The 55,814-nt window shown below is 72.1% G+C and carries 52 protein-coding genes and 2 pseudogenes (1 of these 54 running past the window's edge); 23 read left to right on the top strand and 31 right to left on the bottom strand.

Annotated elements, in window-relative coordinates; translation table 11 throughout:
- The 4 genes in view from ACFZBT_RS21595 to ACFZBT_RS21580 are tightly spaced (at most 49 nt apart) and all read left to right on the top strand, a layout consistent with a single transcriptional unit that may run on beyond the window.
- Positions 1-318, top strand: the 3' portion of a protein-coding gene (locus ACFZBT_RS21595; protein ID WP_391105779.1) for an aliphatic sulfonate ABC transporter substrate-binding protein. Its footprint begins 786 nt before the window's first position; the window shows 318 of its 1,104 coding nt (coding positions 787-1,104); the start codon falls outside the window, past its left edge; the stop codon is at positions 316-318.
- 49 nt (positions 319-367) lie between these two features.
- Positions 368-1,156: an ATP-binding cassette domain-containing protein gene (locus tag ACFZBT_RS21590; protein WP_391105777.1), complete on the top strand. Its 789-nt coding sequence runs from the start codon at positions 368-370 to the stop codon at positions 1,154-1,156.
- Positions 1,143-2,039: an ABC transporter permease subunit gene (locus ACFZBT_RS21585; protein WP_391105774.1), complete on the top strand. Its 897-nt coding sequence runs from the start codon at positions 1,143-1,145 to the stop codon at positions 2,037-2,039. Before ACFZBT_RS21590 ends, ACFZBT_RS21585 begins: the two co-directional genes overlap by 14 nt.
- A gap of 4 nt (positions 2,040-2,043) precedes the next feature.
- Positions 2,044-2,784: a CbiX/SirB N-terminal domain-containing protein gene (locus ACFZBT_RS21580; RefSeq protein ID WP_391105772.1), complete on the top strand. Its 741-nt coding sequence runs from the start codon at positions 2,044-2,046 to the stop codon at positions 2,782-2,784.
- Between the two features lie 13 nt (positions 2,785-2,797).
- On the opposite strand, the pseudogene ACFZBT_RS21575 reads toward ACFZBT_RS21580, so the two are convergent.
- From ACFZBT_RS21575 to ACFZBT_RS21530, 10 genes and pseudogenes are all read right to left on the bottom strand, one after another.
- Positions 2,798-3,061, bottom strand: a pseudogene (locus ACFZBT_RS21575) (gas vesicle protein K); the annotation flags it as partial.
- Positions 3,049-3,264 carry a gas vesicle protein gene (locus tag ACFZBT_RS21570; protein ID WP_382580815.1) on the bottom strand — a complete coding sequence of 72 codons (216 nt, stop codon included), beginning with the start codon at positions 3,262-3,264 and terminating at the stop codon, positions 3,049-3,051. The gene ACFZBT_RS21570 and the pseudogene ACFZBT_RS21575, both read right to left, overlap by 13 nt.
- Positions 3,261-4,088, bottom strand: a complete 828-nt coding sequence (locus ACFZBT_RS21565; RefSeq protein ID WP_391105770.1) for a GvpL/GvpF family gas vesicle protein — start codon at positions 4,086-4,088, stop codon at positions 3,261-3,263. Before ACFZBT_RS21565 ends, ACFZBT_RS21570 begins: the two co-directional genes overlap by 4 nt.
- Positions 4,085-4,447 carry a gas vesicle protein GvpJ gene (locus tag ACFZBT_RS21560; RefSeq protein WP_391105768.1) on the bottom strand — a complete coding sequence of 121 codons (363 nt, stop codon included), beginning with the start codon at positions 4,445-4,447 and terminating at the stop codon, positions 4,085-4,087. The genes ACFZBT_RS21565 and ACFZBT_RS21560 overlap by 4 nt, the downstream gene beginning before the upstream one ends.
- Complete coding sequence (locus tag ACFZBT_RS21555) at positions 4,444-4,695, bottom strand: gas vesicle protein GvpG (protein WP_391105766.1); 252 nt, start codon at positions 4,693-4,695, stop codon at positions 4,444-4,446. The genes ACFZBT_RS21560 and ACFZBT_RS21555 overlap by 4 nt, the downstream gene beginning before the upstream one ends.
- An 11-nt stretch (positions 4,696-4,706) precedes the next feature.
- Positions 4,707-5,426 (bottom strand): GvpL/GvpF family gas vesicle protein, encoded by a 720-nt coding sequence (locus ACFZBT_RS21550; protein WP_391105764.1) that lies wholly within the window; start codon positions 5,424-5,426, stop codon positions 4,707-4,709.
- On the bottom strand, positions 5,423-5,806 hold the full coding sequence (gene gvpJ / locus ACFZBT_RS21545; RefSeq protein ID WP_391105994.1) for a gas vesicle protein GvpJ: 384 nt from the start codon (positions 5,804-5,806) through the stop codon (positions 5,423-5,425). Before gvpJ ends, ACFZBT_RS21550 begins: the two co-directional genes overlap by 4 nt.
- A 135-nt stretch (positions 5,807-5,941) precedes the next feature.
- A complete protein-coding gene (locus tag ACFZBT_RS21540; RefSeq protein ID WP_391105762.1) occupies positions 5,942-6,238 on the bottom strand; it encodes a gas vesicle protein GvpO in 297 nt (98 codons plus the stop codon).
- 58 nt (positions 6,239-6,296) lie between these two features.
- The gene (locus ACFZBT_RS21535) at positions 6,297-6,671 is read right to left on the bottom strand and encodes a DUF4440 domain-containing protein (protein ID WP_391105760.1); all 375 of its coding nucleotides are present in this window, start codon (positions 6,669-6,671) and stop codon (positions 6,297-6,299) included.
- Positions 6,664-7,212 carry a DUF1697 domain-containing protein gene (locus tag ACFZBT_RS21530; protein WP_391105758.1) on the bottom strand — a complete coding sequence of 183 codons (549 nt, stop codon included), beginning with the start codon at positions 7,210-7,212 and terminating at the stop codon, positions 6,664-6,666. The genes ACFZBT_RS21535 and ACFZBT_RS21530 overlap by 8 nt, the downstream gene beginning before the upstream one ends.
- Positions 7,213-7,528: 316 nt before the next feature.
- Between ACFZBT_RS21530 and ACFZBT_RS21525 the strand changes: the two genes are divergently transcribed.
- Positions 7,529-9,781, top strand: a complete 2,253-nt coding sequence (locus ACFZBT_RS21525; protein ID WP_391105756.1) for an MMPL family transporter — start codon at positions 7,529-7,531, stop codon at positions 9,779-9,781.
- A gap of 72 nt (positions 9,782-9,853) precedes the next feature.
- On the opposite strand, the gene mgt is transcribed toward ACFZBT_RS21525, so the two are convergent.
- Positions 9,854-11,095, bottom strand: a complete 1,242-nt coding sequence (gene mgt, locus ACFZBT_RS21520; protein ID WP_391105754.1) for a macrolide-inactivating glycosyltransferase — start codon at positions 11,093-11,095, stop codon at positions 9,854-9,856.
- A 113-nt stretch (positions 11,096-11,208) separates the two neighbouring features.
- On the opposite strand from mgt, the gene ACFZBT_RS21515 reads away from it, so the two are divergent.
- Entirely contained in the window at positions 11,209-12,105 is an 897-nt protein-coding gene (locus ACFZBT_RS21515; RefSeq protein WP_391105752.1) for a DUF3152 domain-containing protein, read from the top strand.
- A gap of 23 nt (positions 12,106-12,128) precedes the next feature.
- Here the strand turns inward: ACFZBT_RS21515 and ACFZBT_RS21510 are convergent, their stop codons facing one another.
- The 3 genes from ACFZBT_RS21510 to ACFZBT_RS21500 are packed head-to-tail and all read right to left on the bottom strand — an operon-like array spanning position 12,129 to position 15,174.
- On the bottom strand, positions 12,129-13,409 hold the full coding sequence (locus ACFZBT_RS21510) for an extracellular solute-binding protein (protein WP_391105750.1): 1,281 nt from the start codon (positions 13,407-13,409) through the stop codon (positions 12,129-12,131).
- On the bottom strand, positions 13,409-14,242 hold the full coding sequence (locus ACFZBT_RS21505; protein ID WP_391105747.1) for an ABC transporter permease subunit: 834 nt from the start codon (positions 14,240-14,242) through the stop codon (positions 13,409-13,411). The genes ACFZBT_RS21510 and ACFZBT_RS21505 overlap by 1 nt, the downstream gene beginning before the upstream one ends.
- Positions 14,239-15,174: an ABC transporter permease subunit gene (locus ACFZBT_RS21500; RefSeq protein ID WP_391105745.1), complete on the bottom strand. Its 936-nt coding sequence runs from the start codon at positions 15,172-15,174 to the stop codon at positions 14,239-14,241. The genes ACFZBT_RS21505 and ACFZBT_RS21500 overlap by 4 nt, the downstream gene beginning before the upstream one ends.
- Before the next feature lie 168 nt (positions 15,175-15,342).
- Here ACFZBT_RS21500 and ACFZBT_RS21495 point away from each other — a divergent pair, with 168 nt between their 5' ends.
- A complete protein-coding gene (locus ACFZBT_RS21495; protein ID WP_391105743.1) occupies positions 15,343-16,206 on the top strand; it encodes a phosphotransferase in 864 nt (287 codons plus the stop codon).
- A gap of 16 nt (positions 16,207-16,222) precedes the next feature.
- Here the strand turns inward: ACFZBT_RS21495 and ACFZBT_RS21490 are convergent, their stop codons facing one another.
- From ACFZBT_RS21490 to ACFZBT_RS21475, 4 genes are all read right to left on the bottom strand, one after another.
- Positions 16,223-16,945, bottom strand: coding sequence for an exonuclease domain-containing protein (locus ACFZBT_RS21490; RefSeq protein WP_391105741.1), 723 nt, complete (start codon positions 16,943-16,945; stop codon positions 16,223-16,225).
- Positions 16,946-17,075: 130 nt separating this feature from the next.
- Positions 17,076-18,317 (bottom strand): SAV2148 family HEPN domain-containing protein, encoded by a 1,242-nt coding sequence (locus tag ACFZBT_RS21485; protein WP_391105739.1) that lies wholly within the window; start codon positions 18,315-18,317, stop codon positions 17,076-17,078.
- Between the two features lie 114 nt (positions 18,318-18,431).
- The gene (locus ACFZBT_RS21480) at positions 18,432-19,754 is read right to left on the bottom strand and encodes a copper amine oxidase (protein ID WP_391105737.1); all 1,323 of its coding nucleotides are present in this window, start codon (positions 19,752-19,754) and stop codon (positions 18,432-18,434) included.
- A 46-nt stretch (positions 19,755-19,800) separates the two neighbouring features.
- Positions 19,801-20,613, bottom strand: coding sequence for a Tat pathway signal sequence domain protein (locus tag ACFZBT_RS21475; protein WP_391105735.1), 813 nt, complete (start codon positions 20,611-20,613; stop codon positions 19,801-19,803).
- A gap of 181 nt (positions 20,614-20,794) precedes the next feature.
- Between ACFZBT_RS21475 and glgX the strand changes: the two genes are divergently transcribed.
- Both glgX and treY read left to right on the top strand, forming a co-directional pair.
- Positions 20,795-22,924, top strand: coding sequence for a glycogen debranching protein GlgX (glgX, locus tag ACFZBT_RS21470; protein WP_391105733.1), 2,130 nt, complete (start codon positions 20,795-20,797; stop codon positions 22,922-22,924).
- A 125-nt stretch (positions 22,925-23,049) separates the two neighbouring features.
- On the top strand, positions 23,050-25,419 hold the full coding sequence (treY, locus tag ACFZBT_RS21465) for a malto-oligosyltrehalose synthase (RefSeq protein ID WP_391105731.1): 2,370 nt from the start codon (positions 23,050-23,052) through the stop codon (positions 25,417-25,419).
- A 341-nt stretch (positions 25,420-25,760) separates the two neighbouring features.
- Here the strand turns inward: treY and ACFZBT_RS21460 are convergent, their stop codons facing one another.
- A complete protein-coding gene (locus ACFZBT_RS21460; protein ID WP_391105728.1) occupies positions 25,761-26,696 on the bottom strand; it encodes a LysR substrate-binding domain-containing protein in 936 nt (311 codons plus the stop codon).
- 98 nt (positions 26,697-26,794) lie between these two features.
- Between ACFZBT_RS21460 and lpdA the strand changes: the two genes are divergently transcribed.
- Together lpdA and ACFZBT_RS21450 are read left to right on the top strand one after the other, a co-directional pair.
- Positions 26,795-28,246 carry a dihydrolipoyl dehydrogenase gene (gene lpdA, locus ACFZBT_RS21455; RefSeq protein WP_391105726.1) on the top strand — a complete coding sequence of 484 codons (1,452 nt, stop codon included), beginning with the start codon at positions 26,795-26,797 and terminating at the stop codon, positions 28,244-28,246.
- Positions 28,247-28,420: 174 nt separating this feature from the next.
- Entirely contained in the window at positions 28,421-29,671 is a 1,251-nt protein-coding gene (locus ACFZBT_RS21450) for a M14 family zinc carboxypeptidase (protein WP_391105724.1), read from the top strand.
- Between the two features lie 13 nt (positions 29,672-29,684).
- Here the strand turns inward: ACFZBT_RS21450 and ACFZBT_RS21445 are convergent, their stop codons facing one another.
- Both ACFZBT_RS21445 and ACFZBT_RS21440 read right to left on the bottom strand, forming a co-directional pair.
- Complete coding sequence (locus tag ACFZBT_RS21445; protein ID WP_391105992.1) at positions 29,685-31,013, bottom strand: M14 family zinc carboxypeptidase; 1,329 nt, start codon at positions 31,011-31,013, stop codon at positions 29,685-29,687.
- Between the two features lie 176 nt (positions 31,014-31,189).
- On the bottom strand, positions 31,190-31,756 hold the full coding sequence (locus ACFZBT_RS21440; RefSeq protein WP_391105722.1) for an FHA domain-containing protein: 567 nt from the start codon (positions 31,754-31,756) through the stop codon (positions 31,190-31,192).
- A 173-nt stretch (positions 31,757-31,929) separates the two neighbouring features.
- Between ACFZBT_RS21440 and treZ the strand changes: the two genes are divergently transcribed.
- Positions 31,930-33,675, top strand: a complete 1,746-nt coding sequence (gene treZ, locus ACFZBT_RS21435) for a malto-oligosyltrehalose trehalohydrolase (RefSeq protein ID WP_391105720.1) — start codon at positions 31,930-31,932, stop codon at positions 33,673-33,675.
- A 21-nt stretch (positions 33,676-33,696) separates the two neighbouring features.
- Here treZ and ACFZBT_RS21430 read toward each other — a convergent pair whose 3' ends face one another.
- Both ACFZBT_RS21430 and ACFZBT_RS21425 read right to left on the bottom strand, forming a co-directional pair.
- Positions 33,697-34,650 carry a phosphotransferase gene (locus ACFZBT_RS21430; protein ID WP_391105990.1) on the bottom strand — a complete coding sequence of 318 codons (954 nt, stop codon included), beginning with the start codon at positions 34,648-34,650 and terminating at the stop codon, positions 33,697-33,699.
- A 46-nt stretch (positions 34,651-34,696) separates the two neighbouring features.
- A complete protein-coding gene (locus ACFZBT_RS21425) occupies positions 34,697-35,824 on the bottom strand; it encodes a M24 family metallopeptidase (protein WP_391105718.1) in 1,128 nt (375 codons plus the stop codon).
- 199 nt (positions 35,825-36,023) lie between these two features.
- Here ACFZBT_RS21425 and ACFZBT_RS21420 point away from each other — a divergent pair, with 199 nt between their 5' ends.
- Positions 36,024-36,779 carry a metallophosphoesterase gene (locus ACFZBT_RS21420; protein ID WP_391105716.1) on the top strand — a complete coding sequence of 252 codons (756 nt, stop codon included), beginning with the start codon at positions 36,024-36,026 and terminating at the stop codon, positions 36,777-36,779.
- On the opposite strand, the gene ACFZBT_RS21415 is transcribed toward ACFZBT_RS21420, so the two are convergent.
- The 5 genes from ACFZBT_RS21415 to ACFZBT_RS21395 form a co-directional block, all read right to left on the bottom strand.
- Positions 36,772-37,332, bottom strand: coding sequence for a PDZ domain-containing protein (locus ACFZBT_RS21415; protein ID WP_391105714.1), 561 nt, complete (start codon positions 37,330-37,332; stop codon positions 36,772-36,774). The genes ACFZBT_RS21420 and ACFZBT_RS21415 overlap by 8 nt on opposite strands.
- A gap of 232 nt (positions 37,333-37,564) precedes the next feature.
- The gene (gene cyc2 / locus ACFZBT_RS21410; protein ID WP_391105712.1) at positions 37,565-39,730 is read right to left on the bottom strand and encodes a germacradienol/geosmin synthase Cyc2; all 2,166 of its coding nucleotides are present in this window, start codon (positions 39,728-39,730) and stop codon (positions 37,565-37,567) included.
- A gap of 120 nt (positions 39,731-39,850) precedes the next feature.
- Entirely contained in the window at positions 39,851-41,038 is a 1,188-nt protein-coding gene (locus ACFZBT_RS21405) for an ARMT1-like domain-containing protein (RefSeq protein WP_391105710.1), read from the bottom strand.
- Positions 41,039-41,082: 44 nt separating this feature from the next.
- Positions 41,083-41,730, bottom strand: a complete 648-nt coding sequence (locus ACFZBT_RS21400; protein WP_391105708.1) for a ScbR family autoregulator-binding transcription factor — start codon at positions 41,728-41,730, stop codon at positions 41,083-41,085.
- 257 nt (positions 41,731-41,987) lie between these two features.
- Entirely contained in the window at positions 41,988-43,787 is a 1,800-nt protein-coding gene (locus ACFZBT_RS21395; RefSeq protein ID WP_391105706.1) for a S8 family serine peptidase, read from the bottom strand.
- Between the two features lie 369 nt (positions 43,788-44,156).
- On the opposite strand from ACFZBT_RS21395, the gene ACFZBT_RS21390 reads away from it, so the two are divergent.
- On the top strand, positions 44,157-45,062 hold the full coding sequence (locus tag ACFZBT_RS21390) for a lytic polysaccharide monooxygenase (protein WP_391105704.1): 906 nt from the start codon (positions 44,157-44,159) through the stop codon (positions 45,060-45,062).
- Positions 45,063-45,080: 18 nt separating this feature from the next.
- Here the strand turns inward: ACFZBT_RS21390 and ACFZBT_RS21385 are convergent, their stop codons facing one another.
- Positions 45,081-45,722, bottom strand: a complete 642-nt coding sequence (locus ACFZBT_RS21385; protein WP_391105702.1) for a Tat pathway signal sequence domain protein — start codon at positions 45,720-45,722, stop codon at positions 45,081-45,083.
- 538 nt (positions 45,723-46,260) lie between these two features.
- Between ACFZBT_RS21385 and ACFZBT_RS21380 the strand changes: the two genes are divergently transcribed.
- The 3 genes from ACFZBT_RS21380 to ACFZBT_RS21370 all read left to right on the top strand — a co-directional run bounded on the left by ACFZBT_RS21380 (position 46,261) and on the right by ACFZBT_RS21370 (position 48,790).
- Complete coding sequence (locus tag ACFZBT_RS21380; protein ID WP_391105700.1) at positions 46,261-46,932, top strand: DUF6230 family protein; 672 nt, start codon at positions 46,261-46,263, stop codon at positions 46,930-46,932.
- Positions 46,932-47,390: a DUF6114 domain-containing protein gene (locus ACFZBT_RS21375; protein WP_391105699.1), complete on the top strand. Its 459-nt coding sequence runs from the start codon at positions 46,932-46,934 to the stop codon at positions 47,388-47,390. Before ACFZBT_RS21380 ends, ACFZBT_RS21375 begins: the two co-directional genes overlap by 1 nt.
- Positions 47,391-47,533: 143 nt before the next feature.
- Complete coding sequence (locus tag ACFZBT_RS21370) at positions 47,534-48,790, top strand: cytochrome P450 (protein WP_391105697.1); 1,257 nt, start codon at positions 47,534-47,536, stop codon at positions 48,788-48,790.
- On the opposite strand, the gene ACFZBT_RS21365 is transcribed toward ACFZBT_RS21370, so the two are convergent.
- Positions 48,747-48,959, bottom strand: a complete 213-nt coding sequence (locus tag ACFZBT_RS21365) for a twin-arginine translocase TatA/TatE family subunit (protein ID WP_391105988.1) — start codon at positions 48,957-48,959, stop codon at positions 48,747-48,749. The genes ACFZBT_RS21370 and ACFZBT_RS21365 overlap by 44 nt on opposite strands.
- A gap of 25 nt (positions 48,960-48,984) precedes the next feature.
- Positions 48,985-49,137: pseudogene (locus ACFZBT_RS21360) on the bottom strand (transcriptional regulator); the annotation flags it as partial.
- 297 nt (positions 49,138-49,434) lie between these two features.
- Here ACFZBT_RS21360 and ACFZBT_RS21355 point away from each other — a divergent pair.
- The 6 genes from ACFZBT_RS21355 to ACFZBT_RS21330 all read left to right on the top strand — a co-directional run bounded on the left by ACFZBT_RS21355 (position 49,435) and on the right by ACFZBT_RS21330 (position 55,676).
- Positions 49,435-50,262, top strand: a complete 828-nt coding sequence (locus ACFZBT_RS21355) for an SAM-dependent methyltransferase (protein WP_391105695.1) — start codon at positions 49,435-49,437, stop codon at positions 50,260-50,262.
- Between the two features lie 215 nt (positions 50,263-50,477).
- Entirely contained in the window at positions 50,478-51,482 is a 1,005-nt protein-coding gene (locus ACFZBT_RS21350; RefSeq protein ID WP_391105693.1) for a substrate-binding domain-containing protein, read from the top strand.
- A gap of 191 nt (positions 51,483-51,673) precedes the next feature.
- Entirely contained in the window at positions 51,674-54,298 is a 2,625-nt protein-coding gene (locus tag ACFZBT_RS21345) for a nitrate- and nitrite sensing domain-containing protein (protein WP_391105692.1), read from the top strand.
- A 14-nt stretch (positions 54,299-54,312) separates the two neighbouring features.
- Complete coding sequence (locus ACFZBT_RS21340; protein WP_020271575.1) at positions 54,313-54,744, top strand: roadblock/LC7 domain-containing protein; 432 nt, start codon at positions 54,313-54,315, stop codon at positions 54,742-54,744.
- Between the two features lies 1 nt (position 54,745).
- Positions 54,746-55,105, top strand: coding sequence for a DUF742 domain-containing protein (locus ACFZBT_RS21335; protein WP_391105689.1), 360 nt, complete (start codon positions 54,746-54,748; stop codon positions 55,103-55,105).
- The gene (locus tag ACFZBT_RS21330) at positions 55,092-55,676 is read left to right on the top strand and encodes an ATP/GTP-binding protein (RefSeq protein ID WP_391105687.1); all 585 of its coding nucleotides are present in this window, start codon (positions 55,092-55,094) and stop codon (positions 55,674-55,676) included. The genes ACFZBT_RS21335 and ACFZBT_RS21330 overlap by 14 nt, the downstream gene beginning before the upstream one ends.
- Positions 55,677-55,814 lie beyond the last annotated feature (138 nt).

Genomic DNA, 55,814 nt, shown 5'->3' with positions numbered 1-55,814 from the left:
GTGCTCAAGGGCTCGGTCGAGACCAACAAGTGGATCAACGCCAACCCGGAAGCGGCGAAGGCGGCGGCGAACAAGCAGCTGGAGGCCGACTCGGGCAAGGCGCTGCCGGCCGAGGTGCTGGACCCGGCGTGGAAGTCCATCCAGTTCACCGACGACCCGCTGGCCTCCACCCTCAGCACCGAGGCCGAGCACGCCGTGAAGGCGGGGCTGCTGCAGAAGCCGGACCTGAACGGCATCTACGACCTCGCGCCGCTGAACAAGGTCCTGAAGGCCGAGGGCGCGCCCACGGTCGACGACGCCGGTCTCGGCGCGAAGTAAGCCCGCATCCCGAAGCCGCATCTTGAAGACTTCCCAGGAGGTGACGACCATGGCCACCACCCTCGCCAAGGCCGCCGACGGCACCGAGTCGGCCACGCACGCCGCCCGGATCGAACACGTTTCGAAGTCGTTCGCGGGCCCCGCCGGGCAGCAGCTCGTCCTGGACGACATCACCCTCGATGTCGCGCCCGGCGAGTTCGTCACCCTCCTGGGGGCCTCGGGCTGCGGCAAGTCCACGCTGCTCAACCTGGTGGCGGGCCTGGACCGGCCCACCGTCGGCGAGATCACCACGGACGGCCGCCCGGCGCTGATGTTCCAGGAGCACGCGCTGTTCCCGTGGCTGACCGCGGGCAAGAACATCGAACTCGCCCTGAAGCTGCGGGGCATCGCCAAGGCCGAGCGCCGCGAGCGGGCCGAGGAGCTGCTCGAACTCGTCCGGCTGAAGGGCGCGTACGGCAAGCGGGTGCACGAGCTGTCGGGCGGTATGCGCCAGCGTGTCGCGCTGGCGCGGGCGCTCGCGCAGGAGAGCAAGCTGCTGCTGATGGACGAGCCGTTCGCGGCGCTGGACGCCATCACGCGGGACGTGCTGCACGACGAGCTGACCCGCATCTGGCGCGAGACGCAGCTTTCCGTCCTGTTCGTCACGCACAACGTGCGCGAGGCGGTCCGGCTCGCGCAGCGCGTGGTGCTGCTGTCCTCCCGCCCGGGCAGGATCGCCCGTGAGTGGACGGTGGACATCCCGCACCCGCGCCGCATCGAGGACACCCAGGTGGCGGAGCTGTCCGTCGAGATCACCGAAGAACTGCGTGGGGAGATCCGCCGTCATGGCCAGCACTGATTCGACGACCGTCGCCAAGGACGGCAGCGATCTCGAGGGTCTGGAGAGGGGCCTCGACGCGCTGGAGTCGAGGCAGGCGTACCGCACTCCGTTCCGGCAGACCTTCGTGCAGAAGATCCTCCCGCCCGTCATCGCCGTCGCGCTGGTGCTGGCGGTCTGGCAGGCCCTCGTCTCGTTCAAGGTCGTCACCGACCCGACGAAGCTGCCGGCGCCGTCCGCCGTGTGGGACGTCGTCCACACGGCGTGGCTCCAGGGCGAGCTGCTCGGCTACATCTGGACCAGCGTCTCGCGCGGTCTGCTCGGCTTCTGCTTCGCCCTGCTGATCGGCACGCCGCTGGGGCTGCTGGTGGCCCGGGTGAAGTTCGTCCGCGCCGCCCTCGGCCCGATCCTGTCGGGCCTGCAGTCCCTGCCGTCCGTCGCCTGGGTTCCGCCGGCGGTGATCTGGCTGGGCCTGAACAACTCGATGATGTACGCGGTGATCCTGCTCGGCGCGGTCCCGTCGATCGCCAACGGCCTGGTCTCAGGTGTCGACCAGGTGCCGCCGCTGTTCCTGCGCGCGGGCCGCACGCTCGGCGCCACGGGCCTGAAGGGCACCTGGCACATCGTCCTGCCGGCCGCCCTGCCGGGTTACGTGGCGGGCCTGAAGCAGGGCTGGGCGTTCTCCTGGCGCTCGCTCATGGCCGCGGAGATCATCGCGTCCTTCCCCGACCTCGGTGTGGGTCTCGGCCAGTTGCTGGAGAACGGCCGCAACGCCAGCGACATGGCCATGGTGTTCGAGGCCATCCTGCTCATCCTGATCGTCGGCATCGCCATCGACCTGCTCATCTTCAGCCCGCTGGAGCGGTGGGTGCTGCGCAACCGCGGCCTGCTGGTGAAGAGCTGATCCCATGACCAACAAGCCTGTCCTCCTCGTCATCGCCCACGGCAGCCGCGATCCGCGGCACGCCGCGACCGTGCACGCCCTGGTACGGCGGGTCCGCACCCTGCGCCCCGACCTGCGCGTGGAGACAGGCTTCCTGGACTTCAACGTCCCCTCGGTGCAGGGGGTCCTGGAGTCCCTGGCGGTCCAAGGCGTCCGTGACGTCGTGGCCCTCCCTCTCCTGCTGACCCGGGCGTTCCACGCCAAGGCGGACATCCCCGCGGTCCTCGCGGACGCTCCCCCGCAGCTGCGCGTCCACCAGGCGGAGGTCCTGGGCCCGTCCCCGCTGCTGTCGGCAGCGCTGGAACGGCGCCTGTACGAGGCGGGTCTCACCCCCGCCGAAAAGCCCTCGACCGGGGTCGTCCTGGCCTCGGCGGGGTCCACCGACCCGGAGGCGATCGCAGTGATCGCAGAAATCGCGCGGGAGTGGCGGCACACCGGCTGGTGCGCCGTGCGGCCTGCGTTCGCCTCCGCATCTCTCCCCCGGACGGAGGACGCCGTCCGCGAACTGCGCGCCCTCGGCTGCTCCCGGGTGGCTGTCGCCCCCTACGTCCTCGCCCCCGGCCGACTCCCGGACCGCATCGCCCGGGGCGCGGCGGAGGCAGACGTCCTGGCGGATGTGCTGGGCCCCGCGCCGGAGGTGGCGCGAGTGGTGCTGGAGCGGTACGAGGCGGCCCGGGTGCCGATGTTGCGGGCCGTGAGCGCCTGACGTCAGTCACTCCGGGGCAGCAGCGTCCCGAGGGGCCCAGGTCGAGGTTGAGGTCTTCCACGCGCAGGTCGTAGCGCGCGCAGAGTTCCCTCATGCGGTCGTCGAGGAGCATCAGGGTCAGGCCGACGCGTTCCTCCTGTTCCTCTGTCAGGTCGCCGACGTCGACGCGGTGCAGAGCCTGGCGTTCCATGAGCTGGCGGAGGAGTTCGACGACCGTCAGGACGAGTTTGACCAGGTCGCGTTCGACGGTGTCGGGGTCGGCGGTCAGACGGCGGGTGGCCGGGGGCATGGTGCCTCGCTGATCTGGGAGAGTGCCGACGCGGCCACGGGGGCGATGACCGCGCGCAGGTCGATGCGGACCAGGTCGACGTCGGCGATGGACAGGACGAGGTCGCCGGTGACGACGACACCGCCCTGGAGGAGCCGGTCGAGCAGGTCGATGAGGGCCACCGGGCGGTCGGCGTAGGGGGCGACACTCACGCGGCGGGCTCCGACTGCGGTTCCGGCTGGAGCGCGAAGGAGTAGGGCGCCCAGGGGCCGGTCACCTCCACGCGCAGGCCGGGGACGCCGTCGGCGGCCGCCAGTATGCCGGTGCGGAAGGCGTCGACGCCGTCGGCCCGGACGAGGTAGGCGTCGTTGACGACGTTGGTGCCCGGGCCCGAGCCCGCGAGACTGCCGCGTTGCGGGCTGTGTGCCACGCGGTCGACGGCGAGGGCGCGGGCCGTCTCGGTGAGCTGTGCGGCGGCCTGGGCGACCATGCGCCAGGCCTCCTCGTTGCGGCGTTGTCTGCGGCGGCGGATGGACAGATAGGCGCGGCCGGCTCCGAGGCCGGTGGGCTGTTCCCGCGCTGCGTCGGCATCCGCGTCGGGCGGGGTGATGTCGGGCGTGGCGTAGAGCTTGACGCCGAGTTCCACATGGCCGGTGAGGCGCTCCAGCAGGGACAGGAAGTAGTCGCGGCGGGTGTCCAGGGCCTGCCGGGCGCTGTCCTCGTCGTGGTAGACGGTGGCCAGGCGCAGGGGCAGTACGGCGGCACCGCAGCCGACCAGGGCGGCCACCACGGCGTGGTGGGAGCGGACCGTGGACTCCAGCCAGTCCAGGTCGTCGAGGTGGGCCGCCAGGGGCGCCTCGGCGTAGTCGGCGGCCGGGACGTGGCCGACGGCGAAGGCGAGCCGGTGCGTGCCGGCCGCGGGGGCTACCAGGTGGACCGGCTCTCCGGCGACCCCGCGCAGATGCGTCACCGCGGCGGTGGCCTCGGGGGTGGGGCGCAGGACGGCGTACGTGTACACGAGGTTCGGGTCGGTCATGGCTCCGGGCTCCTCTCGGCCGCTTTGAGTGCGGCGATCTCGGCACGCAGTCGTTCGTTCTCGTCGGCGAGGGACCGCTCGGGGCGGGCGGCCCTGGAGGAGAGGGAGGGGTCGTGTTCCCACCAGTCGATGCCCATCTCCTTGGCCTTGTCGACGGAGGCGACGAGCAGGCGCAGCTTGATGGTGAGCAGTTCGATGTCGAGCAGGTTGATCCGGATGTCACCGGCGATGACCACGCCCTTGTCGAGGACCCGTTCGAGGATGTCGGCGAGGTTGGCGGTCTGGCCGCCGGGCCCCTGGTCGTAGGGGGAGGGAGAGCGGGACGGTCCGGTGAGTCCGCCTGCTGCCGGGTGGGTCATGGTCGGGGGCCTCGTCTCCGGGCGTTGATCTCGTCGAGCCGGTCGAGCAGTTCGTCCTCGCGGCGGTCGTACTCGGCCCCGTCGATGCGCCCCTCCAGCAGGGCGCGTTCCAGGTCGACGAGGGCCTGGCGGACGGGGGCGGGGTCGTAGTACTGCGCCTCGGCGGCGGCCTGGAGCTGCTCGGCGGCCCAGAGGGTGGTGCGCAGGGGCGCGAGCGGGAAGGTGAGGATGCCGGTGAGCAGGCCCATGGGTGTTCCCGTCAGGCGGCGAAGCTGTAGGGGGGCAGCGGGCCGCGCAGCCGGAAGTCGTAGGCGTCGCCGTAGTCGTGGGCCAGGCCCCGGCCGGCCGCGGTGAACTCGTCGGCGCGGGCGCGTTCGACGAGGAAGGAGACGTTGAGGAAGTCGTCCTTGGACGGTTCGGCCACGACGCCGGCCCGGGCGAGCCCGGACAGCCGCCCGACGATCTCCTCGGCCTGCCGCCGCTGCCGGGCGTCGACCTGCCGGGCCACGAGTTCGCCGAGGGCGAGGCGGTCCTCGTAGGCGCCGCTGCCCTCGCGGGTGTGCCGGTTGAGCCGGCGGGCCTCCTCGGACCCGTCGAGCACCTCGCGCAGCAGGTCGTCCTGGTCCCGGGCGGCCTTGAGGTTGTACTCGGCGGTGCCGTCCAGTTCGCCGAGCCTTCGGGCGTACTCCTCGCCCTTGTGCTCCAGGGCGCTCCTGACGGCGGTGTCGTCGGGGGCGAGCAGGCCGAACCGCATGGGGAGGACCGATCCGCCGGCCATCAGGCGTTCCTGGAGTTCCTGGTGGGCGGCGAGGTCACGGCGTTTGGGACGTAGCCCCGGGGGCGCGGCGCTGACCACGGCGGCGAGCGGCCCGTGGACGAGCACCCGCGGGGGCTCCTCGGTCCCGCCGACGGTGCGCAGGCCGTCGAGCCGCAGGGGGTGGTCGGAGCGGGTGACGGCGTAGACGTAGACGCCGCTCACCGCTCCTCCTCGCGGCCCTTGTCGTCGCGGTCGAAGATGTCCCCGATCGCGTCGATGGCCCCGCCGATCGCGCCACTGGTCTTGCCCCGGGCGCCGCTCTCGACGAGGTTGCCGACGATGTCGGTGAGTTTGTCGGGGGCCTTGCGGCCTGCTTCCAGGTCGAGGCGGTTGCAGGCCTCGGCGAACCGGAGGTAGGTGTCGACGCTGGCGATGACGATCCGAATGTCGATCTTCAGGATCTCGATGCCGACCAGTGAGACCCGGACGAACACGTCGATGACGAGCCCGCGGTCCAGGATCAGTTCGAGGATGTCGAAGAGTCCGGCCGAACCCGAACCGCTGGAGGTGGCGGCGGGTTGCATCCCGCCGGACTGCGTCATGACGGTCACGTGGGCGATTCCTCTCGCAAGAGTCCGTTCTCGTGCCGCCCGTAGGTACGGGGGTGGTGGCGGCCGTGTTCACGTGAACACGAAAAGACTTGTGGCGAGGGGGAGTTGAGGGGAAGCCGGTCGGCGCTAGCGACGCCGGTCGAGCTGGCCGCGGGCGTAGCGGCGCACCCGCTCGTAGCCGAGCAGCCCGCCCTGCGGGTCGAGGGTGACCCGGTAGGTCGCCATGATCGTCATGGTGTCGGGGACCCGCTCCAGCTCCACGACCTCCACGTCCGCGCTCCAGCCGTCCGGGGTGGGGCGGACGGCGGTGACGGAGTCGGGTGTCGTGCCGAGCAGCTCGGCGAGCTGGGCCGCCGCGCCGCGCATGGCCTGGAGGGCCGTCGTACGACCGGAGGGCGTCGTCTGATCATCGGTGCTCGTCATGGCCCTACGGTGCCAAGGCCCCGGGGCGCGTGGGGGCGATTCGGCCAAACGTCCGGCGTCACCGCGCCTGTTCGCTGAAGGGAGTCGCCTGGTGGAAGTAGAGCAGCCACCCGTTCTCCGTACGCCGCCACAGGGAGCTGCGGTGCGCGCGCCTGCCGTCGTACTCGGTGTCGAAGGTGAGGTGGACGAGGTCGGGGGCCAGTTGGACGCCGCGCATCCGGGAGGTGGTGATCGGCGGGGACTCGATGTCGGTGCTCTCGGCCAGGGAGGCGATGATGGCGGCCCGGTCCCAGTGCCGCCCGGAGGCTCCGAACTCGTGGAAGCCGGGGTGCAGCAGCGCCCCGGCCCGTTCGGGCGAGCGGCGGACCTCCGGGGTGAGCAGCGCCAGTTCGCGATCGATGACGGTCTCGACGGCGGGGTCGTCCTCAGGCACGGGTCATCTCCACCAGCTTCACGACGGTGTTCCAGTTGCGGGTCGTGGCGATCACACCCTTGTTGATGCGGGGCTTCGACAGGTGTTCGGCCAGTTTGGAGCGGCCGAGGCCGTTCGGGGCGTACAGGTACAGGGCGCGGTCGCCGAGGCGGAATTCCTCGGGGAGGTAGGAGGGCTGGTCGATCTCCGCGAAACGGTCGGGGGCCACGGGTGCCGAGAAGTAGGTGACGTGGAGCTGCTTGGCCTCCAGCTCGGCGGCCGGGAACGGGCACGCGTCGGCGATCGCCTTCAGATAGGCGTGGTCGCGCACGATCACGTCGACGCCGAAGCCGAAATGCCGCTCGACGGCCTGCGCGATCCCGTCCGCCAGCGACCGCTCGTCACCGTGACCGGCGGTGAACACCGCCTGGCCGCTCTGAAGATACGTGCGCACGCCCTCGTGGCCGAGGTTCTCCAGGAGGGTGCGGAGGTCCGCCATCGGGACCTTCCTGCTGCCGCCCACATTGATGCCGCGCAGCAGTGCCGCGTACGTCGTCGTCATCCGCACACCTTAGGACGGCCGTCGTGCCCCGTGGGGGCGGGCACGACGGCCGTCGGCGGGCGGCTGCCCGGCCCCGTAAATTACTCATCGGTCACCGCGAGGCACAACCGTCTGCTCAGGATCCACACAGTGTGTGTAAGGGGCCACGGTCCCTCGCGGTCCTCCCCAGTGGGGAGAGGGCCAGGTCCATGGGGATGAGTTCCGGCCCCGCCACTTCACCGGGCAGCACGAGGTGATGGTTTTATCCGGCCCATACCTTCGAAACGAAAGGGGGCGGCAGGGGGCCGCCACCGCTGTACGAGGGGGCGAGCCCGTCATGGGGAACGGAGATACACGGGTGCGGGGCCTGGCCGCCCGGGCCGGCGGCTGGAGCGCCCGGCACCGATGGGCCGCCGTCGGCATCTGGGTGCTGTTCGTCTTCCTGGCGATGGGGCTCGGTTCGGCGGCGGGCCGGGTCGACGTCAAGGACAGCGACCAGCTGAAGGGGGAGACGCACACCGCCGCGCGGATCATCGAGGACGCCGGGATCGTCGAGCCGGCCGGTGAGAGCGTCCTGATCCAGGCCAGGGGCGGTGGTCTCCAGGCCACGGACGCCGAGTTCAGGAGTGCCGTGACCGCCGTGGTCGAGGCCATCGAGGGGACCGGCGAGGTCACCGACGTGACCTCGCCGTACGACACGAAGACGATCTCGAAGGACGGGCGCAGCGCGCTCGTGCAGTTCGACATGCGCGGCGCGGCGGACACCGCCGGAGAGCGGGTCGAGCCGGTGCTGAAGGCCGTCGAGGGCGTCCAGGAGGACCACGCGTCGCTGCGGATCGAGGAGATCGGCGGCGCCAGCATGATGAAGACGTTCGACGACGCGTTCGGGGACGACTTCAAGAAGGCCGAGTACTCCGCGGTGCCGGTGGCCTTCGGCATCCTGCTGATCGCGTTCGGCGCGCTGGTCGCGGCGCTGCTGCCGGTGGTGCTGGCGATCACCGCGATCATGGCGACGATGGGTCTGATGGGCGTGGTCAGCCATGTGATGCCGATGAGCGACACCGCGAACTCCGTGATGCTGCTGGTCGGTCTGGCCGTCGGCGTCGACTACTGCCTGTTCTACCTGCGCCGCGAGCGCGAGGAGCGCGAGGCCGGCCGGGACGCGCAGACGGCTCTCAGGATCGCCGCCGCGACCAGTGGCCGGGCGATCGTCGTCTCGGGTGTCACGGTGTGCGTGGCGATGGCGGGCATGCTGTTCACCGGCCTCGCCGAGTTCGAGGCGATGGGCCTGGCGTCGCTGATGGTGGTGGCCGTGGCGATGGTGGGGTCCGTGACGGTGCTGCCCGCGCTGCTTTCGCTGCTGGGCGAGCGCGTGGAGAAGGGCCGCATTCCGTTCCTGAACCGGCGCAAGCCGGGCGCCCGCCAGGACAGCCGGTTCTGGACGGCCGTACTGCGGCGCGTCCTCGCCCGGCCCGTGATCGCCGTGGCGGTGGCGGCCGGTGCGCTGCTGGCCATCACGGCTCCCGCGCTCGGCATGAAGACCCAGCAGTTCACGCTGGACCAGGAGTTCGGCGACTCGCTGCCGATCGTGCAGACGTACAACCGGCTCAACGAGGCCTTCCCGGGCGGCTCGGAGCCGGCCGAGGTGGTCGTCAAGGCGGACGACATCAACGCGCCGGAGGTGAAGTCCGCGCTCGCCGACTTCCGTGACCGCGCCATCAGTTCGGGCGCCTCGCGCGGCCCGGTGGAGATCAAGCTGCACGACGCGCGGGACGTCGCGTTCGTCTACGTCCCGCTGGTCGGCGGCTCCGACCAGGACAAGGCGGGCGAGAGCCTGGACAAGCTGCGTGACGAGGTGCGTCCGGCCACGCTCGGCAGGGTCGACGGGGTCGAGGCGCCGATCACCGGGCAGATCGCGGGGTCGAAGGACTTCAACGACCAGCTGGCCGGAGCCGTCGTCCCGGTCTTCGCGTTCGTCGTGGTCTTCGCCTTCGCGCTGATGCTGCTGTCGTTCCGCTCACTGACGATCGCGCTCACCTCGATCGTGCTGAACCTACTGTCCGTGGGCGCGGCCTACGGCATCCTCGTCGCGGTCTTCCAGCACGGCTGGGGCGCCTCCCTGGTGGGCGCGGAGGGCGTCGGCGCGATCATCACCTGGCTGCCGCTGTTCCTGTTCGTGATCCTGTTCGGCCTGTCGATGGACTACCACGTGTTCGTGGTCTCCCGGATACGGGAGGCGCGGCTGCGGGGACTGGAGACGAAGGACGCCATCCGGCACGGCGTGGTCACCACGGCCGGGGTCGTCACCAGTGCCGCGGTCATCATGGTCGCCGTGTTCGCGATCTTCGGGACGCTGTCCATGCAGTCCATGAAGCAGATGGGCGTCGGGCTCGCGGCCGCGGTGCTCATCGACGCGACGATCATCCGGGGTGTGCTGCTGCCGGCGGTCATGGCACTGCTCGGGGAGCGCAACTGGTATCTGCCGAAGTGGCTGCACCGGCTGCCGGACCTCACGCACGACGAGACGCCGCTTGCGGTCGTCGCGGGATCGGCGGCGCGGGACGACGAGGGCGAGCCCGTCAAGGTCTGATCCTCGCCGTCGCAACGAAGGGCCCGTTGGTTCCCGTGGGAGGGGGCCGACGGGCCCTCTGGATCGCTCCGACTAGAGCCGGCGAGCGGGCAGTTCCGCCTCGATGAGGTCGGCCGCGCGGGGTGTGCCGCCCTCCTGGGCCAGCTCGGCCTGGAGGTCCTTCAGACGGCGGGCGACCTCCGGGTCGCCGAGCAGGGCGAGGGCCGTCTCGCGCAGGGTGTCGGCGGTCGCCTCCTCGGTGGGGACGCATTGGGCGACGCCGAGGCTCTGGAGGACCTCCGCGTTGCCGAACTGGTCGGCCGCCTGCGGTACGGCGATCATCGGCGTGGCAGTGGCGAGGCCCTCCTGGCTGCCGCCCGCGCCGGCGTGCGTCACGAACAGATCGGCCTGCCTCAGGATCGCCGGCTGCGGAACCCAGGAGTGAACTTCGACGTTCGCCGGGACCTCCCCCAGTTCGGCCGGGTCGACGTGCTTGCCGATCGACAGCACCAGATGCCAGCCGGGCAGGTCGCCGAACGCCTTGACGCACTCCCGGTAGAAGCCGGGCTGCTTGGTGAAGGCTGACCCGAGGGAGACGAGCACGACCTTCTCGGCACCGGCCGGCCGCTGCCAGTCGCCCTCCGTGGTGCGCCGGCCCTGGCATGCTCCTACGAAGGTGTACACGCTCTCGTCGACACGGTCCGCGCTCCACTGGAATGCCCTCGGGATCAGGACGAGCGAGCGGTCGGGCCGGCCCACGAACGGGTCGGGGTGCTGGGTGATCCCGTTCTCCTCCAGCCAAGCCTGGAACCGGGCGTAATAGGCGCGCCCGCGCTCGGTCTTCCTCGGCTCCGCCCACATCGGCTCGGCGACCTCCTCCTCGTATCCCTCCCAGGCGACCATGGCCGGTGACAGGGAGATCGCGGGAACGCCCCAGCGGTGGGCCAGGACGCGAGCCGGATAGGCGGCGATGTCGTGCAGCACGAGGTCCGGCTCGTCGCCCTCGTAGGCCTCGATCAGCTGCGGGAGTGCCTGGATCGCGTCGTCGAGGAACGGCTCCATGATCTCCAGCAACTCGCTCCCCCAGGCGTCCGGGTCGTCGTCGGGCGAGGGCAACGTGGAGTTCCAGGGCTTCACCTCGGCACCGGTGTCCGCGACCTTCGCCGCGAAGACCGGCGGGATCGCGTAGGTCACCCGGTGGCCGCGCGCCACTAGCTCGCGGATCACCTCGAGGCTCGGGTTCACGTGGCCATGGGCCGCGATGGAGAACATGGCGATGTGCGCGCGACTGGTCATGGACCGACCGTACGCGAGACGAGACGTCTCGTGCAACATTTAGGCAGTCCGCGAGGCAGACCGGTTTCACAGACCTTCCGACCCACCGTCGTAATTCTTCCGTTACCATTCGCGCCATGTTCGATCACATGACCATCGCAATCTGAACGACCATGACCACGCACTCCATACCTCCGTCCCGCGGCCGCCGCAGGGGCCATGGCCCCACGCGCTCCGCAAGCCGCCGCGGACGGAAGGGCCCTCTGTTAGCCGGCCTGTCCGCGCTGGCGCTGCTCGGGGTGGCCGGACTCGCCGCGGTGGAATGGACGTCGGCGAAGCGCGGGGGTACGGCGGCAGAGGCCGGCTCCGGCCCGGCGACCGAGCCCGCGCCCGACTCCCCGTCCACCACCGCTCCAGCCAGGCCCCTCACCCCGTCGGACCCGCCCTCCCCGACCGCCTCACCCTCCCCCTCCCTGTCTCCCTCTCCCTCCGCACGGCCGAAGATCCCCGCTACCGGCCCCGGCACCTTCACCGTCGCCCCCGGCTCGGGCCCCAAGGCAGGAAAGGGCACGGCCCTGCGCTACCGGGTCGATGTCGAGGACGGCATCGAACTGTCCGCCCCGGACGTGGCGGAGCAGGTGGAGGACGTCCTGGCCGACCGGCGCGGCTGGACGGCGGACGGCCGCTCCGCGTTCCGGCGGGTGTCGGGCGGGCCCGCCGACTTCGTCGTGAAGGTCGCCACCGCCGGGACCGTGGACAAGATCTGCGGGCAGTACGGCCTGGACACCGGCGGCGAGGTCAACTGCAACGTGGCCAAGAACGTCATGGTCAACCTCAAGCGCTGGCTCCTGGCGACTCCCGTCTACGCCAAGGACGTCAAGGCCTACCGGGCCCTCATCATCAACCACGAGGTCGGCCACTTCCTCGGCCACGGCCACGTCGGCTGTCCCGGCCCCGGCAGGCCGGCCCCCGCGATGATGCAGCAGATCAAAGGCATGCGCGGCTGCGCGCCCAACGTCTGGCCGTACGACGAGCAGGGCCGCCACCTCACGGGACCCGCCGTGCCGTGAACGGAGCCGGACCGGCGACGCCGTCAGCGCTGATAGCGCGCCAGCACCAAGTTGCCCTCCTTCTCCAGCCGTTCGCGCAGTGCGCCGAGCCCGATGGCCCCGCTGTAGTACTCCTGCAGCGCCGGGGTCGCCACTTTGTCCTTCCACTCGGGGTAGCCCCGCACCGTCTGCGCGGGTGCCGGGCGCAGCTGCCCGGCGAGGGCGGTGCCGGTGGCCCAGCCGTGCTCGGACGTGCGCAGGGCCGGGTCGGCCAGCGCCTGGGTGCCGGTGGGCAGCATCCAGTCGCCGAGGGCGAGGCGGACCATGTTCGGCGGTCTGAGGAGGAAGTCGATGAAGGCGGCGGCCTCCTTCTTGTGCGGGCAGTCCTCGGCGACCGAGAGGGTCTGCGGGCTGACTCCCTGGGTGAGCCCTCCGGCGCCGGCCGGGGCCGGCAGCACCTGCCATTCGAAGCCCTTCGGCGCCTGCTGCACGATCTGCTGACGGTAGGAGAAGCCGAGCGGGACCATCGCGTATCTGCCGCCGAAGAATCCGGGCAGGGTGTCGGAGCCGCCGCTGCCCAGGGTCGTGGGCGAGGCGCTGCGGTCGCTGCCGACCTGGGTGTGGATGGTGCGCGGCACCACCTGGTCGGCCTTTCCGAACCGGACCGTCACCTTGCCGTCCGCCCCGCGGTGGAAGAGCTGTCCGCCCGCTGAGAGGGAGAGGTTGAGCGTGGCGGAGACCGGTTCCTTCAGGGGCCAGGCGATGCCGTACTTCCCCCGGCCGCTGAGGCGCTCGGTGATCCGGCGGAACTCGGCCCAGCTCCACGGCTGCTCCGGCGTCGGGATCCGCACCCCGGACTGCCGGAGCCACTTCGCGTTGGCGATCAACACCCGTGGTTCCTGGAGGAACGGCACGCCGTAGACGCCGTCCCCGAAGGTGGTCGTCTCCCAGCTGCGCCGCGGGATGTCCGACTTCAGCCGCGCGGGCAGCAGGCCGGTGAGATCCGCGAGGTGGCCGCCGTAGGCGAAGTCCGCCAGGTCGTCGGAGGCGTCGTGGATGATGTCGGGCGCCTCGCCGCCCTCGAAGGCGGTGAGGAGCTGGTCGTGGACGCTGTCCCAGGAGCCCTGGACGTACTCGACCCGGACGTCCGGGTGCGTGGCGTTCCACTCCTTCACCAGCGCCTTGTTGGCCTCGACGGACTCCTCCTGCCAGGCCAGGGACTGGAAGCGCAGGGTGATCCGGCCGTCGTCGCGGGTGCCGCCGGAGGAGCAGCCGGCGAGGAGCAGCAGAAGGGCCAGGACGAGGGCCGGCAGACGGGCGCGCATCAGCTCTTCACCGCCCCGGTGAGCATGCCGCCCGTGATCCGCCGCTGGATGAGGGCGAAGACGACCAGCGAGGGCAGCGTCGCGAGGAACGCGGCGGCGGCCAGCGGGCCGAGGTCGGCGACGCCCTCGGCCCCGATGAAGTGGGTGAGCACCACCGGCAGGGTCTGTTTCTCCGGGGTCTTGAGCAGCACCAGCGCGAAGAAGAACTCGTTCCACGCGGTGATGAACGCGAACAGCGCCGTCGCCACGATGCCCGGCGCGAGCAGTGGCGCCGTCACCGACACCAGCGTCCGCAACCGGCCCGCCCCGTCGACCGCGGCGGCCTCCTCCAACTCGGCTGGCACCGCCCGCACATACCCGGCGAGCATCCACAGCGCGAAGGGCAGCGCCCACACCACGTACACCAGCACGAGACCCGGCACGGAGTTGATCATTCTGAGGTTCTTCAGGACGAGGAACAGCGGGATGATCAGCAGCACGAACGGGAACGCCTGGCTGACCACCACCCAGCCCGTCACCGCCTTCGCCAGCCGTGTGCGCCGCCGGGCGACGACGTACGCCATGGGCGTCGCGATCAGCACTGCGATGACCGCCGCCGCGAGCGCGGCGACGAGGGAGTTGAGGGCGGCGTGCAGCAGCGGCTGTTCGTCGAAGGCCTGCCGGAAGTTGTCGAGGGTGGGGTCCCTGGGGATCCACGTCGGATGCAGACTGCCCAGCTCGCGCGGCGGCTTGAACGCCGTGGAGAGCAGCCAGAGGAACGGGAAGGCGAGGAAGACGAGGTACGCGAGCAGCGCGGTGTACTGGCCGACGCGGGCCGGTACGGAGGTCCTCACGTGTCGTCACCTCCTCTGAGGCGGCCTGCGAGGAAGACCGCCAGGGCGATCGAGATCACGGCCACCATCACGCAGCCCATCGCCGCCGCGTAGCCGAACTGCCCGTAGCGGAACGCCTCTTCGTAGGCGAAGAGCATGGGCAACCGGGTCCGGCCGCCCGGTCCGCCGTTGGTGAGTACGTAGACCAGGGCGAACGAGTTGAAGTTCCAGATCAGGTTGAGCGCTGTGATGGCGAGGGCGATGGGCCTGAGAGCGGGCCAGGTGACCGTGCGGAAGCGGCGCCAGGCACCCGCCCCGTCGACCGCCGCCGCCTCGTGCAGTTCGCGCGGGGTGTTCTGGAGCCCGGCGAGCAGCGCCACCGTCGTCTGCGGCATGCCCGCCCAGACGCCGACGACGATCACTGCGGGCAGCGCGGTCGCCAGCCCGCTGAGCCAGTCGCGGCCGCCGCCCAGGCCGAGGTCACGCAGGGTCTCGTTGAGGATGCCCGCGTCCGGGTTGTAGACGAGCCGCCACATGATGCCGACGACGACCTCGGGCATGGCCCACGGGATGATCGCCAGGGCGCGGGCCAGCCAGCGCAGCCGCAGCTCCTGGTTGAGCAGCAGCGCGAGGCCCAGCGCGAGCAGGAACTGCGGCACGGTCACCCCGACCGCCCACACCAGCCCGATCCGGAACGACTCCCAGAACAGCGTGTCGCGCAGCAGGTCCCGGAAGTTGAGTCCGCCGATCCACTGCGTGGGCTCGGTGCGGCCCGACTGGGCGTCGGTGAAGGCCAGCAGGATCCCGTACAACAGCGGGCCGACGCTGAGGACCAGGATGGGGATCAGGGCGGGCAGCACCAGGAACCAGGCGCCGTGGTCCACGGCCCGGCGGGGCCGGGCCCGGTCCGGTGCCGGATCGGCCGGCTTCCTCACCTCGGTCACCGACGTCACGGCATCAGCCCCTTCGCACGGCTCGGACGGGCCAGGTCATGGTCGTCAAGGCGGCCTGCCTCGTCAAGGCACCGCGCACAGGGTCCCACCTGTGCGAATGGGAGACTGGCGGGCGGATGGCCGGAACCCGACGGCGACGCGCGAGGACCTGGACTGCGGAGGCGGACGATGGACGAGGCACGGGCGCGGGACGTACTGACCGCGGCGGGCGCGGTGGGCGGCGCGGCCCGTGAGGCGCGGCTGCTGGCGCTGGGCGAGAACGCGGTGTTCGCCGCCGGCGACCTGGTCGTCAAGGTCGGCCGTGACGCCGAGCTCCTCGACCGGGCGCGCCGCGAACTGGACGTCGCGGTGTGGCTCGCCGAGGCGGGCGTGCCCGCGGTGCGGGCGGCCGAGCCGAAGGCGCTGCTGGTCGAGGGGCACCCGGTGACGGTGTGGCACCGGCTGCCCGATGCCGTACGGCCCGCCGAGCCGCGGGATCTGGCCGAACTGCTACGGGTCGTGCACGCCACGCCTCTTCCTCCCTTCGAACTGCCGGCCCGCGATCTGCTGGGCGGTGTGGAACGCTGGCTGCGGCTCGCCGGCGACGCGATCGACCCCGCGGACGCGGCGTATCTGCGTGAGCGGCGGGACGGCTTCGCCGCGCAGGCCGCCGCGCTGACGCCGCGGCTGCCGCCCGGGCCGATCCACGGCGACGCGCTGCCCCGCAATGTGCATGTCGGCCCGGACGGGCCGGTACTGGTCGACCTGGAGACGGTCTCCGCCGACCTGCGCGAGCACGATCTGGTGGTGATGGCGCTGTCCCACGACCGGTACGGGCTCGCGGACGAGGCGTACGCGTCCTTCACCTGGACGTACGGGTGGGATGTCCGGGAGTGGGACGGGTGCTCGGTGCTGCGCGGTGCCCGGGAGACGGCCAGTTGCGCGTGGGTGGCTCAGCACGCGCCGAGCAACCCGAAGGCGCTGGCGGAGTTCGAGCGGCGGGTGGCGTCGCTGCGGGAGGGCGACGAGACGGTGCGGTGGTATCCGTTCTGACGGCCGGGGGCCCCGCTCAGACCCGCTCGTCCGCCAACTCCCGCAACGGCCACGCACCGTCCACCACGGCGGTCGCGTCGCCCTTGCCGCGCAGGAAACTCTGGAAGTCCGCCGCCCACTGCGCGTACCACTCGATCTGACGGTGGTGCAGCTCCGCCGGGCCCAGGCTCGCGATCTTGGGATGCCGGTCGGCTATCGCACCGGCCAGCCGGGCCGCCGCCAGGGCGTCGGCCGTGGCGTCGTGGGCGGAGTCGAGGACCACGCCGTACTCGGAGCAGACCGCTTGGAGGTTGCGTTTGCCGCGGCGGTAGCGGTCGGCCCAGCGGTCGATGGTGTACGGGTCGATGACCGGGGCGGGGTCCACGCCGCCCAGGCGGTCCCGCAGGGACGGCAGTCCGTACCGCCGCAACTCGGCGGAGAGCAGGGTCAGGTCGAAGGCCGCGTTGTAGGCGACGACCGGCACGCCCGACTTCCAGTAGGAGGTGAGGACGTCGGCGAGGGCGTCCGCCACCTGGTCGGCCGGTCTGCCCTCGGCCGCGGCACGTTCATTGCTGATGCCGTGCACCGCCACCGCGTCCTCGGGGATCGGCACCCCCGGATCGGCCAGCCACTCCCGGCGCCCCAGCGGCTCCCCGCCCCTGACCTCGATCACGGCCCCCGTGACGATGCGCGCCTCGCGCGGATCGGTGCCCGTCGTCTCCAGGTCGAAGCCGATCAGCAGCTCCCGGTGCCAGCCCATGGGCGGTCCCCCTTCTTGTGGTGCGTCCCCCGGTGGTGTCCCCCAGTGGTTTCCACCTTCGCACGCACCACTGACAATCCGAGGAGCACGGTCCGCTTGAACCCCGAACCCTCCGACTACCAGGGACGGTTCATGACACCGGCCGCGAATCCGCCCACATCACCTCGAACTCCTCGCGATACGTGGGAAAGAGGCCGCTTTCGTCGGGCTCGCCCGACTTGACCGTCTTGCTGCCGTTGCGCAGCACGAACACCGGCGCCTCCATGCCGCGGGTCCGGCGCAGATAGTTCTGCACGACCGCGATGCCGTCCGCCCCGTCGCCGTCGACCAGATACGCCGTGAAGCGGGGCGTCTCGTCGAAGACCTGGATCTCGAAGGCACCCGGGTCGCGCAGCCGGGCGCGCACCCGCCGCATGTGCAGGATGTTCATCTCGACGGCCCGGCTGAGTTCGCCGCGCTTGATGCCCAGTTCGCGCTCGCGCCGCTTGACCGCGCTGGAGGCCGGGTTGAGGAACAGCAGCCGCACCCGGCAGCCGGATTCGGCCAGCCGCACCAGCCGGCGGCCGGAGAAGTTCTGTACGAGCAGGTTGAGACCTATGCCGATGGCGTCGAGGCGGCGGGCGCCGCCGAAGATGTCCTCGGCCGGGAACTGCCGCATCAGCCGCACCCGGTCCGGGTGGACGGCGACCACGTCGGCGTACCGGTCGCCGACCAGGTCCTCGACGGCGTCGACGGGCAGCCGGCGTGCCGAGGGCACGTCACCGTCGGCGCCGAGCATCTCCAGCAGCCGGGCCGAGGCGCGCTCGGCCTGGTTCAGGACGGCCTCGGACAGGGCCCGGTTGCGGGAGACGACGTTCCGGGTGACCTCCAGCTCGTCCAGGGCGAGCTCGACGTCGCGGCGGTCGTCGAAGTAGGGCTCGAAGCAGGGCCAGTGCTGCACCATCAGCTCGCGCAGCTGCGGCAGGGTGAGGAAGGACAGGACGTTGTCGTCGGCCGGGTCGAGCAGATAGCCCTTGCGGCGGCTGACCTCACGTACGGCGACGGCGCGCTGCACCCATTCCTGCCCGGCGGGTCCGGCGGCGGCCACCACCCAGTCGTCGCCGTGGACGGGTTCGTAGATCGGCCGCAGTACGGCGGCGACGACCGAGCGCAGCCGCTGCTCGACGAGGTTCAGCCAGATGTAGGCGCGGCCGGCCCGCTGGGCGCGGGTGCGCACCTCGTGCCAGGCGTCGGTGTCCCAGTCCAGTTCCGGGCCGATCGAGCCCGTCGCGTCCATCGGCCGCGCCAGGGACACGGCACCGGTCGGGACGTCTGTGGAGTTCCCCTCGTGACCCTCGTCACCAGGGGGCAGCTCCAGCCCTCCCGAGCCCACCCGCGCACCGCCTTCCGCTCCCCCGAGCCTCCCGAGGGGCCTGGCCCCACCCAACGATCAAGGAAGGGTACTCCGGGAGCGGCCGGCGGTGCAGCCGGATGGGCAGGGTCAATCTCAACCGCGCGGCCGCCAGTGCCCGTTCTGCCAGTCGAGTTCGGCCGGAGTGAGCGGGTTCATGGCCGTGACGTCGCGCGGGGCGATGGAGAATCCCTGCCAGTGGACGGGCATGGGCTGCTGGTCCTCGTCCCGGGCTATGTGGTGGAAGCCGATGTTCGTCCAGACCACGGGGTGCTTGAGGGCCTGCCCGTTCACCCACTTGTCGACGGACTTGCCGGCTCCGGCACCGCAGTCGCCGGGGTTGTGGCTGGCGAACAGCTCGCACTTGTTGTACTCGGTGAAGTACACGTCGTGCTTGGTGTAGCTGCGGCCCGGGTACTTGGTCGTCGGGCCGGGGACGATCTCGTAGGAACGGGGGTGCCCGTCCTTGTTCTTGCCGGTCGCGCTGACGACGCGCCACCAGCGGTAGTTCTTGCTGTCCCCGGCGAGTTCCTTGGTGACCTTGGTGCGGGTCGTCTTGGTGCTCGGGGCGCGCTGGCCGGCGGCGGGGGCGGTGACGGTCGAGTCGTACTGCTCGATCTTGTTGGCGGTGGAGCCGTCGAGGGCGAAGTCGAGCCGCCAGAAGGCGTTGTGGCTGTGGCTGGTGGCCTTGGCGGCGTTCGCGCCCTTGCCGATCGGCCAGCCGCGGCCGTCCCCGGCGTCGTAGTCGTCCCACGACAGGCTGCCGGTGGCGCCGACGTTCATGGTGATCGTGCCGTCGTCCTGGAAGCGCCACTCGGTCATGTACTCGTACCAGCCGACCTGGTTCACGGTGTAGACGAGCAGGTCCTTGCCCTGGGCCTGGTAGACCTTGTTCGCGGTGTCGCCCTGCATGCGGTAGGCGTGGCCGCGGGAGCGGGTGGTGGTGCACAGGCCCTTGACGTTCGGGTCCTCGTTCCAGGAGTCCGGGACCTTGACCGTCTTGATGGTGCCGCCGGGGCACTCGCCGGGCGCCAGGTTCATCAGGCCCTGGGCGAAGTCGAAGCCGGTGAGGTCGTCGTACTCGACCTTGCCGTCGTCGTACGGGACGTGGATCTGGCCGAGCCTGGCGCTGTTGAGGACCTTGATCGGCTGGGGTTCGCCCTTGGGCTGGTACGAGATGTTCTCCAGGACGAGGCCGGCCTTGCCGTCGTAGCGCCAGCACATCCGCCAGGTGGTGCCGGTGGAGAGCTTCTGCTCGACGCGATGGGCGGCACCGCAGTAGGGCGCCGGCGCCGCCGGGGCGGCCTTCGGCTGGGCGGTGGCGGGTCCCGTGCCCGCCGTGAGGCCGGCGGCGAGGGTGGCCACGGTCAGGCCCACGGCCGCCCGGGTGCGGACCTTGCTGTGTCTGTTCACGAGCATGACGAGATGACTCCCTGACAGTGAGAGTGAGAGCGGGCGGAGCGGGTCAGCGGTCGAGCCGGGCGGCCTTGCGGGCGCTCAGGTCGATCACGATCGACCTCGCGTCGACCCAGGGCCCGTTCTTGATCTTCGGGAACAGCCGGACACAGCGGTGCTCGCCGCACTGGTCGAGCACGGCGGGCTGTGCGCCCGGCGCGGCCCGGTAGACGGCGCCGCTGAGCTGCAGCTGGTCCGGGGAGGTGAGCTCCTTGCCGGTGGCGTCCCGGTAGTCGGCCTTCAGGCCCGCGCCCAGCGGGCCGGCGATCAGCAGCCTGGCCGCCTCGGCCTTCTCGTCGCCGCTCAGGGGCGGCTGGACACCGCGCTGGGTACCGGTCCGCACCACCTTGCCGGTACCGAGGTCGACGGTCCTGGTGACGAGCGTGTCGTCCCGGTAGTCATAGAACGTCACGTCGGCGCGGCGCGGCGCGTCCGGGTCGCCGACCTCGTCGGCCTCCGGTTCGGCGAGATCGACGCCGAGACGCTGCGGGCCGCGCTCCCCGTCGACGCCCTCACCGCTCTGGAGCAGCTGCCGGTTCAGGGCGATCTTCGCGACCCGCTCCGTCTCGTCGTCGGTCAGCGGGTCGCGGCCCGTGCCCTTCTCCCCTTCGGCGGGCGCCTCCTCCACCACCCCGGGCGCCACGGTCCGATCCGCTTCGGCCTCCCGCTGTGCGGACTGCCCCGCCTGCCCTGCCCTGGTTCCCGTGTCGTCCGCCCCCGCCGTGCCCGGCAGCGTGATCCCCACCATCACGGCGGTCCCGGCCACGGCGATGGCCGTACCGGCCACCAGTTTTCCTAAGTGACGGTGCACTGACTTGCGCACATCATCCCCTTACTCCCCCCATCAGCCCCGGGAGTATCTTTTGCCCCACAGATTCGGCATACCGTGTATGCACTGGTCACCCGGTAAGAGGGACATAAGTCATAGGAGGTTCCCTCACTTTCGGGGAGACTCGGGGCCAAGGCGTCCCCACCGGCGCCGCACACCTGAAAGAGTCGTGTCCATGCAGGTCTGGCCTGGAGAGGCGTATCCACTCGGTGCCACGTACGACGGCGCCGGTACCAACTTCGCGGTCTTCACGGAGGCCGCGGACCGAGTAGAGCTGTGTCTGCTGCACGACGACGGCTCGGAGACGGCGATCGAGCTCCGGGAGAGCGACGCGTTCGTACGGCACGCGTACGTGCCGGGGATCATGCCGGGGCAGCGGTACGGGTTCCGGGTGCACGGCCCGTACGCCCCGGAGCGCGGGCTGCGCTGCAACTCCGCGAAGCTGCTCCTCGACCCGTACGCGCGCGCGATCAGCGGTTCGATCGGCTGGGGCGAGGAGGTGTACGGCTACCACTTCGACGAGCCCGAGCGGCGCAACGACCTGGACTCGGCGCCGCACACGATGACGTCGGTCGTGGTCAACCCCTACTTCGACTGGGGCGACGACCGGCTCCCGCGCACCGAGTACCACCACACCGTGATCTACGAGGCCCACGTCAAGGGCCTCACCATGCGGCACCCAGGCCTGCCGGAGGAGCTGCGCGGCACCTACGCGGCCCTCGCGCACCCGGCGATCATCGAGCACCTCAGCGAGCTCGGGGTCACCGCACTGGAGCTGATGCCCGTACACCAGTTCGTGAACGATCACCGCCTGGTCGACATGGGCCTGAACAACTACTGGGGTTACAACACGATCGGTTTCTTCGCCCCCCACAACGCCTACGCGTCCTGGGGCGACCGGGGCCAGCAGGTCCTGGAGTTCAAGTCGGCGGTGAAGGCGCTGCACGAGGCCGGGATCGAGGTGATCCTCGACGTGGTCTACAACCACACCGCCGAGGGCAACCACCTGGGCCCGACGCTGTCCTTCAAGGGCCTGGACAACTCGCGCTACTACCGGCTCACCGACGACCCCCGCTACTACATGGACACGACAGGGACAGGGAACTCCCTGCTCATGCGGTCCCCGCACGTGCTCCAGCTGATCATGGACTCGCTGCGGTACTGGGTCACGGAGATGCACGTCGACGGGTTCCGCTTCGACCTCGCCGCGACGCTGGCCCGGCAGTTCCACGAGGTGGACCGGCTGTCGTCGTTCTTCGACCTGGTGCAGCAGGACCCGGTGGTCTCGCAGGTGAAGCTGATCGCCGAGCCGTGGGACGTGGGCGAGGGCGGCTACCAGGTGGGCAACTTCCCGCCGCTGTGGACCGAGTGGAACGGCAAGTACCGGGACACCGTGCGCGACCTGTGGCGGGGCGAGCAGCGCACCCTCGCGGAGTTCGCCTCACGGCTGACCGGCTCGTCCGACCTGTACCAGGACGACGGACGGCGCCCGCTGGCCTCCATCAACTTCGTGACCTGCCACGACGGCTTCACCCTGCACGACCTGGTGTCGTACAACGACAAGCACAACGAGGCCAACGGCGAGGACAACCGGGACGGCGAGAGCCACAACCGGTCCTGGAACTGCGGGGCCGAGGGCGAGACGGACGATCCGGACGTGCGGCGGCTGCGGGCCCGGCAGATGCGGAACTTCATCGCGACACTGATGCTGTCGCAGGGCGTGCCCATGATCAGCCACGGCGACGAGTTCGCCCGCACCCAGCGCGGCAACAACAACGCCTACTGCCAGGACAACGAGCTGGCCTGGGTCGAGTGGCCCGAGGGCGACGAGGAGGAAGGCGGACTCAAGCGGGAGCTGCTGGCCTTCACGCGCGCGATGGTGTGGCTGCGCCGCGACCACCCGGTCTTCCGCAGGCGCCGCTTCTTCCACGGCCGCCCCGTGGAGGGCACGCACGACGACCTGTCCGACATCGCCTGGTTCACTCCCGAGGGCGGGGAGATGACCCAGCGGGACTGGGACTCGGCGCGGGCGTCGGCGCTGACCGTGTTCCTCAACGGCAACGCGATCTCGGAGCCGGGCGCGCGCGGGGAGCGCATCTCCGACGACTCGTTCCTGCTGATGTTCAACGCCTCGCCGAAGACGCTGGAGTTCGTGGTGCCGGTCGATCACGGGCGGCAGTGGCAGGTCGTGGTCGACACGGCCCGTGCCGAGGGGGTGCCGGCGGACAGCGGCGAGAAGGTGCAGGCCGGGGACCGGCTGACCCTCACCGACCGGAGCCTCACGGTGCTGCAGCGGCCCGTGTGACCGCCCCTGCGGGCTCGCCCGCAGGGGCGGCGCGTCGTCCGGAGCGAGCCACTCGTCCGGGCGACGCGCGGCGCACCCGGCGCGGGGGATGACAGATACGGCGGCGGGGCGGGTACGTACGGTTCATGACACCAGAGCGTCCTGACCCGGTGGTGCCCACGGCCACGTACCGGCTGCAGCTGCAGCCCGACTTCCCCTTCGGGGCCGCGGCGGCCGTGGTGCCGTACCTGGCCTCGCTCGGCGTATCGCATCTGCATCTGTCCCCCGTACTGGAGGCCGTGCCGGGGTCCACGCACGGCTATGACGTCGTCGACCACGCGCGCGTGCGTGCGGAGCTGGGCGGCGAGGAGGGGCTGCGGGCACTGGCCCGCACGGCGCGTGAGCACGGGCTCGGCCTGGTGGCGGACATCGTCCCGAACCACATGGCCATGGCCCCGCGCCACAACCGCGCCCTGTGGGAGGTGCTGCGCGAGGGCCCCGAGTCGCCGTTCGCGCGCTGGTTCGACATCGACTGGGAGGCGCAGGACGGCCAGGTGCTGCTGCCGGTGCTCGGCGGGCCGCTGGGCGAGGTGCTCGGGGAGCTGCGCGTCGACGGTGACGTCCTGCGCTACTACGACCACGTGTTCCCGCTGCGCGAGGGCACCGAGGACCTGCCGCTGCCGCATCTGCTGGACGCGCAGTGGTACCGCCCGGTGTGGTGGCGGCTGGCCCGGACCGAGCTCAACTACCGGCGGTTCTTCAGCATCTCGGAGCTGATCGGGGTGCGGGTGGAGGACCCCGAGGTGTTCGAGGCCACCCACGGCAAGATTCTCGGACTGCTGCACGAGGGCGTGATCGACGGGCTGCGCGTCGACCATCCCGACGGTCTCGCCGACCCCGACGGCTACCTCAGGCGGCTGCACGAGGCGACGGGCGGCCGCTGGACGGTCGTGGAGAAGATCCTGGCCGACGGTGAGCACCTGCCCGCGTCCTGGCCCGTCGCCGGGACCACCGGCTACGACGCCCTGCGGCACGTGGACGGGCTCTTCACGGACCCCGCCGGGTTCGGGGACCTGCTGGGGCAGTACCGGCGGTTCGCGGCCCCGCAGACGGACCGGGGCGGGCAGTGGGAGGCGACGGTGCGCCGGGCGGCGTACAAGGTCCTCACGCACGAGCTGGCCACGGAGATGGACCGGCTGACGCGGGTGACCGCCCGGCTGTGCGCGGCCTCGCCCGAGCCCGCCCTGCGCGACCGCGCGCCCTGGGCGCTGCGCACGGCGCTCCAGGAGCTCCTGGTGCGCATGGACGTCTACCGGCCCTACGAGTCGGGCGACGCCGCGTCCGTGGTCACCGAGGAGGCAGCGGCCGAGGCCCGGCAGGCCTTCGCCGTGCCCGAGGAGGCCGGCGCGGTGGACGTCGTACGGGACCTGGTGCTGGGGCGGTACGGCGACGGGCCCGCGCAGGTGGAGTTCCGGACCCGGTTCGCGCAGACCTCCTCGGCGCTGCGGGCGAAGTCGGTGGAGGACACGGCGTTCTACCGGTACGTGCCGCTGCTGTCGGCGACCGAGGTGGGCGGGAATCCGGGCGCTCCCGCGCTGTCGCCGGAGGAGTTCCACGCCTACTGCGCGCGCGTGCAGCGCGACTGGCCGGTGAGCGGGACGGTGGCCTCGACGCACGACACCAAGCGCAGCGGCGATGTCCGGGCGGCGCTGAACGTGCTCACCGAGTGCCCGGACCGCTGGGCGGACGTCCTCGCCGAGGTGACGCGCACCGGCGAGGGCGTGCCGGACGCGCAACTGGCGTGGGCGGCCTGGCAGACGGTGTTCGGTCTCGGCCCGGAGCCGGGGTCGCCGGAGCGGGTGCAGGGGGCGTTGCTGAAGCATGTGCGCGAGGCGGGCATGTACACGAGCTGGACCGAGCAGGAGCCGCCGTACGAGGAGGCGGTGGCGCGCTTCGTGGCGGCCGGGCCCTGCGGGGCGCCGGCCGAGCAGGTGGCGGCCTTCCGGGAGGCCCTGGAGCCGCACATCCGGGCGAACGTCCTGGGCGCGGCCCTGGTCCAGCTGACGATGCCCGGCGTTCCGGACGTCTACCAGGGCACGGAGGCCGAGTACCGGGCGCTGGTCGACCCCGACAACCGGCGGACGGTGGGCTTCCCGCCCGAGGAGACGGGCGGGACCTCCGGGGAGAAGGCCGCGGTGACACGGGCGGCCCTGGGGCTGCGCGGCCGGCGGCCCGACGCCTTCGGCGACACGGCGACGTACACGCCGCTGACCGCCGAGGGCCCCGCGGCGGCCCACTGTGCGGCGTTCGTCCGCTCCGGCGAGGTGCTCACGGCCGTGACGCGGCTGTCGCTGCGGCTGGCGGAGGCGGGCGGCTGGCGGGACACCCGGCTGCCGCTGCCGCCGGGTCGCTGGGCGGATGTGCTGGAGCCGGGGCGCGAGTTCACGGGGCACGCACGCGTGGAGGAGCTTTTCGCGGGGCTGCCGGTGGCTCTGCTGGAGCGGATCGGCGAGTGAGGCCGGGCTGATCACGGCGGGGCAGGGCAAGCGGGCGCGCCGGGCAGGCGGGAGGCAGGCCGGCAAGCGGGTTCGCAGGCGGGCGGGCGGCCGAGCAGACGGGCCAGGCGGCCAGGCAGGCGGCTGCGCACGCGGGCGGCCGAGCAGCCGGGCCACGCAGGCGGGCCGGGCGCGGAGATGTGGCACACGCGCGTGGCGGGACACCGGGCGGCTCCGGACGCGTGCTGATGCCTCGGCGCCGCACGCGTGCGTGCTGGACCATCCGGGACCGTACCGCCGCGCTGCAAGGCCGCCCCGGCCCGCCGGACGTGCCCCCGCATGCCCCGCGCCCAGCGCGCCGCTCAGGCGACCGCCGGGCCGTCCTCGGGGCAGTCCTCGTACGCGCGCAGCGGTGCGGCGGGAGCCACCCTCGGGTGGGGCCACCCCGAGCGCAACAGGTCGATGAAGGCCGCCGCCGCGCCGGTCGGTGGTACGCGGGAGAAGACCGTCAGCGTGCGCTTCCAGGGCGGCTCGTGGGCCAGGACGGCGCAGTCCTCACCGACCGCGTCGCGTACGAGGTGGGAGGGCACGGCGCAGACGCCGACCCCGGCGGCGGCCATCCGTACCGCCGTGGAGCTGTGCTCGGTGAACACGGCGGTGCGCGGGGTGAATCCGGCCCGGCCGCAGGCCCAGTCGAGGAAGCGTTCGCCCTGGACGACGGGTTCCATGGCGCAGCGCACCCAGGGCCGGTCGGCGAGTTCGGGCAGCGTCACCGTCGTCCGGCCGGCGAAGCGGTCGTCGAAGGGCACGACCAGGACGATGTCCTCCTCGCCGACCGCCACGACGGTGCCGGGCCAGCCGGCGGGTGCCGGGCCGACGGCGAGGTCGGCGGTGCCCCGCTCGACCTGTTCCTCCAAGGCCTCGGAGGAGGCGTACTCATGCAGGTGCAGCAGGACGCGCGGGTGGGCGGCGCGCCAGCGGGCGAAGACGTCCGGGAGGACGCCGACCGCCACGGAGTGGACGGCGGCGATGTGCAGTTCGCCGCCCTCGGCGCCGGCGGCGGCGCGGGCCGCGCGGCGGGCCTGGGCGGCGCTGCGCACGGCGAGCTCGGCGTGCGGCAGGTAGGCGCGCCCCATAGGCGTCACGCGCACGCCGCGCGGCAGCCGTTCCAGGAGCGCACCGCCGACCGAGCGTTCCAGGGCCTTGATCTGGTGGGAGAGCGCGGGCTGCGACACGTGCAGCAGTTCGGCCGCGCGGGTGAAGGACGCCTCTTCGACGACGGTCAGGAAGTACTCCATCTGCCGCAGGCTCAAAACCCCTCCCATAAAGGCCCTGCATCGGTTCCACAAGAACATTGCCTTGGACTCATGGCAAGGGGCGGGCGGAGGCTCAGGGCATGAACCCATCGGACGTCAACTCATCGGACGTCAACTCACCGGACGTCATCGTCATCGGCGGCGGCACCGGCGGCTACAGCACCGCCCTGCGTGCCGCCGCTCTCGGTCTCGACGTCGTGCTCGTCGAGCGGGACAAGGTCGGCGGGACGTGTCTGCACCGCGGCTGCGTCCCGAGCAAGGCGATGCTGCACGCGGCCGAACTCGTCGACGGCATCGCGGAGGCACGCGAGCGCTGGGGTGTGAAGGCGACCCTGGACGCCGTCGACTGGCCGGCGCTGGTGGCCACGCGCGACGACATCGTGGCCCGCAACCACCGGGGCGTGGAGGCCCATCTCGCGCATGCGGGCGTGCGGGTGATGAGGGGCAGCGCCCGGCTGACGGGGCCGCGTTCCGTGCGGGTGGAGGGCGCTGCCGCCGGCCAGGGCGCGCGGAGCTTGACCGCCCGCCGCGGCATCGTGCTCGCGACCGGCTCACGCCCGCGCGCGCTCCCGGGGCTCGAGTCGGACGGCCGGCATGTGGTGACCAGCGACGACGCCCTCTTCGCGCCCGGGCTCCCGGCGTCGGTGCTGGTGCTCGGGGGCGGCGCGATCGGCGTGGAGTACGCCTCGTTCCACCGCTCCCTGGGCGCGGAGGTCACTCTGATCGAGGCCGCCGACCGGATCGTCCCGCTGGAGGACGCCGACGTGAGCCGTCATCTGACCCGCGGTCTGAAGAAGCGCGGCATCGACGTTCGGGCCGGCGCTCGCCTCATGGACGCCGAGGTCCTCGGCGACGGCGTACGCGCGCGGGTGCGCACCGCCCGGGGCGAGTCCGTGACGGTCGAGGCGGAGCGGCTGCTGGTGGCGGTCGGGCGGGCCCCGGTCACCGACGGCCTGGACCTTGCCGCCGCGGGCCTCACCACGGACGAGCGGGGTTTCGTCGTGCCGTCCGGCTGGGACCGGCTGGAGACGGCCGTGCCCGGGATCCACGTCGTGGGCGACCTGCTGCCGCCGCCGTCGCTCGGACTGGCCCACGCGTCCTTCGCGGAGGGGCTGCTGGTGGCCGAGACGCTGGCCGGTGTGCCGTCCCTCGCCGTGGACTACGCGGCCGTGCCCCGGGTCACGTACTCGTCGCCGCAGACCGCGGCCGTGGGGCTGAGCGAGGCCGAGGCACGCGCGCGTGGACACGAGGTGGTGGCGAACAGCATGCCGCTGACCGCCGTCGCGAAGGGCATGGTGCACGGGCAGGGCGGCATCGTGAAGGTCGTCACCGAGGCGGGCGGCGGGCGCGTGCTGGGCGTGCACCTGGTGGGCCCGCATGTGTCGGAGATGATCGCCGAGAGTCAGCTGATCGTCGGCTGGGACGCCGAGCCCTCCGACGTGGCCCGGCACGTCCATCCTCACCCGACCCTGTCGGAGGCGGTCGGCGAGGTGTTCCTGACCCTGGCCGGACGCGGGCTCCACCAGCAGTGACACCGCGCCGGTGACGCCACGCCCTCAGCAGGGGCCACACACCGTTCACGGCGCCCGCCGTACTCCCGCCGTCGGTGCTTCCGGGCGCCCCCTGGAGGCTCTCCGGCCAGGCTCTTGACACCGCACCACGGCCGTGGGGTACTGCGATTGCGAACTCGGGCGGATGTGACGGGGGTGAGTGTCCTGCCGGAGCTGCGCTACCCGACGGTGACCGAACTGGTCTCTGCTGCCCGGGCGTTGACCGCTCACCGCCCTGGAGTGTGCACCCTGCGGCAGGTGGGTGCCTCGCGAGCCGGCAGACCTCTGCACCTGCTGTCCGTGGGCCGCGCCCGCCGAGCCGTACTGGTGGTCGCCGGCGCCCACGCCAACGAGCCGACCGGCTCCTGCACCCTGCTCGCGCTCGCCCGGCGGGTGCTGGCGGAGCAAAAGCTGCGGGACGGCATGTCCTGGCACTTCCTGCTGTGCGCGGACCCCGACGGGGCGAGCCTGCATGTGACGCCGGCGCCGCGCAGCCTGTTCGACTACCACCTCGGCTTCTTCCGTCCCGCGGGCCCGGAGCAGCCGGAGTGGGCGCCGTCCGTGCTGCCGCCCGACCGGCTGCCGCCCGAGACCCTGGCCCTGACCGGCGTCATCGACGAGCTGCGGCCCTACCTTCAGGTGACCCTGCACGGCACGGACCTGGGCGGCAGCTGGGTGCAGCTGACGAAGGACGTGCCCGGTCTCGCCGAGCCGTTCGCCAAGTCCGCGGCGGAGCTGCACATCCCGGTGGAGACCGGCGCCTCGGACGCCGCGGGCTGGCCGGCCTCCGGGCCGGGGGTGCATGTGATGCCCGCGCCGGGGATCGGTCCGGCGTACCCGAGCCTGCCGGACGACGCGCGGCACAGCACCTGGTTCCACGCCCATCGGTACGGCGGTCTGACCGCGGTGGTCGAGGTGCCGATGTGGGCGAGCGACCTGGTGGACGACCCCGCTCCGCATCCGGCTCCGGCGGCGGCGATCGGCCGGCTCGCGCGCCGGCTGCAGCGCGACGCGCTGGAGGTGACGCGGGTGCTCGACGGCGCGCTGCCCCGGCTGGCGGACCTGGACGGGCCGTTGCTGCGGGCCGCCAAGTGGGGTCTGGAGCTGGTGCCGGGGCTGGCCTCCGATCTGGTCCACACCCCGCCCGCCGACCGCACCATGGCATACGTCGGCAGCGTGGACGCGTTCGTGCGGCGGGTGCCGCTGCGGGCGGCGGCCATGCTGCTGCGGGTGCTGCGCGGCACCGACGACGGGGCGGCGAAGCAGCTCGAGGAACTCGTCGCGACCTGGAGCGACGAGTTCGCGGAACGCTTCCGTGCCCGCTGGGTGCCTTTGGAGAACCAGGTCGAGCACCAGTCCCGCACGGTGGTCGCGGCGGCGCTGCACGCGCGCGAGGGGGCGTGGTAGGCCCCTGCGGGGCTCAGTCGCGCCGCACCGGCACCGCCGCCCCGGCCTCCTGGGCGCCGGTGTGCCGCGTGGCCAGCTCGAAGACGGAGAGCACCACGCGTGTCTGGTACTCCGCCTGGCGTGCCACCGGGATCCAGTGCGCCCCGCGGCCGCCGCGGTAGTCGGCGCACCACTCGTCGATCAGCCGGTCCAGCTCCGGCAGCGCCCCGGCCGGGTCGCGGCCCGCCGCCCGCACGAGCTGGTGCAGCAGCCCGGCGGTGCGCAGCACCAGCCGCCGCCCGGAGATGCGCAGGGCGGCGAGGTGGGCGGTGGTCAGGGGCGGGAGGGGGTGGGCCGCGCCGGCGCCGGTCTCGGGGTCCCAGGCGTCGGCGAGGCCGGGGCACACCAGGAGATAGTCGTCGACCGGGGCGAGCAGGCGGTCCGCGTCGGGCAGGGCGGCGAGGTGCGGGCGGATCCGGTCCAGCAGGTGCCTCAGGATCCCCGTGTCGTGGCGCAGGGCGTGGCTGACGGACCGTAGCACCGCGTCTCCGTCGGCGGGCGGGGAGCCGTCCGACACGGCCGTCACGCCCCACATGGGCGCCTCGACGACCGCGGTGACGGTGCCGTGCCGCTGCGGGTGGAACCACGTCGACTCGACGGCCGCCTCCGTGATGGCCGCGGCGAGGCCGGCCCGGCGCGGCGGCGGGATCCGGTAGACGGCGGGTCCGAGGCCGGGCCAGTACAGGGCGTCGTAGGCGCCGAGTTCGCGGGGGATGCCGAGCCGGGCGGCGATATGGGCGAGGCGCGGGGCGAGGCCGGGCAGGTCGCGGGTCAGCTCGACGAAGCCGCCGCCGATGTCCACGCCGTGCAGGGAGCACTGGAGGAGCGGGCGCAGTTCGTCCTGGACGTCGAGCAGGGCCCGGGTCTCGGGCAGGGCGGCACCGGCCGCGCCGTCCGGCAGCCATTCGGGCTGTTCGACGAAGCCGGGCCGGAAGAAGTTCCGGAAGTACCGGCCGAGGGTGTACGGGCCGGTGAGCCAGCCCTCGTTGCGGCGCAGCCCGTCCGGGTCGAGGCACAGCAGCAGGTTCCAGGTGGCGTCGGCGCCCTCGGTGAGCCGTGCGTCGGCCAGGGCCCGCCCGGCCAGGCGCAGCACGGTGGCGCCGCCCACGGGTTCGTTGGCGTGCGGGCCGGCGACGACGAGGGCTTGGCGGCTGCCGTGCCCGACGGAGAGCAGCCACATGGGGGTGCCGGCGCGGGACGTGCCGACACGGCGCAGCCGGGCGTCACGGGGGTGGCGGGCGACGAGGGCGGCGGCCCGGGCGCCCAGTTCGTCGACGGTCGGGTAGCGTGGGAAGGGCGGCAGGGCACACCTCCCCCATGCGGTGCCGTCGGTTCACCAGGTGTAGATGGCGTACGCACAGTGAGTCACGACTTCAGGGGTACGTCAACACCACGGACGGCAACGGGATTTGAGCCACCCGCGGCGGACCGCCGGCCGACAACTCCCTGGCCGGGGCCGGGGCGTGCCTCGGTTTCAGGTCAGCCGGACGCGGGCCGGACTCCGGTCAGCCGGAACGTCATCTGCCCGAAGCCGACCTGGTCGCCCTCGCGGACGAGGGCGGCGCCGACGACCCGTCGGCCGTTCACGGTCGTGCCGTTGGTGGAGCCGAGGTCGCGCAGCACCCACATGCCGCCCTGGTGGCGGAGTTCGGCGTGCACACGGGAGACGGTCTCGTGGCTGAGGCGCAGCCCGCTGGCGGGGTCGCGGCCTATGCGCAGCGGATGGCCGTGTTCCGGGTGGGGCAGCAGCAGCTTGGGCAGCCGCTCGGCCTGCCAGGCCCGGCGCAGCCGCACGGTGAATCCGGAGACCGCCTCGACGGTGCCGAACACCAGCCGGGAGAACCGGCTCTCCGAGGGCAGGTCGGCGGTGAGCACGGCGAGTTCGTCCGGGCGGCGGGCGGTCAGCGCCAGTTCCATGCGACGGACGAACGTGTCGTGGGACAGGCGGCCCATCGCGGCGCCGTCACGGAGCACCTTCAGCGCCCTTTCGCGCTCCGCGTCGGAGAGCCGCGCGGGGTACGTGTTGAACTCGAAGGACGACGTCACGCTGGTGATTGTCGGGCAGCGCGGCCGGGCTGTCCAGAAAACGGGAGAACGGCCGCCACGCGCGCGTATCCGGCGACACCCGCCGCAAAAGGGAGGATGCGCCAGCGGATTGATCTCGTTTGACGCACCATGGACGGGCTACATCACGGTGAGCAGACGAAGGGGAACCGTCCGTGCAGTTCGAGGTGTGGGCACCACAGGCCGGCCGGGTGACGCTCCGGTGCGACGACGTCACGCACGCGTTGGAGCGCGATCCGCAGCGGCCGGGGTGGTGGCGGGGCGAGGCGGAGGCGCGCGACGGCTCCCGGTACGGCTTCGCGCTGGACGACGGGCCCGTGCTGCCCGATCCGCGCTCGCGGCGGCAGCCGGACGGCCCGGACGGGCTGAGCGCGGTCGTCGACCACGAGCGGTACGCGTGGCGTGCGCGGTGGCCGGGACGGCCGCTGCCCGGCGCGGTGCTGTACGAGCTGCACGTGGGGACGTACACGCGCGAGGGCACCCTGGACGCCGCCGCCGAGCGGCTCGGCCACCTCGCCGAACTGGGCGTCACGCATGTGCAGCTGATGCCGCTGTGCCCCTTCCCGGGCACGCACGGCTGGGGGTACGAGGGTGTCTCGCTGTGGGCGGTGCACGAGCCGTACGGCGGGCCCGAGGCGCTGAAACGCTTCGTCGACCGGGCCCACGAACTCGGCCTGGGCGTGGTCCTCGACGTGGTGCACAACCACTTCGGCCCGTCCGGCAACTACCTGCCGGTCTTCGGGCCGTACCTCACGGACACGCACCACACGCCCTGGGGCGCCGCGGTGAACCTGGACGCGCCCGGGTCGGACGAGGTGCGCGCGTTCCTCGTCGGCAGCGCGCTGGCGTGGCTGCGCGACTACCGGATCGACGGGCTGCGGCTGGACGCGGTGCACGCGCTGGTGGACACCCGCGCCCGCCACTTCCTGGAGGAACTGTCGTCGGCCGTGGACGCCTTGGCCGCCGAGGTGGGCCGGCCGCTGTTCCTGGTCGCCGAGTCGGATCTGAACGACCCCCGGCTCATCACCTCCCGTGCCGGGGGCGGCCTCGGGTTGCACGCGCAGTGGAACGACGACTTCCACCACGCCCTGCACACCACGCTGACCGGCGAGTCGCAGGGCTACTACGCCGACTTCGCGCGCGCCGGCCTCGGCGGGCTCGCCAAGACCCTCAGCGGCGGCTGGTTCCACGACGGCACGTACTCGAGCTTCCGCGAGCGGCACCACGGACGCCCCCTGGACCGCACGCGCGTGGCCGGGCACCGGCTCCTCGGCTACAGCCAGACGCACGACCAGATCGGCAACCGCGCCCAGGGGGACCGGCTTTCGGCCCTGCTCTCCCCGGGGCTGCTGGCCTGTGCGGCGACGCTGACACTGACCGCGCCGTTCACGCCGATGCTCTTCATGGGCGAGGAGTGGGCGGCCGGCACGCCCTGGCAGTTCTTCACGGACCACACCGACCCGGAGCTCGCGGACGCCGTACGGCGGGGCAGGCGGCGGGAGTTCGCGGCGCACGGCTGGAAGGAGGAGGAGGTGCCCGACCCGCAGGATCCGGCGACCCGGGACCGCTCCTGCCTCGACTGGTCCGAGCCGGAACGCGAGCCCCACGCGCGCGTGCTGGCCTGGTACCGGCGGCTCCTCGCGCTGCGTCATGAGCAGCCCGACCTGACCGACCCCGACCTCGCCGACACCAAGGTGGCCTACGACGAGCAGCGCCGCTGGATCGCCTTCCGGCGGGGGGACGTCCTCGTGGCGGTGAACCTGGCGCCGGAACCGGCGGCACTGTCGCTCGGCGTGCCGCACGCGCGTGTGCTGGCCGCGTGGGAGCCGGTCGAGAGGCCCGGCGCCGATGGGGTGGTGCGGCTGCCCGGGGAGTCGGGTGTGGTGCTGTTGCAGGAGTGAGGCGCCCGCGACGGCGCTCGGCTACAGGGCGTCGTCCGTCTCGCGCAGGTCCGTCACGCGTTCCAGCAGGATCGGCTCCCAGGCGTGGCGCAGCTGTGTCCGCGACACGCCGAGCCGGCCCGCGTCCCCGCTCGTGAGGGCCTCGGCGAGGTGGACGACGCTGTCGCAGCGGGCGAGCCACAGCCCGCGCAGACAGGGCCGGGCGCCGTATCCGGCGAGGGTGGCGGCGCGTACGGCGGCGGGTGAGCCGACGGCGAGCGCGAGGCCGGCGATGTCCTCCGCCGGGTCGCCGACGACCGCGCCGGACCAGCCGAGGACGCCGCGCACGCGGCCGTCGGCGCTGACCACGAGGTGGCCGCCGGTGAGGGCGTGGTGGGTGAGGACGGCCGAGCCGGACTGGGCGGCGAGCTGGGCCGCGGCGGCCTGGGTGAGCTGGTGCAGGCGTGCGGCGTCGAACTCGTCGGCGTCGGCGCAGTGTTCGGCGGCGCGTACGGCGGCCCGCCGCAGCGCCTCCAGGGAGCGTGGCGCGGCGCGCGGCACACCGAGGGTCTCGGCCTGCCGGACGGGCACCTCGCGCAGCCCGGTGAGCAGCGCCGCGAGGTCGGCCTCGCCGACGGCGGACACGTCGTGCTCCTGCCCCGAGCCGCCCGGCACCTTCGTGTCCAGGGTGTAGGTGAGCCCGGCCGCCCACTCGCCGTGCGCCACGCTGGCCGGCACCGCCACCGGGATGTGCGGGCGGACGAGGTCGCGCAGGCGCAGTTCGCGGCGCTGGCGCACGGTGGCCTCGCGGTCGGGGGCGAGGCGCAGCACATGGCGGGTGCCGACCCACCAGGTGGCGGGTTCGGCGCCCGGGGTGGCGGGCCGGACGTCGGGACCGGTGCCCGCCGTGCCGCGCTTGGTCTCCTTGCGGTCCTTGAGGAGGGACAGGACCAGCTTGCGGACGGTGTCCGCGGTGGGTGTCGGTGCCTGGGTCATGGTCGCGCCGTTGCCGTTCGGGAGGCGTGGTGGGGACATGGTGGCGTCACTCCACTATGACCAGCTCGCGGGACGTGGTGTTAAGCCGCCGTCCGCCGTCCTCGGTGACGGTCACGATGTCCTCGATGCGCACCCCGAACCGGCCCGGCAGGTAGATGCCGGGTTCGACGGAGAAGCACATGCCGGGCACGAGGGGCTGAAGCTCGCCCTCGATCATGTACGGCGGCTCGTGGGTGGTGACGCCGATGCCGTGTCCGGTGCGGTGGATGAAGTACTCGCCGTAGCCGGCGTCGGCGATGACCGCGCGGGCGGCCCGGTCGACGTCCTGGCAGGTGGCGCCGGGCCGCACGGCGCGGAAACCGGCCTCCTGGGCCGCGCGCACGGTGTCGTGCACGCGGCGTTCCTCGTCGGAGGGTTCGCCGACATGGACCGTGCGGGAGGTGTCGGAGCCGTAGCCGTCCCGCAGGCCGCCGAAGTCGAGGACGACCATGTCGCCGCGTTCGATGACGCGGTCGCCCGCCTCGTGGTGCGGGTTGGCGCCGTTGGGGCCGGAGGCGACGATGGTGAAGTCGACCTGCTCGTGTCCGTGCCGGCGCAGGTGCCGGTCGAGGTCCGCTGCCACCTCGGATTCCCGGCGGCCGGCGAACGGGACGTTACGGATCTCCTCGAACGTCGCGTCGGCGGCGGCTCCCGCTGCCGCCATGAGCTCGAGTTCGGCCGCGTCCTTGACGGCGCGCAGCATCGGCAGGGCCTCGGTGAGCGAGGCGTAGGAACTGCCGGGCATGGTCTGCCGCAGGGCCAGCAGGTGCAGCGCCCAGGCGTTGTCGCTGATGCCGAACCGGCCCGAGGCGTCGAGCAGGGCCGCGGTGGCGGCGTAGGGGTCCTTGCCGTCGGTCCAGTCGCGCAGGGCCAGGGCGGGCGCGCCGGCCGCCTTCTGCGCGTCCGGGGCCTCCAGGGCGGGGACGACGAGAACGGGGTCCTGTCCGGCGGCGAGGACCAGCAGGGTGAGCCGTTCGGTCACTGCCGGGGGCGTGTAGCCGGTGAGCCAGACCAGGTCCGGCCCCGGGGCCACCAGCAGGCCCGCGAGCCCGGCCGCGGCGGCATCGCGCGCGGCGCGCTCCATGCGGGCCCTGTAGTCGTCGGCGGTGAAGGACGCGACCGTGCTTCCGGTCATCCGGGCCTCCCAGGACGGGCGAAGGGGCTACGGGCAGACATCCTGCCCGGCCGGAGGGGGCGGCGCGAGCCGTCTGCGGACTTCATCCGAGCATCGCCGCTAACGGCAGGGGATTCCCCAACCGTTAGAACTAATGCTTAGATGCACTACACCCATTAGGAAGCATCCATCAGTCGTTCCAACGAGGGGGCGTGCGGCCGTGCTCGTACTGGCACACATCAGCGATCTGCATCTGGACGGGAGCGCGCGGGCGACGGAGCGCGCCGAGCGCGTCCGCGACCGGTTGCGGGAACTGCCGGGCCGGGTCGACGCGCTCCTGGTGACCGGGGACATCGCGGACCACGGCACGGAGTCCGAGTACGAGGAGGCGGCCCGCCTGCTGGGGCTGCGCGACGGCGACGCCCCGTTTCCCGTGCTGACCTGCCCGGGCAACCACGACAGCCGCTCGCCCTATCGCAAGGCGCTGCTGGGCCTGCCCGGGGCCGAGGGGCCGGTCAACAGCGTCCAGGTCTTCGACGACGGCGCCGTGCTGATGTGCGACTCCAGCGTCCCGGGGAGCGACGACGGGGAGCTGGACGAGGAGACGTACGACTGGATCGAGGCGACACTCGACGAACTCGACGGCGGCCTTCCGGCCCTGCTCGCCTTCCACCACCCGCCCGTGGCGCTGCACCATCCCCTGCCCGACTCCTGCCGGCTGCGGCACGCCGACCGGCTGGCCGCCCTGCTGGCGCGCCGGCCCGAGATCGCCGGTCTGATCACGGGCCACGCCCACACGCCCGCCGCCACCTCGTTCGCGGGACGGCCGCTGGTCACCGGCCCCGGTGTGACGTGGACGCTGCGGCTGCCCTGGGAGGGCGACCAGGTCGCCGACCGGGACGCGCCGCCCGGACTGGCCTTCCATGTCCTCGACGACGCGGGGCGGCTCACGAGCCACTTCCGGGTGATCATGTGACGACGGCCGGTACGACCGTCAGCTGCTGGTAGCCGCCACCGCGGTGCCGCACCGTCAGCCGGACCTCGGAGCCGGGCCGGGCACGGGCGACGGCCCTGGCCAGGTCGGCGGCCGTGTCGACGCGGGTCCTCCCGAAGACGAGGAGCAGGTCGCCGCGCTTCAGGCCCGCCGCGTGTCCCGGGCCGGGCACCTGGATCCCGACGACCAGGGCTCCAGGCTTCCCGGTGTCCATGACCTGCACGCCGAGCGTCACGGGGGCGGGCACGGCTGCGACGGCGGACGGCGCGGGGCCGGGGGGCGACGGCTTGTGCCACCCTCGCGGGCCGAGGACCTCGCCCGCGCCGCCCACGGTGGTACCCACCGCCGCGAGGCCGATCCCGGAGAGGACGAGGACCGCGCCGAGGAAGGCGGCGAACAGCACGTTGACGAGCCGCCGGCCGCGCCGCCGGGCGGCGCGCGGGCGCGGCCGGGCCGGACCGGCCTCGGTGGCCGGCCCCGTCGCGCCGGGTTCCTGACCGGGCATCGGCTTGGGTCGCAGCGCGGTCTGTTCCATGGCTCGCCTCCGGATGGTGCCGATCGCCTCCGGCGGACGCGGGACGATCACGGCTGGTGCTCTACCCGGCACCCCGGCACGCGACGAGCCACGAACGAGTGAGACTGACCCGCGCCCGCAGAGGCCATACGTCCCGGCGAAGCGGCCGGAAGCAGGGCACGGCTCGCACCGCACCCGGCCGGCGGGTGCGGTGCGAGCCGCGGATCACGAAGGGCGGAAGGCCGGCGCCGTCTCAGCCGAGAGCGAGCACCGGCACGGCGGGGGCCCGGTCCGGGAGGAAGCCGTGGGCCCGCCGGGCCAGCCAGGCGGCCTTGTAGCGGTCGACCTCCTGGTGCCAGTGCAGGATGCCCGCCATCCAGTTCTGCAGATCCGTCACGTACTCGCCCATGATGGCGCGCGCCTCGTCCGTCAGCTGGAAGTCCTCGTACAGGACGGGCAGTTCGTGCGCGACCACGTGCTCGAACTGCCGCATGCGCTGGCTCATCAGGTCGTGCACGATGCCGAGCGCGGCCGGGTAGTCGCAGCCGAAGAAGGACTGCACGACGAGGATCGCGTTGTGGATCTCCCCCTCGTACTCGATCTCCTTCTGGTACGAGAACACGTCGTTGATCAGGCACGCGAAGTCGATCGCGGCGTTCTCCAGGGAGCGGACCGGGCCGCTGCGGTAGACCTCGGGCGGGACGGCCGGTCCGTGGCCCATCCGGCACATGCTGAGGGTGAGGTCGGAGCCGAAGGTCGCGCGGCGCATCTCCAGGTAGTCGACCGGGTCGGGGACGCGGTTCTGCAGCTGGTTGGACAGCTCCCAGACCCAGCTCTCGGTCATGACGTTCACCGCGTCCTTCAGGGTGCGCCGCGCCTCGGGCGTCATCTCCGCGGTGGTGCGCAGCCACAGGTCGACGAGGCCCCGCTCCATGGCGTTGACCGGGACCGGCGGCGTCCCGCCGTCGACCGGCATGCAGTCGGACAGGCGGGCCGTGGTCAGCCGGGCGGCGGCCAGGTCGCGGCGGTGGCCGTAGACCAGCGGGTAGTAGTCGTCGCCGTAGGTGCCCCAGGCGAGCCACTGCGCGCTGAGGTCGAGGGCCTCCGGTGTGGCGTCGGGATCGAGGCCCGCCGAGCAGAGCGGCAGGTCGTAGGCCCTGAGCTTGTCCTCGTCCCAGACGCCCTCGGCGAGGATGCCCATGCGGTCCACCCAGTGGCGCAGGTTCCGGCGGGAGTTGTCGAGGTGCGGGCTGAGTCCCAGCGGGAACGGCATGCGGATGTCGGGGATCCTGGACGGCCCGACCTTCTGGTACGGCACATGCGTGTAGGACCGCAGGCGACGCTCGGCGCCGGCCGAGGCGAGCAGGGCGCGGACGTCGGCGGCGGAGGTGCCCATGCCGCTGCAGCCGGGCCACGGCCGGCTGCCGCGCGCGTTCTCGTTCATGTAGCGGCTGGAGCGCATGTGCCACTCATGGCCGCCGGACTGCCAGTCCTGCAGCCCCTTCGTGTACGCCGCGACGGCCGCGACCTCGTCCGGGGCGAGGCCCTTGTCCAGGGCCACCGCCGGCACCTCGGTGAACGCCGTGTGCTCGAACTGGTGGAGGCGGGAGGTGAGGACGTCGTTGACGGTGTCGGCGGCCTCCTGCGTGGTGCAGCCGAAGAAGGTCTCCAGGACGAGCACTCCGTTGCTGAGCTCGCCCTCGTTCTCGACCTCACGCTGGTAGGAGAACAGGTCGTTGCGCAGATGCACGGCGTCGGAGAACGTCTCCATCAGCACCCTCAGCGGCCTCGACCCGGCGACGGCGGCGGGCACCTCGGCGGTCGCGTACTCCACGAGCCCCGCCGACCAGGGGGCACCGCCCACCTTGCGGCGCATCTCGATGTACTCGACGGGGTTGGAGATCCGCCCCTCGTTGATGTTGGACAGCTCCCACATGGACTCGTTCAGCAGGTGCTCGGTGGCCACGGCGAAGCGGCGCCGCCAGTCCTGCGACATCCTCGGCACGGTGCGCGCCCACAGATCGGCCAGGCCCGCCTCGACGGGGTTCTCCGGTTCCGGTACGGGAGTCGAGAGGTCCAGCGGCATGAACAGGGGCAGCCGGTCCAGGTGGGCCTTTCCGGCGAGGCGGTCCTGGCTGCGCTTGTACATCTCCAGGAAGTGGTCGTCGAAGAAGAAGACCCACACGTACCAGTCGGTGATGAGGGACAGTGCCGGGCCGTCGCAGTCGGGGTGGGTGTAGGCGCACAGCAGGCCGTAGTCGTGCGCGTCGAGGTCGGCCTGCTCCCAGACGCCGGACCCCTCCAGCATGCCCATCTCGCGCGCCCACGCCGTCGAGTGGGCGCGGGCCTCTTCGACATGGGGGTTCAGCCGCGCGGGATGCGGCAGGTAGAAGTGCGGGAGTTCGAACGGCTGCGTCATGGCGGGGCCCTACCCGGCACCCCGCGGCGGCATCCACGGAGCGGGACATGATCACACCATCGCGTGAATCCACCGTGAAAGCAGGCGGTTTGAAGGCCTCCTGACCTAGTCGGTGGAGGCTTAGCCGGGGACCCTCACCTGGATCAGCGCGTGTGTGCCACTGGTCCGCCAGCGCTGCTCCTCCGCCGCGACCAGTTCGGCCTCCGTACGGCTGTCGAGGCCGGTGATCACGTCGGACTTCAGGGTGCGCAGGGCGGCGACCGGGCCGGGGAAGTACGCGGTGACGTCCGTGAAGGGGGTCGTGGGAGACCAGAGCCGGTCGCCCACCAGGCGGCGGTAGTTGAGGTCGCCCTTGAAGATCGTGAGCGTGGCCGAGGCGAACTCGGCGCGCAGGTCGCCGGGCATCTCCTCGTAGGGCAGCGGGGCGCTGGAGAAGGGGTGGGCCCGCAGGGTGAGCCGGCCGTCCGCCAGGGCCGACCACAGGTGCCGTCCGTGATCGGCGGCCGCTCCCCCGGCACCGGTCAGCCGGCGCAGCGCGTCGACGACGTCCGCGGTGGTGGCGTCGGAGACGTAGTAGGGGTACGGCTTGACGTGCAGGACCGCCCGTCCGATCCGGCCGTGGGCCAGGAGGTGGGCGATGAGCAGCAGGTCGGGCACGAGTTCGCGGCCCGCGTTGTCGGCGACCAGGCACAGGGTGCCGGTGCCGCCGGGGCTGTCGAGCAGGGACCACAGCCGCTCGCTGTCGTCGGCCACCAGACCGGGGGCGGCGTCCGCGTCCCGTGCGCCCTCGGCCGAGAGGCGGAAGCCGAGGTCGGCCCGGTTGCCCCAGAGGGAGCCGTGCAGCAGGGCCTGTGCCTGTTCACCGGCCGGCCGGTGCGCGAGGTCGTCGAGTGCGGCCAGTTCCTCGCCGGTCTCGGCGGAGTCGAGTTCGGCCAGTTTGAAGGGGCGGAAGGGGTCGATTCCCTGCCAGGGTCCCGGGCCGAAATAGCCGACGGCCTGGAGCAGTCGGCGGTAGAACCAGCTCTCGGACCACAGCCACGGCACGTCGAACCAGGAGCGGCCGGTGTACTCGCCGAGCCCCCAGGTCTCCCAGAGGCCCCGGTCGTGCGCGTCGGCGGGGAGCGGTTCGATCTCGCCCTCGGTGCAGTTCGCCAGCAGCTCGTCGAGCGCGCGGTGCTGCCCCGGTTCGAAGGGGAAGGCCTCGCGGACCTGCCGGATGATCGCGGGGTGCCGCTCGGCCAGCACGCTGTGGGGGAACGAGCCCGGCTGGTTGCCGAGGAGCACGGGCGGGGTGGGGGTGTCGGGCATGCGCCTCACCGTAGCGCGCGGGCTTCAGGACCGGGTCGGGCAGGTCAGACCGGGGCGATCTCCCGCTCCAGGCGGGCCGCCAGGCTCAGATAGCGGGCGCGGCGGGTCACCGGGACCAGGCCGCGGATGAGTATGTTCCACATCTCGGCCGTCCTGCGGGGCTGGCGCGCGACGGGCTCGCGGGAGCGGCCCACGACCCGGGTGCCGACGAAGAAGCAGACCAGGGAGTGGGCCACGACATCGACATCGACGTCCGGGTGGACGTCGGAGTCCTTGACCGCGCCGACGAGCCGGTTGGTGACGATGTCCAGCCATTCCGTGAAGGGATGGCTCAGCGGCGGCCGCGGTTCGATCCCGCCGGTGGCGAGCCGCAGGCCGGCTCGCAGGACCGGGTCCTCGACGGACATGCGGGTGATGCCGAACGTGAGGCGCATCAGCGCTTCCAGAGAGGTGTGGCCGCGGTTGTCGGTCTCCGTCGCCAGCCTGCGGGCGGTGTGCGACTGGAGTTCGAGGATCGCGTGGGCGAGATCCTCCTTGGCCGCGAAGTGGAAGTACAGGGCACCCTTGGTGACCTGAGCGTGCTCCACGATGTCGCTGAGACTGGTCGATTCGTAGCCGCGACGGTCGAACAGGTCAGCGGCGGCTGTGATGATCGTCGAGCGGGTCTGCTCGGCTCGCAACTGCCTCGCCATCGGCTGAACTCTCCCGGGACGGAAATGAACGGGTCATGCCGTTTGTTTTTACCCGCCGTACACGATAACTCACCCTCAGACGGCGTTCATCACACCAGTGTGCCGGAGTGCGGGTGCACATCCGGCAAAACAATCGCGCCCCGTGAAAGAAAACAGCGCGTTCGGTATCTGACTGTGGGGGTTGTGCGGGCAGACGTAAAGGCGGGCCGGCCGGTGCCCCATCCGCACCGGTCGACCCGCCCGCTGGTGAGCGCGAATCAGAAGGTCAGCTTCCAGCTGTTGAGCGTGCCCGTGTCCTGCGCCGACGTGTCCTGGACGCGCAGCTTCCAGGTGCCGTTGGCGGTCTCGCTCGACGCGTTCACCGTGTAGGTGGTGTTCACGTTGTCGGCGGAGTCCGACGCGGCGGACTTCAGACGGTACGTCGAGCCGTCCGGCGCGACGAGGTCGATGACGAGGTCGCCGCGGTAGGTGTGCGTGATGTCGACGCCGACCTGGAGGGCCGAGGGGGCGTTGCCGCTGCGGCCGGTGACGCTGATCGGCGACTCGATCGCCGCGCCGTTGTCCGGGACGGCGACGGCGGTGTTGCTGGAGAAGGTCGTGCCGGTGGACGTGCCGCCCTTGACGGCCTGGACCGTCTTGGCGGCGTCCGCGAGGCCGGCGCCGCAGCCGCCGGAGCAGGTGCCGGGCAGGGCACGGGCGTTGGCCTTGATGGCCGACTCGATCTGCGCCGGGGTGAGGGCGGAGTTCGCCGACTTCATCAGCGCGGCGAGGCCCGCGACATGCGGGGTGGCCATGCTGGTGCCCTGGTAGGAGGCGTAGTTCTCGCTCGACGGCGTCTTCGTACCGGAGTTCAGCGTGGACAGGATGCCGTTGGCGGTGGAGGTGCGGGTCTCGCCGCCGGGGGCGGAGATGTCCACGAGCGAACCGAAGTTGGAGTACGAGGCACGGCTGCCCGCGCGGTTGGTCGCGGCGACGGAGATGACGTTGTTGCAGTTCGCCGGGGAGGAGTTGGAGACGTTCTGGTTCTCGTTGCCGGCCGCGACGACGACCGAGGTGCCGCGGTTCACGGCGCCGGTGATGGCGCTCTGGGTGGCGGTGGAGCAGGCGCCGCCCCCGCCGAGACTCATGTTGATGACCTTGGCGACGTTCGTGTTGGCGGGCACGCCGGAGACGGTGCCGCCGGAGGCCCAGGTGATCGCGTCGATGATGTCGGAGTCGTAGCCTCCGCACTTGCCGAGGACCCGGACCGGGGAGATCTTCGCGCCGTAGGCGATGCCGGCGATGCCCTTGCCGTTGTGGGTGGCGGCGGCGATGGTGCCGGCCACGTGGGTGCCGTGCCAGGAGGAGCTGGAGGCCGGGATGCCCGTGCCGCACTCGCCCGCGTTGTACCAGTCGCCCGGGTCGGCCGGGTTGCTGTCACGGCCGTTGCCGTCGACGGAGACGGCGGTGTCGGAGATGAAGTCGTAGCCGCCGACGATGTTCGCGGCCAGGTCGGAGTGGGCGACGTAGCCCGTGTCGATGACGGCGACGGTGACACCGCTGCCGGTGGTGGTGTCCCAGGCGGCCGGGACGTTCATGCCCGCGGTGGACTCGAACAGGTCCCACTGCTTGGAGTACTCGGTGTCGTTCGGGGTGACGGCCGTCGGCTTGTTCAGACGGTCCGGGACGACGTAGGCGACCTGCGGGTCGGCCTCGTACTGGGCGACGACGTCGGCGACGGACGCGCGAGTGGTGCCGGTGCCCAGGTCGACGAGGGCGGCACCGGTGCCGAGACGGCGCTGGAAGTCGACATCCTCGCCGGTCTTCTCGGCCTTGGCCTCGGCGTCGGCGGCGGCGGCCTTGTTCGACTTGGCCTCGGTGGCGCCGGACTTGTAACCGACGATGAGGCGCTCGGCCGTGGCGCCGGGAGCGGCCTCGGTCTGCGCGGTGGGGACGGCGGCGGGGCGGGGTGCGGACTCCTGGGCGACGGCGACCGAGGCGGGGGCGGCGGTCAGCAGGGCGGCGGAGACGACGGCGACGGATATCAGCTTCCGTCTGAGCTCTGGGGAGGTACGCACGGTCGGTTGCCTTTCGTGGCCTGACTCCGGGCTGGGCGGAGCGGCGGTGGAGTCGCTTCGTCGTCGAAGCGGAGGGGGGTGGTTCGAAAAGCGAAGAGCGACGCGATGGCCGGCCAGGCGAGAAGGCGAGCGGACCCGTTCGGGGTTACCTGTAGGTCAGCTGTGCTCGATGTGGTCGAACGATAGGCAAAGGGAAGGTCATCGGGATACGGGGGAAACCCTCGATCCGGCCGGGAACCGACCCTCTATGGAGGGCAGTTGGGCTCGAATGCCCCCTTTTCGAACGCGTCCGTGCGCGGTGAACGCGCCGGGACGGTTTCCCGTACTGCACTACCGACGTTGCCGCCCCGGCCGAGGAGACGCAGAGGGATGCCTCGTACGACCGCACACCGCACCGCACTCGCGGCCGCCCTCGTGACCCCGCTGCTGCTGCCGCTGTGGGCCGCCGGACCGGCGGGGGCACACGGCGCGCCGACGGATCCGGTGAGCAGGGTGGTGGCCTGCTCCCCCGAGGGCGGCGAGCGCGCCGGCTCGGCGGCGTGCCGCGCGGCCGTCGCCGCGAACGGCGCGCCCTTCACGGCCTGGGACAACCTGCGGCTGGCGAACGTGAACGGCCGGGACCGGCAGGTCGTCCCCGACGGGAAGCTGTGCAGCGGGGGCCTGCCCGCCTACCGGGGTCTCGACCTCGCCCGCGCCGACTGGCCGTCGACCCGGATGACGCCCGGTGCGACGCTGACCATGCGGTACGTCTCGACGATCCCGCACACCGGCACGTTCCGGATGTACCTGACGAAGCCCGGCTACGACCCGGCCGGGCCGCTGTCCTGGTCCGACCTGCCCGATAAGCCCTTCGCGGAGGTGACGGACCCGGCCCTGACGGACGGCGCCTACCGCCTGGAGGCGACCCTGCCGTCGGACCGGACCGGGCGGCACGTGCTGTACACGGTGTGGCAGAACAGCAGTACGCCGGACACCTATTACTCGTGCTCGGACGTGGTGTTCCCGGAGAAGGCGGCGGCAGCTCCGCAGAAGGAGTCGGCGGCTCCGGAAGAGAAGGAGAGCAAGAAGGCGGAGAAGGAGAAGGAGAGCGAGAAGCAGCCGGGACAGAGCGCCGCCGACCCGCAGCCGCAGCAGCCCCAGAGTGAGCACACCCCGGTCGCCGCCACCTCCGGCCCCGGCTCGGGGCCCTCCACGCCCATGCTGGCGGGCGGCGCCGCGGCGGTGCTGTTGCTCACCGGCGGCGCCGCCCTGGCCGTACGGCTACGGCGACGCTGAACCAACCTTGCGGGAAGCTCAGTTGACGTTGATCGCCACGCCGCCCTTCGTCACCGGGGCGTACTTGGCGGTGAAGAAGGCGTTGCTGAAGCAGAGCGACGAACCGGAGACCTTCGTGAACTGCTGGTTGGTGAAGGAGATGCTGTGGTCGGCGTTGCTCGCCGTGCCGGTCAGACTGGGGGCCTGGTAGACGCAGGTGATGCTGCCGAGCAGGGTGCGCAGCTTGACCGTGGACTGGATGGCGGAGCTCGCGCCCGGGGTCACGGAGACGGTGCCGTCGGAGGACACGCTGGCGGTGTAGGGCAGGTTGTCGACGGTGATGCTGTTGACGCCGAGCGAACCGACGACGTTGGTGGTACAGCCGCTGGTGTCGAAGGTGTGCGAGGCCAGGGACTCGGTGGCGGTGCCCGGGGCGGCCGGGTTGGTGGTGACCTCGGCGGAGAACGCCGACGTCTTGCACGAGATGCCGCTGGTGCCGGTCGCGCTGGAGTAGAAGGTGGCGGCGGTGCCGCTCGCCAGGGACGCGTCGAGGACGTCGCCGACCGCGACGGCCGCGCCGTCGGTGGTGGTCAGGACCGGGGTGTCGGCAGCCGAGGCGGGGGCGGCGAGCCCCAGGGCCGCGACGGCGGCGGTGAGGGCGAGCAGGGTGCGAGTACGCATGCGGGTGTACCTCTTTCGAAAACGGGGGGTGAGGGGGCGCGCACAGGCGTCCGCCGTTGCCGGTCCGTCACGCCTTCTCCGTACGTGACGGACCGGCAACGGCGGTCCGGTCACCGGCCGGAGGCGCGCACGGGGACGCGGCGCCGGCCGGGCCGGGCGGGGGGTGGCTGGCGGCACGGCGAGATACCCGTTCAGGACCGGCGGTCCTGGGGCGCGCGAACGGTGCCGCGTGGCGGATCCGGCGCCACGGATCCGGTGAGACGAGGAGAGTTGTAGACCTACCGGTCAGTCAACGTCAAGGCATCGCAGGGGAGTTGTGCCTCCCTTGAGAGTTTCCGAACGCCGTTGACTCACACGCGGCGCACATTCAACACTCTTTGTTCACACTTCCCTTGACCCTTCATGTAACCCCCGGTAACTTCCGATTCGGCTACCGCGTCGCAGCGCAGTCGTAGCGCATACGTACGCGGTCGGTGTCCGCGCCAGGGCAACGTGCCACCGAAGTCTCGATCCGCACCGACACGCACCTGGAGCAGACATGACCTCCTCCGCCGAACACACCCCCGAGAGACCGGACAGCACCGCCGCCGCGGACATCGCCGACGCCGGCGCGCGCCGCGGGCGGGTCCGGGCACGCCGGGCCGCGGTGATGGCGGTGCCGGCCACCCTGGTCACCGCGGGCCTCCTGGTCCTCACCGCCGAGGGGGCGCTTGGCGTGCAGTTCGCCATCTCCGGCATGCCTTTCACGGTTACCGCGACCGAGTTGAAGGGCGAAGGCTTCGCGCAGTTCGGCAATCTGAGGGAGATGGCCGAGGGCAGCCCGAACGCGGGTGACACCGGCGGTCAGGTGCTGACCGTCACCTCCGTCATCAAGGACGCGACACTCACCAAGCTGTGCCAGAGCGTGGACCTGGGCGGCACGAACCTGATCATCAGGGCGGGTGAAGGCGCGAAGAAGGTCCGGGCCACCGACCTGACCACCGACTCGACGCAGCTCTCGGGCGACGCGGCCTTCAAGAACATCGAGATCGGCAACGACGCCAGCAAGCTCAACAAGGCCGGGGACCTGGGCAAGGGACCCATCGGCGTGTTCAGCCAGCAGTCCGACACCGTGCGCATCAAGAAGCTGCGGCAGACCAACTACGCCACGACGGCCGGTGTGTTCAAGCTGCCCGGGCTGAAGCTGGGCTTCGGCGAGTCGGGCTGCTGATGCCCGGCGGCTCACGCGGGAACGTCCGGTCCGCCTTCCGCCGGTGGCGGGCGGGCCGTCCCTTCTGGGGCGGGCTGCTGCTCACCCTGGGCGGGGCGGAGGTCCTGCTCACCCTGAAGGCGTCACTGGACGTCGTCCTGCACGTCGGCATGCAGGGTCTGGCCGGCTATCTGTTTCCGGCCGTGATGCTGCTGTGCGGTGTGCTGATCCTCTTCAATCCCACCCAGCGCCTGTTCTACTCGGTCATCGGCGTGCTGGTCTCCCTGGCCACCTGGATGACCTCGAACCTGGGCGGCTTCTTCGTGGGCATGCTCCTGGGCATCGTCGGCAGCTGTCTCACCTTCGGCTGGCTTCCGAACCAGGAGCCGCGGGTCAGCCGGCGGCAGCGCAGGAAGGCAGCCAAGGCCGCGCGGGCGGAGGCCCCGCCCCTGGAGCGAGAGGTCGGACAGGCCGTCTGAATCAGGCCCCGTGACTCTCTTCAGGCCAGTGATCCCGTACCCCCTGGCATCGCACGGCCGCGGCCACTTGGCTGGATGGGCCACGTACCCGCCCATGAGGCGGGCGCGTGGCGTCCAACCGCAGTCAGCCCAGGGAGAGTCCGATGGATCAGACCCACCCGATCGTGATCGACCCGACCGGCCGCGACATCCACGGCGAGGCGACCCGGATCCGCGAGCGCGGACCCGTCACCCCCGTCGAACTCCCCCACGGTGTCCCGGCCTGGGCGGTGAGCAGTACCCCACTGCTGAAACGGCTGCTCACCGACCCGCGGGTGTCGAAGGACCCGCGCCGACACTGGCAGCGCTGGATCGACGGAGAGGTCTCACCGGACTGGCCGCTGTTCACCTGGGTAGCGGTGCAGAGCATGTTCACGGCCTACGGCACCGAGCACAAACGGCTGCGCACCCTCGTCTCCAAGGCGTTCACCGGCCGTCGCACCAACGCGCTGCGGCCACGGATCGAGGAGATCACCGCTGCGCTGCTCGACCGGGTCGCCAAGGCGGGGGCCGGCGGCGGCGCGGACGGCCAGGCGGTCGATCTGCGGGAGGAGTTCTGCTACCCGCTGCCCATCCAGGTCATCGGCGAACTGCTCGGGCTGCCCGAGGAACTGGGTGACGAGCTGAGAGTCGTGGTGGACGGCGTCTTCCACACCTCGGCCGACGCCGCCGAGGTCGCCGACATCTACGCCCGGTTCTACGCCGTCCTCGGCGAACTCGTCGCCGCGAAACGGGCGGCGCCGGGGGACGACCTCACCTCCGCGCTGATCGCGGCCCACGAGGAGGAGAGCGGCACGCGGCTCAGCGAGCAGGAACTGCTCGACACGCTGATGCTGATGATCAGCGCCGGTCACGAGACGACGGTCAATCTGCTCGACAACGCCGCCCACGCGCTGCTCACCCACCCCGAGCAGCTCGCGCACGTCCGCGACGGGCGCGCCTCCTGGGACGATGTGATCGAGGAGACCCTGCGGGCCGAGGCACCGGTGGCCAGCCTGCCGCTGCGGTACGCCGTCGAGGATCTGCCCCTCGGTGAACTGGGCGGCCCGGACGGCGCGGTGATCCGCAAGGGCGAGGCGATCCTCGCCGCGTACGCCGCCGCCGGACGCGACCCGGAGCAGCACGGCCCGGACGCCGCCCTCTTCGACGTCACCCGCGCCGCGAAGGACCATCTGGCCTTCGGGTACGGCGTCCACCACTGCCTGGGCGCCCCGCTCGGCCGGCTGGAGGCGCGCGTGGCCCTGCCCGCCCTGTTCGAACGGTTCCCCGGCCTCACCCTGGCCGTACCTGCGGACGAGCTGCGGCCGGTGGACTCGTTCATCTCGCACGGCCATCGGACTCTGCCGGTCCTGACGGGCTGACGGACCCCGCGGAGGGCGCCGGATCCCGGAGGTCCGGATCCCCGGAGGCCGGTCCTCCGGCGCCCTCCTCCTCCATCGTCTTCGCCTCGCTCTTGAGGATCCGCATCGAGCGGCCGAGTGAACGCGCCGTGTCCGGCAGTTTCTCCGAGCCGAACAGGACGATCCCCACGATCAGCAGATGCCAGGGCTCAAGGCCGTTGCGCAGCACGTAGCAGCGTGTTCTCGCCCTGGGCCGGCGCCCAGACGATGTGCGGCCGGGCGGGCGAGGCCAGCAGCCCGAAGGCGGCGGCCGCCTGGGCGAGCAAGTCGGCGGAGGGGTCCTCGAAGCCACTGCCGGCAGCCGCCACCGTCCCCGCCCCTTCCGTCGTGTCCGTCGCGTGTCGCGTCCCGTCGTCCCGCGAGCCGCCCCGGTCCAGGCGGGCCGAAGGGGGCCGCCCGGGCCAGGAGGCGAGGGGACGCGGCCATGGCGGTGCGCCCATGGCCGACCGCGGACTCCACGCGACACCGCGGCGGGCGTCCTACCCCTCACCGGGCGGCCCGCGGCGGTTTCCTTCCGCCGGCGGACCGTTGGTGGTGGAATCGCACGCGGCCCGGCCGACTTCGGCCGGTGCCGGTGACGTTGACGACTGCCAGGAGGCCCACGGATGCCGGAGCACCGCATCGACACCGAGAGCGCGCACTCCGCGCGGATCTACGACTACATCCTCGGCGGCGACGACAACCACCCCGCCGACCGGGAGGCGGGCGACGCCATGTGCCGCGAGTGGCCGGCCCTGCCGGTCCACATGCGGGCGAACCGCGACTTCATGCACCGCGCCGTGCGGTATCTCGCCGCCGAGGCGGGGATACGCCAGTTCCTCGACATCGGCACCGGCATCCCGACCCCGCCCAACCTGCACGAGATCGCCCAGGCGGCGGCCCCGGACGCCCGGGTCGTCTACGTCGACAACGATCCGCTCGTCCTCTCCCTCTCCCAGGGCCTGCTGTCCGGCACGCCCGAGGGCGGGACCGCGTACGTCGAGGCGGACATGCGCGACCCGGAGGCCGTCCTCGGCGCCGCCGGCTTCCGGGAGACCCTCGATCTGTCGCAGCCGGTCGCGCTGACCGTCATCGCGATCGTGCACTTCATGCTGGACGAGCACGACGCCGTCGGCATCGTCCGCCGGCTCCTGGACCCGCTGCCGTCGGGCAGCTGTCTCGCGATGTCGGTCGGCACCGCCGACTTCGCGCCCGACGAGGTCGGCCGGGTGGCCCGGGAGTACGCCGCGCGCGGCATGCCGATGCGGCTGCGCACCCTGCCCGAGGCGGCGGAGTTCTTCGAGGGGCTCGACCTGGTGGAGCCCGGCATCACGCAGGTCCACAAGTGGCGCCCGAACCGCACGGACGGTACGGAAAACGGCGGTACCGGGAACGGTGTCACGATCCGGGACGAGGACATCGCGATGTACGGGGCGGTGGCGCGCAAGCCGTAGCCCGGGGAAAGGGGCTCTGACCTCGGCGTTCGGCCCGCCGGACGGATCATCACGATGCGGCAGCGGCAACTCACGGTTTGTGGCCGCTCACTTGACGACCAGTGGTCACACACGGTTGGCTCCGGGCCAGAGAGAGTCATCGGTTCGTGCACGTTCACGACCCCGCTGTGCTCTCACCCTGCTCTTGCTCGGCCGCACAGCGAGGTCCACCCCCCATGAACACTCCTCCCCCGCAGCCCGCCTCCCTGAGACTTTCCCGATCCGTGGCCCTGGCCTCCGCCGTGTGCCTGCTGCTGTCCGGCTGCACCGTCCTCGGCGCCGCCGACGACAGGGCGGATACGGCAGCCGCGTCCGGCGGCGGGATGAAGGTCGCCCTCGTCACCCACGGCGGCAAGGGCGACGCCTTCTGGGACCTGGTGCGCCGAGGCGCGGAGACGGCGGCCGCCAAGGACGGCATCGACCTGACGTACGCCGGCGACTCCGACCCGGCCGCGCAGGCCGCGCTGGTGAAGGACGCGGTCCGCGACAAGGTCGACGGCATCGCCGTGACGCTGGCCAAACCGGCGGCAATGCGCGGCCCGGTCGCCCAGGCCAAGGCGGCAGGCATCCCCGTCGTCGGACTCAACTCCGGCATCGACGCCTGGCGGCCCGCCGGGCTCCTGGAGTACTTCGGCCAGGACGAGTCCGTCGCCGGCCGGGCCGTCGGCGACAAGCTGGACGAGGTCAAGGCCAAGCACGCCCTGTGCGTGGTGCACGAGCGGGGCAACGTGGCGCTGGAGGCCCGCTGCGCCGGCGTGCGGAAGACGTTCGGCGGCGACACCGACAACCTGTACGTGGACGGCGCCGACATGAACGCGGTGACCGCCACGATCGCGTCCCGGCTGCGGCAGGACTCGAGCATCGACGAGGTCGTCACCCTGGGCGCCCAGTACGGGCTCAGCGCGGTCAAGGCCGTCGATCAGGCCGGCAGCAGGGCCGAGGTGGCCACCTTCGACCTCGACAAGGACCTGGTCAAGGCGGTCCAGCGCGGCGATGTGCAGTTCGCCGTGGACCAGCAGCCGTACCTCCAGGGCTACCTCGCGGTGGACGCCCTGTGGCTGTACCGCACCAACGGCAACGTCAGCGGCGGCGGGACGGCTCCGGTGCTCACCGGTCCCGCGTTCGTGACCAGGTCGAACGTGTCCGCTGTGGCACGGTTCGCCGCCGCCGGAACCCGGTGACCGGACACTTCCTGTGACGGTGTCGCCAAAGATTCGGTCAGGCCCGGTTCGCACGCCCACTTGTACGGATAACATCCTGCGCATCCCATGTGCCGCGCCCGGCACGCTCTCACCCCCGCGCCCGTCCCCCGCCCTCCCCGACCGTTCCGCTTCCCCGTTCCTCGCTCCCCGCTGATCGCCCTAGGACGACGATGTCTCGACGGACAGGTGCCCGGCGCCGTCTCGGTTCCATACGCCTCTCCCTGTGGCTGCTGGCCCTGGTGCCCAGCGTCACCCTCGCCGCCATGTGGGGTGTGACGACGATCCAGATGTTCTCGGAGGGCCTCAGGCTGCGGGACCAGACGGAGCTGAGCCGGTCGACCGGCGCCATGGGCACCGACGCGACGCTCGCGCTGCAGCGGGAACGCAGCCTGTCGGCCGCCTGGCTGGCCTCGCCGCACGGTTCCCGGGCCGCCCTCGACGCGCAGCGCGAGGACACCGACAAGGCGGTCGCGAAGCTGGTCGGGCAGGCGGACGCGATCGAGAAGGCGCCCGCCCGCGTCTCCGACCGGCTGTACTCGGTGCTGGGCTCGGTGGGAAGCCTCGAGTACTACCGGGACCAGGTGGACGACCCCACCGACATCACCCCCCAGCAGGCGCTGGACCAGTACTCCTCGATCATCGACGACCAGATCCACGCCTTCCAGGAGCTCTCCCAGGTCGACGACGGCGACCTCACCTCGCAGGCCGGCCCGCTGGTCGGGCTGGAGCACGCGGCGGAGCTGGTCTCCCGGGAGGACGCGCAGCTCACCCTGGCCTGGCCGTCCGGGCATCTCACCGACGCGGAGTGGGTGCGGTACGCGGAGATGGTGAACACCCGCCGCTGGCTGGTCCAGGACCAGGTCGTGCCCCAGCTCACCGGCGAGGCCAAGGCACAGACCGAGCGGATCCTGGCGAGCCCGGAGTGGCGGACGCTGCAGTCGATCGAGGACCAGGTGCTGGCGGCCCGGAACTCCAGCGCCGACGCGGACCGGATCGCCCTGCCGGACACGCAGAAGCGGTGGAACGCCGCCATGGACAAGCTGTCCGCGCACTACGCGAGCCTCATCGAGCGGCAGACGTCGGGACTGCTGGAACGCAGCGCCGACAAGGCGGACGGGACACTGATCAAGGCGGCGTCGCTGAGCGCCGGCGGGCTGCTCGCGCTGCTGCTGTGCGTCGGCATGTCCTGGCGGATCACCCGCTCGCTGTCCCGGCGGCTGCGCGGTCTGCGCCTGGCCACGCTCAGCCTGGCGAAGGAGCGGCTGCCGGACGTGGTGGCCCGGCTGGAGCGGGGCGAGACGGTCGACCCGGAGTCGGCGACGACCCGGCTGGACTACGGGCACGACGAACTCGGCCAGGTGGCCCAGGCGTTCAACACCGCCCAGCGCACGGCCGTGCACACCGCGGTCGAACTCGCCGACACCCGGCGCGGCTTCCAGAAGGTCATCCTGGGCATCGCCCGGCAGAGCCAGAACCTGGTCAACCTCCAGCTGAGCAAGCTCGACGCGCTGGAGCGCGAGCACAGCGACCCCGACATTCTCAAGGGCCTGTACGAACTGGACTCCACGGCCAGCCAGTTGCGCCGCTACGAGGAGAACCTCGTCATCGTCAGCGGCGAACGGCCGGGCCGCAGCTGGGCCGAGCCGGTCGCGCTGATGGACATCCTGCGCAGCGCGGTCGGCGAGGTCGCCGAGTACCGGCGGGTGGCGGTGGACACCGAGGAGGAGGTGTACGTCGCCCCGCCCGCGGTCGCCGACGTCATCCATCTGCTGGCCGAGCTCATCGACAACGCGACCGCGTACTCCCCCGCCCCCAGCCCCGTCACGGTGCGGGCCCAGATGGTGGCCAAGGGCCTCGCCGTCGAGGTCGAGGACCGCGGACTCGGCATGTCGGAGGAGGACTACGCCTCCTTCAACGAACAGCTCGCGGTGCCCCCGCAGTTCGACGTGGTCGCCCTCGCCGACGATCTTCGCCTCGGCATGTTCGTGATAGCCCAGCTGGCCCACCGGCACGGCATCGCCGTCACCCTGCGCCTGTCGCCGTACGGTGGGACCACGGCGATCGTGCTGATACCGCACGACATCGTGGTCCGGGAGATCCCCTCCACCGGCACACCCGGCACCCGCGACGCCACGTCCATGAACGGCACGCACAGTCTGACGGCCCTCGGCGGGCCTCGCGGCACGGGCGTCCCGGCCGGCGGCGGGCCGAAGGACGACGAAGACCCGGAGGACGGGCGAAGCGCGGTGGCCGAAATGGCCTTGGGCGACCAACGCGGCGCGGGCGACGGGCAGGGCCCGGCGGACGGCCGAGGCCCGCACCACGGGCAGAACACGGCGGACAGCCGAAGCCCGGAAGCCGGACAGCACTCGGGCGGCGGGCGGAACTCAGTGGGTGCCGAGCGGGCCGCGGGGGCCGAGAGCGTCTCCGGCACCAGCGGCGGCGACGCCGGGTCCGAGAGCACCACCGGCAGTGCCGGCGACGGCCGTTCCGGTCGTGAGCCGCGGCCCCTCGTCGCGGCCCGGACCGCACCCGTCGCTCGCGCCCTCCGCGAGGACGGCCTCGCCCCGCTCCCCCGTCGGGTGCCGCAGACCAGCCTGGTCGAGGAACTGCGCGAAGAGGCCGTGCCCGACGGCGACGACGGCTCCCTCGACGACTTCACCGCGGAAGCCGCCGCCTCCTCCCTGGCCGGCTTCCAGCGCGGCACGCTCCGGGCCCGTGACGAGGACCCGGCCGCACCACCCCGGCAGGCCGCCGCCGACGCCGTCCCCTCGACTCCGCCCGCCGACCGCTGACGAAGGACTCCGCAATGACACGCCCCATCCCCGCCACCCACACCCAGCTCGACCAGCTGCTGACCGGACTCGTGGAGCGGGTCGCCGACGTGAACCAGGCCGTGGTGCTCTCCGAGGACGGCCTGGTGGTCAGCAAGTCCACCGGGTTCCTGCGCGACGACGCCGAGCGGCTCGCGGCGACCGCGTCCGGTCTGATGAGCCTGAGCAAGGGCGTCAGCATGGACTTCCGTGGCGGTCCGGTGCGCCAGGCGCTCATCGAGATGGCCAACAGCTATCTGATCCTGACCTCCGCCGGGCCCGGCGCCCATCTGGTCGTGCTGACCGGACCGGGCGCGGACGTCGGTGTGGTGGCGTACCAGATGAACATGCTGGTGAAGAAGATCGGCGAGCACCTCAGCGCGGCACCGCGGGGCATGGCCGGACCCGTCGTCGACCCAGGCGTGTGAGGTGGGCGAAGGCGACTCGGCGGGCCGGCTCGTAAGACCGTTCGCGCTGACCGGTGGCCGGACCCGGCCCAGCCGTGCCGACTTCACGCTCATCGCGACGGTGACCGCGGTCGATCCGCCGCCGGCCGCCGCGGCCCGGTGCCAGCCCGAGCACACCCGGATCCTCCGGCTCTGTGCCGAGCCGGTCGCCGTGGCGGAGCTGGCCGCCCGGCTCGACCTGCCGGTGAGCGTGGTCGTCATCCTGCTCTGCGACCTGCTGGAGGCGGGCCGGATCACCGTCCGCCCGCCGCGCCTCGTCTCCCGTACCACTCCGGACCTGGACCTGCTGCAGAAAGTGAGGGACGGCCTTGGCCGGCTCTGACCCCGTCACTGACGCGTCCTCGGCACCCGACACGGTCAAGATCCTCATCGCCGGGGGCTTCGGCGTGGGCAAGACCACCATGGTCGGGTCGGTCAGCGAGATCGCCCCGCTGCGCACCGAGGAACCCCTGACCATGGCCGGTCTGGGCATCGACGACCTCGACGGCATCGAGGAGAAGCGGGCCACCACCGTGGCCCTGGACTTCGGCAGAATCACCCTCAGCCGGGAACTGGTGCTGTACCTGTTCGGCACGCCGGGGCAGCAGCGGTTCTGGTTCATGTGGAACGACCTGGCGCTGGGCGCGCTCGGCGCCGTGGTCCTGGTCGACGTCCGCAGACCCGAGTCCAGCTTCGCCGCGATCGACTTCTTCGAACGCCGGAAGATCCCCTTCGTCGTCGGGGTCAACGGCTTCTATGGCAAGCATCCGTATCCGGCCGAGGACATCCGGGACGCGCTCGCGGTGCCGGACCATGTGCGGGTGCTGCTGTGCGACGCCCGGGACCGGGAGTCGTGCAAGGGCGTACTGATCGCGCTGATCGACCAGTTGATCGCGTCGGCGGTCCAGGCCTAGGGAGACATGGCGCGGCCCGGGCGGTGCGCACCGCCCGGGCCGCGGGACCGGCGTGTCAGGCCACGCCCAGCGACTTCAGCCAGGCCGTGGCGACCTCCACCGGGTCCATCTTAACGAGCGGGAACTGGGTTTCCAGTT

This window comes from Streptomyces sp. NPDC008137 (assembly GCF_042957035.1).
Classification (GTDB): Bacteria; Actinomycetota; Actinomycetes; order Streptomycetales; family Streptomycetaceae; genus Streptomyces.
The sequence above is the reverse complement of the archived record's forward strand: the minus strand, read 5'-3'. Positions and strand labels throughout refer to the sequence as shown.

Excerpts from the sequence above, each read along its gene's own strand:
- ACFZBT_RS21430 (WP_391105990.1), bottom strand. The coding sequence starts at position 34,650 with ATGACCCAGGCACCGACACCCACCGCGGACACCGTCCGCAAGCTGGTC.
- ACFZBT_RS21425 (WP_391105718.1), bottom strand. The coding sequence starts at position 35,824 with ATGACCGGAAGCACGGTCGCGTCCTTCACCGCCGACGACTACAGGGCC.
- treY (WP_391105731.1), top strand. The coding sequence starts at position 23,050 with ATGACACCAGAGCGTCCTGACCCGGTGGTGCCCACGGCCACGTACCGG.
- ACFZBT_RS21370 (WP_391105697.1), top strand. The coding sequence starts at position 47,534 with ATGGATCAGACCCACCCGATCGTGATCGACCCGACCGGCCGCGACATC.
- ACFZBT_RS21530 (WP_391105758.1), bottom strand. The coding sequence starts at position 7,212 with ATGACGACGACGTACGCGGCACTGCTGCGCGGCATCAATGTGGGCGGC.
- ACFZBT_RS21525 (WP_391105756.1), top strand. The coding sequence starts at position 7,529 with ATGGGGAACGGAGATACACGGGTGCGGGGCCTGGCCGCCCGGGCCGGC.
- ACFZBT_RS21560 (WP_391105768.1), bottom strand. The coding sequence starts at position 4,447 with ATGACCCACCCGGCAGCAGGCGGACTCACCGGACCGTCCCGCTCTCCC.
- ACFZBT_RS21385 (WP_391105702.1), bottom strand. The coding sequence starts at position 45,722 with ATGCGTACTCGCACCCTGCTCGCCCTCACCGCCGCCGTCGCGGCCCTG.
- ACFZBT_RS21390 (WP_391105704.1), top strand. The coding sequence starts at position 44,157 with ATGCCTCGTACGACCGCACACCGCACCGCACTCGCGGCCGCCCTCGTG.
- ACFZBT_RS21480 (WP_391105737.1), bottom strand. The coding sequence starts at position 19,754 with ATGCTCGTGAACAGACACAGCAAGGTCCGCACCCGGGCGGCCGTGGGC.
- glgX (WP_391105733.1), top strand. The coding sequence starts at position 20,795 with ATGCAGGTCTGGCCTGGAGAGGCGTATCCACTCGGTGCCACGTACGAC.
- ACFZBT_RS21510 (WP_391105750.1), bottom strand. The coding sequence starts at position 13,409 with ATGCGCGCCCGTCTGCCGGCCCTCGTCCTGGCCCTTCTGCTGCTCCTC.
- ACFZBT_RS21555 (WP_391105766.1), bottom strand. The coding sequence starts at position 4,695 with ATGGGCCTGCTCACCGGCATCCTCACCTTCCCGCTCGCGCCCCTGCGC.
- ACFZBT_RS21460 (WP_391105728.1), bottom strand. The coding sequence starts at position 26,696 with ATGGAGTACTTCCTGACCGTCGTCGAAGAGGCGTCCTTCACCCGCGCG.
- ACFZBT_RS21340 (WP_020271575.1), top strand. The coding sequence starts at position 54,313 with ATGACACGCCCCATCCCCGCCACCCACACCCAGCTCGACCAGCTGCTG.
- ACFZBT_RS21350 (WP_391105693.1), top strand. The coding sequence starts at position 50,478 with ATGAACACTCCTCCCCCGCAGCCCGCCTCCCTGAGACTTTCCCGATCC.
- ACFZBT_RS21345 (WP_391105692.1), top strand. The coding sequence starts at position 51,674 with ATGTCTCGACGGACAGGTGCCCGGCGCCGTCTCGGTTCCATACGCCTC.
- ACFZBT_RS21355 (WP_391105695.1), top strand. The coding sequence starts at position 49,435 with ATGCCGGAGCACCGCATCGACACCGAGAGCGCGCACTCCGCGCGGATC.
- ACFZBT_RS21515 (WP_391105752.1), top strand. The coding sequence starts at position 11,209 with ATGACCACGCACTCCATACCTCCGTCCCGCGGCCGCCGCAGGGGCCAT.
- lpdA (WP_391105726.1), top strand. The coding sequence starts at position 26,795 with ATGAACCCATCGGACGTCAACTCATCGGACGTCAACTCACCGGACGTC.
- ACFZBT_RS21375 (WP_391105699.1), top strand. The coding sequence starts at position 46,932 with ATGCCCGGCGGCTCACGCGGGAACGTCCGGTCCGCCTTCCGCCGGTGG.
- ACFZBT_RS21400 (WP_391105708.1), bottom strand. The coding sequence starts at position 41,730 with ATGGCGAGGCAGTTGCGAGCCGAGCAGACCCGCTCGACGATCATCACA.
- ACFZBT_RS21540 (WP_391105762.1), bottom strand. The coding sequence starts at position 6,238 with ATGACGAGCACCGATGATCAGACGACGCCCTCCGGTCGTACGACGGCC.
- ACFZBT_RS21495 (WP_391105743.1), top strand. The coding sequence starts at position 15,343 with ATGGACGAGGCACGGGCGCGGGACGTACTGACCGCGGCGGGCGCGGTG.
- ACFZBT_RS21490 (WP_391105741.1), bottom strand. The coding sequence starts at position 16,945 with ATGGGCTGGCACCGGGAGCTGCTGATCGGCTTCGACCTGGAGACGACG.
- ACFZBT_RS21565 (WP_391105770.1), bottom strand. The coding sequence starts at position 4,088 with ATGACCGACCCGAACCTCGTGTACACGTACGCCGTCCTGCGCCCCACC.
- ACFZBT_RS21585 (WP_391105774.1), top strand. The coding sequence starts at position 1,143 with ATGGCCAGCACTGATTCGACGACCGTCGCCAAGGACGGCAGCGATCTC.
- ACFZBT_RS21590 (WP_391105777.1), top strand. The coding sequence starts at position 368 with ATGGCCACCACCCTCGCCAAGGCCGCCGACGGCACCGAGTCGGCCACG.
- ACFZBT_RS21405 (WP_391105710.1), bottom strand. The coding sequence starts at position 41,038 with ATGCCCGACACCCCCACCCCGCCCGTGCTCCTCGGCAACCAGCCGGGC.
- ACFZBT_RS21380 (WP_391105700.1), top strand. The coding sequence starts at position 46,261 with ATGACCTCCTCCGCCGAACACACCCCCGAGAGACCGGACAGCACCGCC.
- ACFZBT_RS21415 (WP_391105714.1), bottom strand. The coding sequence starts at position 37,332 with ATGGAACAGACCGCGCTGCGACCCAAGCCGATGCCCGGTCAGGAACCC.
- cyc2 (WP_391105712.1), bottom strand. The coding sequence starts at position 39,730 with ATGACGCAGCCGTTCGAACTCCCGCACTTCTACCTGCCGCATCCCGCG.
- ACFZBT_RS21580 (WP_391105772.1), top strand. The coding sequence starts at position 2,044 with ATGACCAACAAGCCTGTCCTCCTCGTCATCGCCCACGGCAGCCGCGAT.
- gvpJ (WP_391105994.1), bottom strand. The coding sequence starts at position 5,806 with ATGACGCAGTCCGGCGGGATGCAACCCGCCGCCACCTCCAGCGGTTCG.
- mgt (WP_391105754.1), bottom strand. The coding sequence starts at position 11,095 with ATGTTGCACGAGACGTCTCGTCTCGCGTACGGTCGGTCCATGACCAGT.